This is a genomic window from Kaistella soli (genome assembly GCF_019038595.1).
GTDB classification, from domain to species: Bacteria; Bacteroidota; Bacteroidia; order Flavobacteriales; family Weeksellaceae; genus Kaistella; species Kaistella soli.
The window spans coordinates 115,343-173,013 of sequence record NZ_JAHOPF010000003.1; the positions used below are offsets into that span (position 1 = coordinate 115,343).

Below are 57,671 nucleotides of genomic sequence, written 5' to 3' on the forward strand. Positions count from 1 at the left end.
GAAGCTGCGGTGCTAAAATTTATGAAGGACAACCAGTACACGGCTCCCGTTTATATCGCTCAAAGTCCGATTACCAATAATGTTTTGCCGAAAGTTTTCCCTACGACATTTCTGCTGGATAAAAACGGAAGAATTCTTCTGAAAGAAGACGCTTCCAAAGACTGGAACAGCAAATCTGTTCACGAATTCATCGATAATGTTACAAAATAATTTAACTTAATTTACGAAAACTTGGTACAGAATTTGAGAAATACATAGCGTTTTAAAAATCAGAACACAAATATGAAACTGTCAAAAATTGCACTTGCTAAAGAAGCTTTCAAACACAAAGGCTTCATCAGAAAAATTCCCGTAATTATCCGAATGTTCAAATCGGTGATGGCAAAAGGAGGCTACAAACCCGAATACAAAAATGTAATCCTGCCGGGTCTCGCCTTTATATATCTTATTTCGCCTCTCGACATCTTACCAGACTGGATTCCGGTAATCGGCGTTTTAGACGATCTGGCGATTCTGGCACTGGCGATGCCGATGCTGATGACCGAAGCGGAAAAGTTCGTCGCCTGGGAAGCATCCTTAAAAGGCGACAATAAAATTACAGAAGCAGAAATTATAAGTTAGGCTTACAAATTAATATAAAACCGTTCATTTTGAGCGGTTTTCTTTTGGGAGCAATAAAATGCTTTTGTCTTTCCATGTTCTGTCCCGCTTTCCGCTTCAATCTTTTTCTAAATGGCGGCCGCGAAGCGGCCGCCCTTTAGAAAAAAGGATTTCCGCTCCAATCGGGGCTAGAAGAACAGGCGGTTCTTCTCCGAAAATCTTCACGTAATCCTCTTTGAAAATTCTGCTCTTTTCCGTTCAAAACAGGGTTTTGGTCAGGTTTAGTTCAATTCAAAAAAAATCAGGAAATTTGCCGCAATGAAAAAACTTATTTCCATTATCGGAACAACAGGAATCGGCAAAACAAAACTCGCTATCGAAATTGCAAAACATTTCGGTACCGAAATAATTTCCTGTGATTCACGCCAGTTTTTTAAAGAAATGAAAATCGGAACCGCAACACCTTCACCGCAGGAGCTGTCGGAAGTTCCACATCATTTTATCGGTAATCTTTCGGTGGAAGATTATTATTCAATTGGTCAGTTTGAGAAAGAGGCTATTCAGAAAATTGAGGAATTGTTTAAGGAAAAAGATGTTGTCGTTTTAGTTGGCGGAAGCATGATGTACGAAAAAGCCGTCATCGAAGGGCTTAACGATTTACCCGAAGCCAACGCAGAAAATCAGGAAAAACTAGAAAAAATCCTCAGTGAAGAAGGAATTGAAAGTTTACAGAACATCCTTGAAAATGATGATGCGGAATATTTCAAAATAGTAGACAAAGATAATCCGAGAAGACTATTAAGAGCGATTGACATCATTTGGCAAACCGGAAAAACCTATACCGAAAACATTTCCAAACAGGTGAAAAAACGCGGTTTTGAAGTCATCAGAATCGGGATTGAAGCGCCGCGCGAAATCATTTACGAAAGAATCAATCAGCGGGTGGATAAAATGATGGACGAAGGTTTAGTAGATGAGGTGAAATCTCTTATACCGTACAGAAATAATTTATCATTGCAGACCGTTGGATATGCCGAACTTTTCAGGTTTTTCGATGAAGAATGGACTTTAGATTTTGCCGTGGAGGAAATTAAAAAAAATTCACGGAGGTTTGCAAAACGACAGCTGACGTGGTACCGCAAAGAAACCAATATCCATTGGGTAAATTTTGAAAATTCCCTTCAGGAATCCTTATCTTTGCTTGGAAATTTAAACATCAAACCTTAATATTTAATAAAAATGGCACAAACACCTTCCAATATGCTGGAGCTGGGAACGAAAGCTCCTTTTTTTGAACTTCCGAATCCTTCGCATGCCAACGAAATTCAGTCACTGGACGATTTGAAAGGCGAGAAAGGAACACTTGTTATTTTCATGTGTAATCACTGTCCGTTCGTGCTGCATATCATTGATAAATTAGCTGAGCTTTACGAAGATTACAACGAAAAAGGAATTGAATTTATCGCCATCAACGCGAATGATGTCGAGAAATATCCTGCCGATTCTCCTGAAAAAATGGCTGAATTTCAGGTGGAAAGAAATTTCGAGTTTCCTTATCTGTATGACGAAAGCCAGGCAATCGCAAAAGCATACGACGCTGCGTGTACTCCGGATTTTTTCTTTTTCGATGAAAAGCTTGATCTGATTTACCGCGGACAGATGGATGATTCACGACCGGGAAATCACAAGGAAATTACCGGCGAAGACCTGATCATTGCTTTTGAAAACCTTCTCGCAGGTGAACCTCAGGAAGAATTGCAGCGACCAAGTTTGGGTTGCGGCATCAAATGGAAATAAATGTAAGAACGCGCCTCAGGCGCGTTCATTTTTTTATGAATATTTCCTATTCACGTTTATTTGAAAAACGGATTGTAATTTTTCTCAAAACCAATTGCCGTCGGATTTCCGTGGCCGCTGTACACTTTGGTTTCATCATCAAGAACGAAAAGCTTCGTCCGGATGCTTTCAATCAACTGCTCATGATTTCCTTTGTATAAATCGGTTCTCCCGATGCTTCCTTCAAACAGAACATCGCCCGAAATAATAAGATTCCCGGCTTCTGAATAATACGCAATACTTCCCGGAGAATGCCCCGGAACATGCAGAATTTTCAGTTCATCTTCATCCAGTTTCACGGTCTCGTTTTCTTTCAGATATCTGATTTCACCTTCGAAAGGCTGAAAGAAAAATCCGAACTGCCTTGCGTTCATCGGATTTCTGTCGAGAATTTCTTTGTCGAGTTCGTGCATCAGAACGGGAACTTTATAAAAATCATGCATTTTCTGTAACCCAAGCACATGATCAATATGAGCATGCGTTAATAAGATATTCTGAATTTTTAATTGGTTTTCTGTAATGAATCCTTGGAGGGCAGCAGTTTCCGCGTCGGTGAAATTTCCGGGATCGATAATGAATGCATTTTTTTCGTCATTAAAAACGATATAAGTATTTTCCGAAAACGGATTGAAAGCGAAAGACTTTATATGTAACATCTGAATCAAATTTGACTTCAAAAATACGATTTTAACAATAATGAAATGCCGTGAGCACAACAAATTGGCCCATTTTTCGTTAACTTCGTAGGAATGAAATTTTTACCGCTTTTTTTACTCTTTATCTATTCTTTTGCTTTCGGACAGGATATCCGGAGCATTCAGCTGTTCAATCCCCGAACCAATGATGAAACACCGGTTATCGGTTTCAACGAACAGTTGATTTTAAAGTTTGATGATCTTTCCAATTCCAATACGCTTTATCGGTACACGTTGAAGCATTTTGACAGAAACTGGCAGGATGACGGCCTTTTTTTCACCGAATACGCCAACGGCAGCCTGAATGCTCTCATCGACCAGTTTCAGTATTCATTTAATACTCTGCAGCCCTATACCAATTATACTTTGGCTTTTCCGAACGATAAAATTCAGCCTAAGATTTCGGGTAATTTTGAAATTATTGTCTATAAGGATTCCCAAAACAAACCGCTTTTCACCAAAAGATTTTCGGTTGTCGAAGACGGTGCCAGCTTGGGATTGAATATCAGCCGGACTTCAGACGCAAGAAGACCGGATATCAACCAAAGAGTAGAAGTACAGGCAACCGGTAACAGCGCGGCCATGATGCAGAACATCAATTCTATGAGCTTAAATGTCGTGCAGAATAACAACTGGAATGTTTGCGTTCTCGATCAGAAACCCAGTTCAACTTTAGGAAACAGGCTTCTTTTTCAGCAGATGAATCTCACTTTTCCCGGAAATAATGAGTTCTATTATTACGACAATAAAAACTTGAACAACGCTTTTGATATGGTTGCAGGCGCTGAATCTGTGGACGGTGTCAATTATACTTATCTGCACCCCGTTTGGGCGTTCCCACTGAATTACCAGTATCAGCCGGATGTAAATGGTGCTTTTTATTTCCGCAGAAACGATTTGGGAATTGAGCGTGTTGCCGATAAAGAAGCTGATTATTCCTGGGTGTATTTCGCTCTTGATTCCGAAAAAACGGATAAGGAAATCTATGTTCTTGGCGGTTTTAATGATTTTATTCCAAGCAAGGAAAATCAAATGCTTTACGATGAAAAAGCCAAAAAATTCATTGCAAAAATCTACCTGAAACAGGGATTTTACAATTATATCCTCGCAACCAAAAACGCAGACGGAAGTTTGAATTTCGGAGAAATCAACGGCAGTTTCTGGCAGACCGAAAATCTTTATCAGGCTTACCTTTATTACAGACCTTTCGGCCGAAACTATGATGGCCTGTTAGGTTATGGCGAATTCAGAGCGCCGGTCCGTTAATTTTCTAAGAAGCTTTTTCCCGCTATCCGCTATATCTTTTGCTCTTCGTTCCTCATCACAAAAGGATGCCGCTTCTATCGGGGCTAGGAAGGTTTAGTCTTTTTGTTTTGGATTTCTGGAACTGTGAAAAACAGCAATGATTAAAACCACATCGTTTTCGATGGAATAATGAATGGTAAAAGGAAATTTTTTTACTGTGGTGACACGGATTTCAAGATACTTTACCTCTGAACCGAGTGGGTTTACAGCAATGAAATAAAGGCTTTTTTTGATGGCATCAGAAAATCTTTTACCCAGACCTTTTTGTTTCGTTTCATAAAATATCACAGCTTCATGAAACTCAAATTGCGCTTCCGGCGTAAATTTAATTTTCACTCGAAATTTTTTTCAATTTCTTTAAAAACATCATCAATTTCAATTCCTGAATCTGGATTCTTCCTATATTCGTTAAGTCTTTCGGCAACAACTGTTTTCTGCAAATCAGATATTTCAGTGTGGTCTTTTTCTTCAGCCAAGGCATCAATATATCCCCAAACTCTTTCTAGAAAGTGCTCAGGGAGTGTTTTCAGTTTTTCTGTAAGTTGCTCAACAGTGATATTCATTATTTCAAAGTTAAGAAAAAATACTTCATTGTTACACCAGATAAAACTCACCCAGTTTTTCTTCGCAAAGCGTCTTCACTACTTCGATCCAGCGGTCTTCATCATTCAGACACGGGATGTAATGGAAATTTTCGCCACCTGCGTGAAGGAATTCTTCTTTTCCTTCCACGGAGATTTCTTCCAGAGTTTCCAGGCAGTCGGATACAAAAGCCGGACAAACAATGGCAAGGTTTTTCACGCCTTTTTTTGGTAAGTTTTCTAAAGTTTCATCGGTGTAAGGCTCCATCCATTTGTCTTTTCCCAAACGTGACTGAAAAGAAACTACCGTTTTTTCTTTCGGAATATTTAATTTTGTGATCACCATTTCTGTGGTTTTAAAACACTGGTGACGGTAACAGAACTGATGACTCGGATTGCTTTCACGGGAACAGCAGTCGTTCAGATTACAGGTTTTCGTGGGATCAGTCTTATAAATATGTCTTTCCGGAACGCCATGGTAGGAGAACTGCAGCGCATCAAAATTTTCAGGAAGTTTCTCGCGGATGCTTTCCGTTAAGCAGTCGATATAAATTTCCCGGTTATAAAAAGGCTGAACGTAATTGATTTTAATATTGGGAAAGAATTTTTTTCGCACTTCCTCCGCTTTGTCCACTACTGTTTCCGTGGTGCTCATCGCATACTGCGGATACAGTGGGAAAAGGACAATCTCTGTAACGCCCTGTTCTGTCAGTTTTCGGATTCCGGTTTCAATGCTTGGTTCCGCATATCTCATCCCGATTTCTACCGGAACATCAACCAGCTTCTGTAATTTTTTCTGAATCTGTTGGGTAATAACAATTAATGGGGAACCTTCGTCCGTCCAGACAGTTTTGTACGCTGCTGCCGATTTCGGCGGACGTGTGTTCAGAATGATGCCCTGTACCAGAAGCGAACGGAAAAACCATCGGTAATCGATCACTTTCTCGTCCATCAGAAATTCGTCGAGATATTCTTTAACGTCTTTAACTTCGGTAGATTTAGGCGAGCCGAGATTGACTAATAAAATTCCTTTCATAAAATATAAGTAATGAGTAATAAGAAATGAGTAATTTTTATTGCTGACCGCTCATTACCCATTGCTCATGTTTTATCCGTTGACCGCTTCTACATTTTCCACCAATTCCGGAACGAACTGTTTCAGTACGTTTTCGATGCCGCCTTTTAAGGTTGCTGTCGAACTTGGACATCCTGAACATGCGCCCTGTAAGAGCATTTTGGCTGTTTTTGTTTCCGAAATATACTCAATCAAAGAGATTTTTCCGCCATCGCCTTCTACCGCGGGAGCAACATATTCATTTAAAATATCGGAAATTTTCTGTTCTGTTTCAGTGTACTCTCTGTTGATGATGTTTTCAACCGGACTTTCGTGTTTCTGAGGCGTAAGATTTGAGATTTTCCCTCCATTCTGAAGATATTCTGCAATAAATGCGCGAACTGCGACCATCACTTCATGCCATTCAACAGAAACATTTTTCGTTACGGCTACGAAATTATCAGAAATGAAAACTTCTTTGGCAAAATCAAATTCATTGAAAATTGCCTGCGCTAAAGGAACCTCAGTAGCTTCATCGCGCGATTTTACTTCCACAAAACCGTCGATTAAAAGCTTGCTCGAAACAAATTTCATTACCATCGGATTGGGAGTCATTTCCGCATAAATCAGATACATTTCCTTTTTTTTCTGGAGATAAATTCTGGGGTTGGCCAGCAGCTCGTCTTCAATTACATTTTTTAGACTTTCGGTCACAAATTCCCATTCTACCGTATCCTGCTTTGCTACAGCAATAAAGTTGGCAGTGATGAAAATTCTTTCCACGAAAGGATAATTAAAAAGTTCCTGCGCTAAAGGAATTTCTGAGATATCCGAAGTTCTGTCCAGCTCCAAAGACCCAGGAATAAGGTTGTAATCTGCTACAAACTTCATTACTTTAGGGTTTTCGGTGGGCTCTATCAATATTTGTCTCATTTTATTTCATTAAATTTGAATGGCAAAAATACGGATTATAAACCGGCTTTCAGAATTTGGAATTTAGATATTTTCAATTCGCAAAAAATCATTTATCAATCAACATTTCATCTAATTACAGATCATGGCTTTAATCAAACAACTTCTCGGAAAAACCCCACAAATCGGCGCAAACACTTATTTGGCTGAAACGGCAACCATTATAGGCGATGTAACGATGGGAACCGACTGCAGCATCTGGTATAATGCAGTTATCCGCGGTGATGTACATTACATCACAATGGGAAACAAAGTGAATGTACAGGACAATGCGATGCTTCACTGCACTTACGAAAAATTTCCGCTTGTCATCGGCAACAATGTTTCGATCGGTCATAACGCAATTGTTCACGGATGTACCATTAAAGATAATGTGCTGATCGGGATGGGCTCTATCGTCATGGATGACTGTGTGGTGGAAAGCAATTCAATTGTCGGTGCCGGTTCCGTAGTGACCCAGGGAACGCATATTAAGTCCGGAGAGGTTTGGGGCGGCATTCCTGCGAGGAAAATTAAAGATATTTCCTCCGAATTACTGGAAGGTGAGGTGGAAAGGATCGCTAATAACTATGTGAAATATTCCGGCTGGTATAAAGAAGGTGAGTAGGAGTGGTCCCTTTTTCCTATCCAAAAGATATTTTTTAGCAGAAAGCAATCTCTCAATTCCTTTTTAAATCCGATGCAGCATTTAATTATCCGAACAGAAAGACTTCTCCTCAGCCGGCCTACAGAAGCCGATTTGGATGATTTTGTACTGCAAATAAATTCAACCGGAGATTTTTCGAAGAATCTTTTCAATATTCCGTTTCCTTACCCCAAAGAAAACGCTGAAAACTGGCTGCAGCTTTGTAACGCTGGCATCGAAACCGGAGACTCTTTCCGCTTTGCCATCCGTGAAAAAGAAATCGGCAAATTAATAGGGACCATTGGTTTACATCTCAGTAAAGAACATCAAAAGGCGGAACTCGGTTACTGGCTCGGGACAGATTATTGGGGGAAAGGCTACCTCACCGAAGCTTTAAAGGCTGTGCTTCAATTCGGATTTGATCATGTTCAGCTCAATAAAATTTACGCTACCCATTTCGTTTATAATCCGGCTTCAGGAAAAGTCATGCAAAAAGTAGGAATGAAATTTGAAGGTCTACTGAAACAGGAATATTTTCATCAGGGAAAGTTCCTGGATGTGAACAGATATTCCGTTTTAAAGGAAGATTTCCAACCCGATATTTTGAAATTACAGCATGAACTACCTTAAATTTACATGGCAGCTTCTGAAAGATACTTTTCACGACTGGAATAATTCCTCAGCTTCAAAAGATTCAGCAAGCATTGCCTATTACGCCATATTTTCTTTGCCGGGGCTTTTAATTATCGTGATCTGGATCGCCGGATTTTTCTTTGGTGATGAAGCCGTGAAAGGTAGGATTACTTATCACGCAAGCGCAATTGCAGGAAAGGAAATTGCCGACAGTTTACAAACCATGATTTTAAGTGCCGTGTGGGACAACCAGAATATATGGATGAAAATTTTCGGGATTTTAACATTGATATTTGGGGCAACAACTTTATTTTTTCAGATGCAGCGCAGCTTAAATACGCTTTGGGATGTAGAAGCTGCGCCGAAGAAAGCATTCCAGAAATATATTTTAGACCGGGCCAATTCTCTCGGGATGATTCTCATTATTTCTTTTTTACTCCTCACCAGTTTGCTGCTGTCCTCCATGCTTGGTTTAGCCAATGAGTGGATTACGCGTCATTTCGGACTTGAAACTTTTATTTTAGCGCAAATCATCAATTTTGTGGTAAGTTTTATAGTTGTTGTCGTTTTATTTGCAATGATGTTCAAAATTTTGCCTGACGTTCAAATTTCATGGAGATCCGTATGGATGGGCGCTTTCGTTACCGCACTGCTCTTTAATATCGGCAAATTTTTACTTGGGATTTATTTTGAACTTTCCAAACCGACTTCCATTTTCGGTGCTGCAGGTACAGTTATACTTTTGATGATGTGGGTTAATTATTCCTGTCAGCTTGTGTTTTTTGGTGCAGAGTTTACAAAAGTTTACGCCTACAAAATGGGGCATTTTATCAAGCCGTCACAACACGCCAAATGGAGTGCTGCAAAATTACTGAAAGATGCGCTTCACAAAGAAAACAGCAACCAAAGTGTCGGATAATTACTGGACTTCTGTAGCACCAGTGTTTTCAGTGACCAAAACCGCTTTTCCGTTTTCACATTTAATTCCGGAAGGAGGCATTACCATTGCACAGTCGGACATCAGATTATATTTTTTGTTGAATGCAGCCTGCATGGCTGTGAAATTCTGAATTTTCGGTAAAATTTCTCCTTCAAGTTTGTTAGGATAAGCGATATAAGAACTCGGTCCGCCGCAAGGTTTCGCACCAATCGCTGTAAACTTCCATTCTGTTGGATCGATGCATGGTTCCGCGGCAATAAGAAGATTTATTTCCTTAATTTTTTTACTCAGTTCGTCTCTGTCATTTTGCTGGGAAAGATTATTTTCCGGTTTCAGGGCAATATCTTTGGGAAGATTTTCGGCGCTTTCAGCAGATTTTTTAGATTTGCACGACGCAAGGGACAATAGAGCAAGACTAAGGACTAAAAGGTTTTTCATTTTTACTTTTACGGTTTTGGATGCAAAAATATTGCCTTTTTTCTTAGTATTTTCATATTGTTGCTTTTTTTTGTTCCTCCCCGTAACAATTTTATCTTAATGATATATTGTTTAAAAATTAATGATTTTCTTTAAATTTGACTGATGAATGAATCTCTCTTCAATTTAGCCGAACATACCAACAGAAGTATTTTTCTCACCGGAAAAGCAGGAACCGGGAAAACTACTTTTCTGAATGATTTCGTGAGCAAAACCCGTAAAAAATACATCGTGGTTGCTCCTACAGGAATCGCTGCAATCAATGCGGGCGGCGTAACGATTCACTCGATGTTTGGACTTCCGTTGAGGACTTTTCTTCCCACGACAGAAAGGGTGGACAGTAATGTAGCCAACAATATCGCCGATCTGATGCATCATTTCAAGTACCGGAAAGACAAGCTGAAACTGCTGCGCGAAATTGAAATTATTATTATTGATGAGGTTTCCATGCTTCGCGCTGATGTTTTGGATATGATGGATTTTTCTCTTCGGCATGTACGCAGAAATCAGCAGAAATTTGGTGGGGTGCAGATGCTTTTTATTGGAGATTTGTATCAGTTGCCACCTGTTGTAAGAGACGAATATGTCCTTAAACAATATTATAATTCTCCTTTTTTCTTCGACAGCTACGCGGTGAAAGAATTACCGTTAATTACATTGGAATTAACAACCGTGTACCGCCAGAAAGATGAAAAGTTTCTGGAAATTCTGAATGAAATACGTGACGGTGAAATTGGCGACATCGATTTTGATACCCTAAACGAAAGATATATTCCGGATTTTGAGCCTACCGATGAACCTTATGTTTATCTGACTTCGCACAACCGAATGGCGGATGAAATCAATCAGAAAAAACTCGCTGAACTTCCCGGAAAACCTAAGTTTTACAATGCGGAAATTATCGGCAACTTTAATGAAAACCAGTATCCGAATGACGAAAGCCTGGAACTGAAAACCGGCGCGCAGATTATGTTCATCCGGAATGATGCAAGCGGAGAACGCCGTTATTTCAATGGAAAACTCGCGGAAGTAGTAGATGTGGATGATAAGGAAGTAAGCGTGATCATCGATGGTGAAGATGAGATTTATAAACTGAAAAAAGAAACCTGGGAACAGAAAAAATATTCTTTGGGTGAAGATAAAAGTATTCAGGAAGAAGTGCTGGGAAGTTTCAAACAGTATCCTATCCGTTTGGCCTGGGCGGTCACCATCCATAAATCTCAGGGTTTAACGTTTGACCGTCTCATCATTGACGCCGGAAAATCCTTCGCTTCCGGACAGGTGTACGTCGCACTTTCCCGCTGCAGAACTTTAGAAGGAATTGTCTTAAAATCTAAAATCACTCCCGAAGTAATTTTTTCTGACCGTAGAGTTGCAAAATTTCAGGACGAAACCCACGCAAATAACCGGATCGAGGAAATTCTGAATACTGAAAAATACGATTACAGCATTAAGAAAATCATCAACAGGCTCGACTGTAAATGGATTCTGCCGTCCCTGGAAATGTGGCACAATGCAGCAAAACACAGTAAAGTTCTGGACAAGGATAAAATTAAATTTCTTTACCAAAGCATAAGACCGGAAACGGAAAAATTCGCTGCGGTATTCGAGAAGTTTGATAAAATCATTCAGCAGAAGACCCATAAATTTATCAGCGGAAGTGAGGAATGGAGTGAGATTGAAACCAAGGCAAAAGGTGCGGTCAATTTCTTTTTTTCTAATGTAAATGCAAAAATTTTCAGTCCGTTAAAAGATTTTTATGCAGAAAGCAAAGGGGTAAAAGGACTGAAACAGTATAATGAAGATTTCCGGGTTTTCCTTGATGATCTGGAAGATTATCTGAATGATCTGAAAGACGTTCATTTGCTGGAAACGAAACTTTTCAATCCTGAAAATGATGTGAAAGTGACCACGAAAATCGCGAAAATTCCATCCCATATTCTTACTTTTCAGCTGTTTGAGGAAGGGAAAACTATTCCTGAGATCGCCAGAGACCGTGGTCTGGTAACAGAAACTATTTTCGGACATCTGGCTAAATTCGCTGAACAAGGCCTGCTGGATCTAACCAGAGTTTTCGATAAAGAAAAAATAAAAACTTTCGAAAAAGAGTTTAAGAAAAACAGCAGTCATGAAACCTTAACTGACTGGAAAAAAACACTTCCCAATGATTTTGAATTCAATGAAATCCGTTTGCTGCTGAATCATTTTAATCACAAAAAGGCGGAAAAGAGTAAATAAAACTCACTCAGATTCCGGAATGCGAATTAACTTTTTTTCTTCCTGTTCTGATATTTTTTGATCAGAGTATAAAATACCAGAAAGCCGAGAACGAAAATTGAAAGTCTTGACAATAAATCACCGGCTCTTGTGTAAAAAGTCATTTTATCATAGAGATTCACTTTTGCAAAAAGTGCCGTTTGGTCGCCATAAAGCGTGTCAGCAACTACATCCCCTTTCGCATCGATGTGTGCAGAGATTCCGCTGTTCGCTGATCTTGCAATTTCACGGCGGGTTTCGATCGCACGGAGTTTTGCGTACGCCATCAGCTGTTTATGTCCCTGCGTAACGCCCCACCAGGAGTCATTGGTCATGATACCGAGAAAGTTGGCTCCGTTTTTAACATATTCAGTAACGAACTCACCGTAAATACTCTCGTAGCAAATAATAGGAGCTATTTTCCCTTTATTGTAAGGATTGCTGAAAACCTTTCTTTCCTTATCGGTTCCGAGGGAAGCGATGGTTCCGCCAAGATTCAGCATTGCATCGCCCAAAAGTGGTTTCAAAACATTGATGTAAGGGAAGATTTCAACACCGGGAACCAGTTTTCCTTTGTGGTAAACCTGTACTTTTTGGTTCGGGATAATCTGGACCGCAGAATTGTAACTGTCCACATAGATTCCCTCCGAAGTCTGATAAGAGGATTCCGTTTTTTTACTGGCGTCAGGATAAAACTGATGTGACGAAATACCGGTGGTAAAGATCGATTTCGGATGTTTGCTTAGAAAATCTTTTACTGTATTCAGCAGCAGACTTTGCTCAAAACCGCTTTCCGAAATGGAACCGTAACCCGGAAGAGACGTTTCAGGGCCGATAAAATAATCGATCTGGTTGGGCTGGCTGATTTTTGGAGAATTCTGTTCCGCTAAAGTCAGCAGTTCATTTAAAATCGTTAAACTGTCTTTGGAGTATTTTTCGTTATAAGGATCAAGATCCGGCTGAAGCATTAAAACATTCACCGAACCAATGGGTTGTTCATCGAAATTCTGATATTTTATGGTAGAAATCAACATTGGAATTGCAATGGCTCCCACGAGAACCGCCGAGTTAATGATTAAAGATTTCCTTTTTCTGCCGGCTTCCCAAATTCTCAAAGTGTAAAAAGCGTAGACATTAATGAGTAAAATCCAGAAACTTCCGCCTGTCGCGCCCAAAGTGTCGTACCACTGGATGAGTTTTGGGTAATCAGCAAAAGCATTTCCGAGATTTAGCCAGGGCCAGGTAAATTCCCAGCTCATGTGGAATTTTTCGAAACCCATCCAGATGGCTACAAAAAACACCAGTCCGAAATAGGTTCCCTGCGCATTTTTGTACCAGTGATACAGCTGAAAAACGAATGAATAAAGGAGTGAATTAATGATGACAGGAATAACGACTGCCAGAAGTGAATGCGATCCGTCAGGGTTTTTGGATCCGTACAGCCAACCAGTAGTGACAATATTCCAGATGGCAAAACATATAAAAGAAAGTCCAAATATCAGACTTCCTTTATTTTTTATTCCCGAAAACTTCGAGATTTCGTGTTCCATCATCAGTAACGGAACAAATGCAAAAAATATAAAAAAGGGAATTCCGTAAGTGGGCCAGGAAATGCTTAACAGCATCGCAGAAATTAATGAAAGAGTAATATACTTCATCGGTGGGTTGTAACTTTTCAGCGTTTTTGATTTTTATTAAAAAGAATCTTCTGACGCAAATTTAACGAAAAATATTTGGGGAAAAAGATCTCCTCAGATTTTCAGCCCGGCGCAAGCGGGGAGCTGAAATGTGCAAATTCAACGCGAAGATGATTGCAAAAAGAGCAGGCTTTCGCCCGCTCCAAGTTATGTTTTGTTGAATCCGTTTATCGGTCTCAGAATTTCTTTTCAAAATAAACACTTACCCCATCCATTTCTCCCTGCATCGGCGGGCTGGTTTTGGTCATTTTTACGGAGATAAAAGTGATCTGCGGAAAAGTAATTTTAATTTTTGTCATCATTCTTCCTGCGGCATGTTCCATCAGTTTTGAAGGGATTTTCATTTCCTCATGAACAATTGTATTGATTTCCGCATAATTGATGGTGTCCTCCAGATGATCCGTTTCGGTGGCTTTCCATAAATCGGCGTGAATTTGAATATTCAGAATAAAGTAAGTTCCGATGATGGTTTCTTCGGGAAGAACGCCGTGGTAAGCGTAGATTTTTAGATTTTCAAGAAGGATTTTTGAATTCATGTTTTGAGGAGCGCTGTTAGGGCTTTAAGCCCTAACAGCGCTGGAGATTATTTTATTGTTTTACTCAGTTCCAGCATCGCTTCAATTGGTTTCAACGCTTTTAAACGGAGTTCTTCGTCGATTAAAATTTCCGGAAGTTCATATTTCATGCAGAGATAAAGTTTTTCCATCGTGTTTCTCTTCATGTAAAAACATTCGGAACAGTTACAGCTTTCGTCAAAAACCAGTGCCGGAATAAGTTCTTTGTGCGGTGCACGTTTTCTCATTTCGTGCAGAATTCCTTCTTCGGTCGCCACGATAAATTTCTGGCATTCGTCTTTTTCCACATAATTCAACAACGCAGAGGTAGAGCCGATGAAATGTGCCAGATCAAGAACGGCCGATTCGCTTTCAGGATGCGCAATCAATTTTGCATCCGGATTTTCTGCGAGTTGTTTCGCAATTCTTTCCATGGAAAAAGCTTCGTGAACGATACAGCTTCCGTCCCAGAGAATCATGTCGCGGCCGGTTTTTTTAGAAAGATATCTGCCTAAGTTTTTATCCGGGGCGAAAATAACCGGGCGGTCTTTCGGCAAGGCTTCGATAATAGTTTCCGCGTTGGAACTGGTTACGATAATATCAGATTCAGCCTTCGTTTCCGCGTTACAGTTGATGTACGTGGCAATTAAAGCATGAGGATGTTTTTCACGCATCGCGCGCAAACCTTCACCGCTGCAGCCGTCTGCAAGCGAACAGCCGGCCTGCGTATCAGGCAAAACTACTTTTTTAGTCGGATTAAGAATTTTCGCTGCTTCAGCCATGAAATGTACGCCGCAAAAGGCGATCATATCCGCATCGGTATCTTTTGCCTGTCTCGCCAACTGAAGGGAATCTCCAAGAAAATCAGCGATATCCTGAATTTCTGCAGGCTGATAATAATGGGCCAGAATCACGGCATTTTTTTCTTTCTTCAGTTCCAGAATGGCTTTTACCAATTCTTCACCCTGAGGAATAACGAGATCATCTATTTTTAAAAATCCTCTTACCGGAAGATTTGATTTTGCTTTATCTAATGTTTCTGTGCTCATTTCTGTGAATTTAAATAAGGGTTAAAATTAGTGATTTTTCGGCTAATTTTCTCAGGAAATCTCAATTCCCGAATGCATCAGTAATCCTGCAAGATTGTGTTGGGAAAATCTGGCTTTTTTCATGAAATTGTTTTCAGGAATGATGCTGAAATTCAAAGCTTCCCTAAAGTCTGCTTTTTCAAGATGAGTCCGGTCGAAAATACTTCCTGAAAGATCTGACTGGGTAAATTTGCTTTCCGTTAAATTCGCCTCAGTAAAATCGGTTTCACGCAGAATACAGTGATCGAAAACTGTTTTTCTGATGTCTTTCTGAAAGAAAACTGCATGTGAAAGGTTGGAGTTTTTAAAACTGAGACGCAGGCCAAAACCGTTGGCCTGTTCAAAATCAATGCCGACCATCTTACAGCTGTTAAACTCAACTTCCCGAAATGCGGTGTTTTCAATTTTAGCCAAACTCAGATCACAGTCGTTGAACACGCAGTTCAGAAAGGAAATTTCTGTAAGACGGCTTTCATAAAAAATGCAGCTGCTGAAAACGCAGTTGTCGTATTCACCGCTTTCCAGAGGTGTTTTAGTGAAATCTTTTTTGGTAAATGTTTCGTCGGAAATACTGATCATGAAAATAAATTACAGAATATTAATTTTAGCCGGTATCTTCAGTACTTACGGATTAAAAGATTTCGGATCCGGATGCAGAAAACTATAATTGAATTCCTGGATAAAAAGTTCGGAGGAAATAATCCTTTGCCTGGAATCATATGAATCAACAGTTTTTCCATCTACTCCATTTAAAATTTCTCCCATTGCAGGATGTTCCGGAGCAACAACATTGTAAATTCCGGAAGCTTTATCTGAGATAATCAGCAGTTCCACTATCGCTAAAATATCTTCGTAATGAATGTAATTGACGCGTTTTTCAGGATTGCTGACTTCTCTGTTTCTGAAGAAATTCTGAAGGGATCTTTCACTGCCCATTAGGCCGCCGAAACGGAGGATATTGGTTTGAGGATATTTCTCTCTGACCGTTTTTTCAGCCGCTGCAATATCCGGTCTTAAATTCGTGGTGTCTTTTTCAGAGAAAATTCTGTTTTCCTGAGGGTAAATTCCTGTGGAACTGAACAGAATTGTTTTAGGAAATGTGTTTGTCATGTTTTCAAATCCCTTAAACCAGCTGCTGTGGGAAATAGGCATGCTGAAAATGGCGACATCAGTATCATTTAAAAATTCAGCTCCTGAATCTTTGCTGAAATCCAGTAGATGTACTTCTGCCGCTACCGTTTTCAGCTCCTGAATTTTTTCCGGAGAGGTGGTGGTTGCTATGACATACTGGCCTTTACCGGTGAGATATTCCGCCAGTTTTTTTCCTACCCAGCCACAACCGATAATGGCAATTTTCATGCGCTCAAAAAGTTGTTCAGAAGTTGTTCAACAGAGGTTTTCGCCTCAGCCAGATCATTATTCACCACAATTTTATCAAACTGATCCTTAAAAGTCATTTCTTCGGATGCTTTTTCCACTCTTGTGCGGATGGTTTCGGAATCGTCTGTGGCGCGGGAAACCAGTCTACGTTCCAGTTCCTCAATCGACGGAGGCATGATAAAAATTGAAAGCGCCTGATCTCCGAAATATTTTTTCAGGGAAATTCCGCCTTTTACATCTACATCGAAAATCACGGTTTTTCCTGTGTTCCAGATTCTTTCAACCTCAGATTTCAGGGTTCCGTAATATTTGTCGGTATATACTTCTTCAAATTCTACAAAAGCGTCCTCAGCAATTTTCTGCCGGAACTCGTCGGGAGAAATGAAATGATAATCAGTGCCGTTTTTTTCGGTTCCGCGAGGATTTCTGGTGGTGCAGGAAACTGAAAATTCCAGCTGTGGAAATTTTTCCAGACAGTGTTTTACCAGGGTGGTTTTTCCGCTTCCGGAAGGTGCTGAAAAGATGATAACTTTGTTCATGAATCAATATTGAAAAATAATGTTTTTACGACGTGAGATTTTTTTCGGTCTCAACTTTTAAAGTACATTCAGCGTCTGTTCTTTAATTTTTTCGAGGTCGTCTTTCATCATTACTACCAGTTTCTGTATTTCCGCGTGGTTGGCTTTAGAACCTAATGTATTGATTTCGCGACCTATTTCCTGGGAAATGAAACCCAGTTTTTTTCCGTTGAAATCTTCGTTTTTCATCACTTCTGCATAATATTTCAGGTGTTGGGTCAGCCTCACCTTTTCTTCAGAAATATCTAATTTCTCGGTGAAATAAGCCATTTCCTGATAAAAACGGGTCTCATCAATATTATCGAATTCGTTCAGCGTGCTGCGGTATTTTTCTTTAATGGCGTCCAGGCGGATGCCTTCGTAGGGAGCCACCATTCCAAGGTAAGTTTCAATGTTGTGAATGTTGCGTTTCAGCTCTTCATGAAGATTATCACCTTCTGTTTTTCGGAAATTATTGAATTTTGAAAGTGCATCCTTTAATAACCCGGTCAACAAAAACCATTCGTTTTCGTTGAGTTCATCAGGTCTTGTAGAAATAGCTTCGGGCATTCTGATGGCCATTTTCAGGTATTCGAAGTCTGGACCGTCGCCGGAAATTTTCTTCAGTTCATCGATGTAAGATTTTACCAGCTCGTGATTGATGTTCACATCATTGGAATCGTCGAGGGTTTCCAGATTGATGTAACAGTCGACTTTTCCGCGGAGAATGCTGTCGCTCAGCATTTTTCTGATTTCGAATTCCTTTTCTTTATACCGTAAAGGCATTTTGATGTTCAGGTCAAAAGATTTGCTGTTTAAAGATTTGATGTCGACGGTAATTTTTTTACCTTCAAAAACACCTTCGCTTCTTCCGAAGCCTGTCATGGATAAAATCATGGATTTGCTTTAGCAGACAAAGGTAAATATTTCAAAACTTTTATGATTAAAAATTTGCAGGCAAAAAAATCAGGAAGTTCAGAAAAGATTATTTTATATATTTGCATCTATATATTAAAGATTTAAAAATATGCCTAAATCGCTTTTCCACTGGAAAGTCCTAGTAAATATTCTTCTGGCTGCAGCCGTTTTCACGGGATTAGTTTGGCTTACTTTCCGTTGGTTAGAGATTCATACGAATCACGGCAAAGAAATTCCTGTACCCAATGTGATGAACAAGTCGGTGCATGACGCCATCAGAATCCTGGATGATGCAGGACTCGATTATGAAGTGGACAGTTTCAAATACGATCCTAAATACAGACCTTTTCAGGTATTACAGATTTATCCCTCACCAGGTTCAAGGGTGAAGGACGGAAGAACTATTATTTTAAAAGTGAATCCTAAATCTTACGCACAGGTTTCCGTTCCTGATGTTCTGGACCGATATAAAGGTCTTGCTTTCCGTCAGCTGGAACAGGTTGGATTAAAAGTAGGAGACACCATTTATGAGCCGAGTATCCAGAGAGATGCTGTTTTAAGAATGCTCTATAACGGAACTTCGCTGAAGCCGGGTACGCTGTTGCCGAGGTTTTCCACCATTGATCTTGTGATTGGCGCAGGTCCGAAAAGAAATATATCCGTTCCCAATTTGGTGGGATTAACGGTTCAGGAAGCAAAAGCGATCATCGCACAGAATCTTTTTGAAGTAGGATTGATTGAGCATGAAGACGGAGGACAGGACGATTCGGATATTGTATATTATCAGGATCCGGCTTCGTTTGATGTCCGGGATCAGGGAATGCAGATCGATATTTGGGCAAGTAAGAAAACGCCGGCCGAAATGGGCGGAAAGATTTCACAGCTTAATTCCATGTACAGAATTAAAATTGACACTACTACGCCGCCAATTCGTTATGAAGCGCCGGTGTACAGAGAGCCTGCACCAAAAAAGACAGAGCCGAAACCTGAAACTCCGAAAACCGAAACTCCAAAAACTGAAGTTCCGAAACAGGAGGTTCCGAAAACGACGGGAGAACAAAAACCGAAAGCTCCGGTTAATACGTCCACAACTCCAAAAACTAATCCTTCCACGACTAAACCGGCAGAAAAACCAAAAGCCAAAAAAGTTATTGTAGAGTAGTTACTAATATAATAAAATCGATAAAGCTTCAGCAGAAAGTTGAAGCTTTTCTAAATAATATGTCCGAAGAAAACGAAGAATTTTTAGACGAAGAAGTACTGCATCAGGAAATCAATGATGAAGAATCATCCGGTTTATACGAACACCTCAACATCACAGTAGACAAAAACCAGGAGCCATTGCGGATTGATAAGTTTCTGCTGATATTCAGACAAAATTCGTCACGGAATAAGATTTCCCAAACCTGCCGTGCCGGAAACGTTGTAGTAAACGGCGTCCCGGTAAAACAGAACTACCGCGTAAAACCCGGCGATCAGATTTCTGTACTTTTAACGCATCCGCCGAGACAGAACATCATCATTCCGCAGGATATCCCGATCAATATTGTATATGAAGACGATGATGTAGTGGTAGTGGACAAAGCTGCCGGAATGGTCGTTCATCCCGGTCACGGGAATTATCACAGTACGTTGGTGAATGCTTTGGCTTTTCATTTCGAAAAAAACGGGCAGAAATCGGATCTGGACAGGGTTGGTCTGGTGCACCGTATTGATAAAGACACTTCGGGACTTCTGGTCATTGCCAAAAATGAATATGCGCTGAGTTTTCTCGCCAAGCAGTTTTTTGAAAGAAAAACAAAAAGGCTGTACTGGGCATTTGTATGGGGCAATGTTCCCAATGAAGAAGGGACGATCACCGGACATATCGGAAGACACCTGAAAAACCGCATGCAGATGACGGTTTTTGAAGACGGAAGCCTAGGAAAACATGCTGTAACGCATTACAAAGTTATCGAACGCTTTAGATATATCACCTGGGTGGAATGTAAGCTGGAAACAGGGAGAACCCATCAGATCCGCGCGCATTTCAAACATATCGGTCACACGCTTTTTAATGATGAAAGATACGAAGGTAACCATATTTTAAAAGGCGTTAACCTGCCGAAATATAAACAGTTCGTTAAGAATGTTTTCGAGGTTTTGCCTCGTCATGCCCTTCATGCACACACTTTAGGATTTATTCACCCTACGACAAAAAAGGAAATGTATTTCGAAAGTCCGATGCCGGCAGATATGGAGGAAGCGGTAAAAAGATGGAGGAATTATTTAGAGCAGTAATTCCAAAAAAAGTTTTTTTATATTTGTAAAAATTCACGTAACCAATTATGAGAAAAATATATACGTTATTTTTCGTTTTACTTTCTTTCGGCCTTTATAAAAGCCAGGAAACACTGCCTTATTATCAGCAGTACCTGCTTGAAGGTGATTTTCTCTTCAACCCGGCCCAGTATGGTAAAACAGATAATGTGGTGTTGAATTTGAATTACCAGAAACAGTTTTCACAGTTCAGTGAGTCGCCCAATGTGCAGTCTATCGGTTTGCATGCGAATATTTTCGACAGGGTAGGAGCCGGATTGTCTTTTTTCAAGGATCAGAACGGGCCCATTTCCTCCAACGGAATTTCCGGAGGTGCTTCTTATTTTATTCCGATTGATGATGACGGTGAAAGAAAAAGCCAGTTTTCCTTTGGAACCAATGTGAATTTTTACAATATGCATATCGATCTGGCCAAGCTCAGCCCACAGGATCCGGGTGATCCTACACTGGCTTCCGATGCTAACAGCCTTTTTTTGGTATATGCAAATCTTGGGATGGCGGTAACCTACCGTAATTTTTCCGCAGGAGTTTCAGTAAATGATATTGCACTGACCAATGATATCCCAATCGTCAACGGAATTGAGCCGGAGCCTACCAAATTCAATATCAATGCAGGATATGATTTTTATCTGAACGATCAGTTTTATGTTTCGCCTTCGGTATTAATGAATTTCAGCACCAATTCTTCCAGAATTACCGACATGAATCTGATGGCAACACTATTGGGTGATGAGAGTTCATTTTCGGCCGGAGCCAGCTTCAGAACTTCAAAAAACCGGTTCGGAAGCCAGAATTTAGGAATTTCGCCAATTGTAAAAGCTACTGTCAGCAATTTCTTTTTCGGGGCAAGTTATAATTTCGGTCTTTCCGATATTCAGCAATATGCCGGAAGCAGTTTTATGCTGAGTGTGGGTTATAACTTTGAAAACTTCATCAATACCAGAGGTTACCGGTATTAGAATTTCCGGGTGCTGGATGTCACATTTTGAAGTTTGAAGTCTCAAAAATTCACTATTGACCATTCACCTGTATCTTTGTACTTTTTTCTCTGGATTCTGACTCATGATTTATCTTCACATTCCTTTCTGCAAGCAGAAATGCAGTTACTGCAATTTCCATTTTTCCACTTCTTTGAATTTTAAGGAAGAAATGATTGCTGCTTTAAAGAAAGAAATTTTTCTGCGCAGAGACGAACTTGAAAGTAAAAATTTAAAATCGCTTTATTTTGGGGGCGGAACGCCGTCGATTCTTAAAGTTGACGAACTGAAATCAATTATTGATGAGGTTCTTAAATATTTTTCTTTTGATCCGGATATCGAAATCACGCTCGAAGCCAATCCTGATGATCTTGATAAAATGTTTCTGAAAGAACTGGCTCAAACGCCGTTTAACCGGCTTTCCATCGGTACCCAAAGTTTTTTCAACGAAGATTTACTGCTGATGAACCGCGCGCATAATGCCGGTGAAGCAGAGTCGTCGATCAAGCGGGCGCAGGATTTCGGTTTCGAGAATATCAGTATTGATTTAATTTACGGTTCGCCGACTTCCGGCATGGAAATCTGGAAAGAAAACCTCAATAAAACCATCGAACTCCAGGTTCCGCATATTTCTTCTTACGCTTTGACGGTGGAGCCAAAAACTGCTTTAAACCAGTGGATTAGACAAAATAAAGTTCCTGCACCCAAAGAAGCGGAGCAGAATAAAGAGTTTTATTATATGTCAGAATTTCTGAAAGATCATGGTTTTGAGCATTATGAAATCTCCAATTTCGCCAAGCCTGGTTTTCATTCCAGGCACAACGCTGCGTACTGGAATTACCGTGAATATCTTGGGATCGGTCCGTCCGCACATTCTTACAACGGACGAAATGAAAGAAGCTGGAATAGCGCGAACAATAAACTGTATATCAATTCATTGAGTCAACATGTTTCAGCGAAAGAAACTGAAATTCTTACGGAAAAAGATCAGTTCAATGAAATGCTCATGATTGGTTTAAGGACGGTCTGGGGTGTTGATCTGGTCCGACTAAATGAACTGTTCAGTGATGAAATTCTGGATTATTTTAAGAGAGAAATAAAAAGTAAAATGGAGGACGGAGTTTTATTCATTGAAAACGAACATCTTAAAATTCCAGAAAAACATTGGTTTCTTGCCGACGGCATAGCCTCGGATCTTTTTATCGTTGAATAAATAAAACATTTTCATATTTTTTTACCAATGCTGTACAGCCTTTGGTGTTAAATCCGTGCAGGAAATTCCCGTTTTTACGGAAAACCGTTCTTAGGGTTATGGTGTTTTTTTATTAATTTTGTTTTCAAACACAAAAGCATGAAAAAATATTTACCTTATTTTTATCGCATTCCTGTGCTCTTTATTCTGCTTTTTTCTTTGAACGCAAGGGGTCAGGGTTCGGAAACTTTTCAAACACAGACGGCTTTAACATCAAACTATTTAAACGGTTCATTTAGTGGTGAAACATCAGGTGTAACTGTAAATTTCATCCATTCCAGAAATGAAGGATTTGCATCTGTTGATGATTATTCTATCAATGGAAAAGGATTGATGTTGCGGCGGGCTGATGAACCCAGTTCAGTGGAATTTAAAATTCCCAATGGAGTTGGAATTTTCAGTTTTAAGTACCGAAAAGCATTTACCGGAAATGTTAACAGAGTCTTGGCTGTACAGGTTGACGGGATGGAGGCAGCACTTACTTCTAGTTTTGGGGCTGGTTCGGGAGCAGATGCAACTGTATATAATTTCTCCGTCACTGTCAATAAACCAGGGTTAGTGTCGGTGAAAATTACCTATCCTATTGGAACGGCTAACGGCAACAGGCAGGTGACTGTTGATGATGTAAACTGGACTGGCTTTAGCGGCACGGTTGAACCCAGAATAAATCTTCAGGGAAACGGAATCACCATTCCAAACGGTACCGTGACCACTTCCATCGCTGACGGTACAGATTTCGGGGCAAATATTATTGCAGGAACTGATGTTGAGAAAACCTTTACCATTCAAAACCATGGCTCTGGTAATCTGATACTCAATACTGCTCCTTTTGTACAGCTTGCCGGTACAAGCGGATTTGGAATTTCTGCGCAGCCTGCAGCAGGTTCAATGGCGGGTTTTTCTTCTCAGACTTTTAAAATTAAATTTAACAGTACCGTTCCAGGTATTCATACCGAAACGGTAAGAATAGGCAGCAGCGATCCTCTGACTCCGATTTATAGTTTTAACGTCAGTGCTGTGGTGCTCAGTCCTTCCATTACATCCGATAAATCTGTCATGACGGGTTTTGCATATGCTTTTGGACAGGGACCATCCGGGAGACAGCCCTTTGTAGTGAATGGTAATAACCTTGCTGGCGATATCACGGTAACGGCCTCTGCCAATTGGGAAATTTCTACGAATTTAACATATGACGGCGCAAACGTATCTCCCTGGAATTCAGTTGTACTCAGTAAAACTGCGGGCAACACGGTAAACAACAGGCAAATATATGTTCGCTTAAAGGATGGACTTCAAGCAGGAGACTACACGGGAACGGTAACGCTTGCTTCCCTCAGTGCACCATCGGCTGTTATTAATCTGACTGGAAGTGTCACTGCAGGTATTGCTTTCATAAAAGTAACGGGGAACGGAACGGCAGTTGCTAACGGCAGTGCTTCGCCCAACGGACTGAACAATACTCTTTTCGCGTCCCAGAATTTAGGGAATTCTCAAACGAAACCGTTTGTCATTACCAACTCAGGTGGTGCTCCGCTGATCATTAATACACTCAGTATTTCTGCCGGAGATGCATCATCATTTACGATCCTCAATCCGCCGCTTACCGGCACTGTTCTTAACACCAATGAAACCGCCGGTTTTGATGTGAAGTTTTCCCCAATTCTGTGGGAACTAAAAATGCAACTGTAAGTATTGTGAACAGCGACCCTGATGACAATCCATATACTTTTGCCGTTCAGGGCGGGGCCACGTTCTGTTCGTCTCCCGGAGATCTTGTTATTGCAAAACAGGATTTTGAGACAGCTCCTGGAGTTCCTGTTCTGGCCTATACTCTGTTAAATATCGGAACTCCTGGGCCTAATACGGGTTTTTCTTCCGGAAACAGCGGAAACAACGCGGTGCCTAAAAACAATAATCTTTATTCTGAAGGAGCGAGAGGTTACCGTATTCAGGGAGGTGATCCCGGTTCTGTATTAACATCCGGCGTGCAGTTTAATTTTGAGGCTGTGGATACGTCAGCGTATACCGATCTTAAATTAACCTTGAAAGTGGCAGGTTATTCTATTGGAAGTACTACCAACGGGATGGACTGTAACGGAGCTGCCGGCGGTGACGTCTGCGTACCCAATGACCAAAAAAGTGATTTTGTGCTTGTAGAGATCAGCCCGGACGGAGGTGTAACCTGGTATCCGCAGGCAAAAGCAGTTGCAGGGGAAATCAATGTAGCATGGAGTTTCGGAAGCAAAGGAACTGCCCTTGGCTCTGGAAATTACACCACGGACAATAATCTCACGTATTTCAACTCGACCTCAGCGCTGCAGTACAGTGCCATTGTAATTAATAATCTTCCTTCGGTTCCACAACTCAAGGTCAGGATAACCGCACAGGATAATGCCTTAAATGAATCCTGGATCTTAGATGATATCCGGATTACCAGCACCGGTATCGTTCCAAAAGTATGGAACGGTGTTGCGTGGCTGCCGTCAGCGCCTACCAATACTGACAGAGCGGTAATTGATGGGGATTACATCACTGCAGATCACGGGGTTTTTAAGGTTTGTCAGTGTGAAGTGAAAAACGGCCGGAAACTTACCGTCAGCGAGAATACTGCAATAACCGTGACTGACGCGCTAAAGAATGACGGGCATATTCTGGTAGAAAGTAACGGCGGCCTGGTGCAGCTGAATGACGCGAATACCAATTCCGGTGCGGGTAGTTTTACAGCGGAACGAAAGATTAAACTTTCTGTCCCAGCCGCTCCACTTACAGACCGCAGCCAGTATAATTACCTCATTTCACCGGTGGCGGGATTTAATTTAAAAACCGGAATCTACAACGGAATTCCAGCACCGTATGTGCTCTATTATAATGAAAGCAATAATTATTTTTATGAATCCAGCGGCGCTTATATTCCAGGCAGAGCCTTGGCGGTTAAGGAGCCGGGTTTTGCGTCAGTGTCCGTTTCGGTTAATGAGGTTAAAGCAGTATTTAAAGGTGTTCCGGTTAACGGTACTTCTGCTGACGGCAGTGCGCTGGTTTATACTGCGGTGAACAGTAATCCAGGGGTTGAATCGCCGCAAGGCAGTTTACGGGGGTATCATTTGATAGGTAATCCGTATCCATCCAACATGGATTTGGTGACTTTCTACAACCAGAATGGGGGTCAGGCAGGCGGCATCAGTTCAAGCTTTTATTTTTGGGATAACACTGCGAACAATACTTATGTGCAGTATGGTTCAGGATACAGCGGTAATGCCTACGCACAGTATAATGCGGTAAGTCTCACCCCTACCAAAGCTACCGGTGAATCAGGGTTGGTCACCAGTAAAATTCCTACAAGGTATGTTGCGATGGGACAGGGATTTATGACGCGGGTTCTTGTTCCAGCCAAAACACTTACTTTCAGCAACAGTATCAGAAAGCCTGATGCAGCTACGGCTTTTTTTGGTAAGAATACAACCGAAATGGACCGGTTCTGGCTCAATATGATTACGCCTTCCAATATCGCTTCCAATATCGCTGTGGTATACTTTGAGGACGGGAACAGTGCATACGCTGCTGACGACTCACCACTGGTGGGAGGTTCAGATGCACTTTACAGCATCGCAGGAGAGGCAAAAGTGAGCATTAACGGAAGAAGTTCCTTTGTTTCAACTGATGTGGTGAAGTTAGGAACCAGGCATTTTGCAGCAGATCATTATACACTCGCTGTTGATCAGACCGAAGGTATTTTTTCGAGGGGACAGCAAATCTATCTGGCCGACAGAAAGACCGGTATTGTTACCAATTTGAGTGAAGGAAACTACACCTTTGCTGCGGAGTCCGGTGAAGACAGCAACCGTTTTGAAGTGATGTATGAACCGGAAACCACCTTAGTGACAGGCGGGCGACCAAAGGATCATCTGACGGTTTATCAAAACGGAAATGAAGTCGTACTGAATTCCGGAGATCAAAAAATTAATGGAGTTGAGGTATTTGACGCAGCCGGCAGATCAGTAGACCGGATAAAAACAAATGCCGCCAAAGTTTCAGTGAACAGCAGCCGGTGGAATGATGGAGTGTATCTTCTGTATATCACCCGCGGCAGCTCTGTTACAGTTCGGAAAGTAATGAAATAGCATGGCGATTTTACGAAGTCTCCGTATAATTTTGTCGAAATTTTTTTAAGGCTCTAGCGTGGGTATAATTTTTATTTATCAGAAAAATGGAGGATGCTCCGTTTTTTGCTCGGCTTCATTATTCCTCTTTTGTTTTAGATGGGTTTATAAATTTTATTTTTCACCCTATTTTTTAGGGTGTAGGAGGCAAAAAAAGGGTGTTTTAACGGTAGGTTAGTAGTTATTGATGTGTTAAATTTAATCATTAAAACACTTATTAAAGAGAATTAAATTCCTTAATAGAAGACTTAAATTAAAATTTATTTTTTGTGTTTTTTTTCAATATTTAAATAAAATTATTTTTTAAGTTGAGAAGACACAAAATGGTCAGGCATATTATAAAATTTTATGTCACCACCCGCAGGTTGACGCCCGAATCGCAAGTTCGTAATTAATTAATTGATTATTAGTATGTTGTTGTATTTGTTCGGAGGTGAGATTAGGTAATAAAGAGTAAATCTCATATTGAGATATTATCAAATCCGCAATGATTTTGCATATGGAGTGTAATTATTATGTTAAATGAGATATCGTGTCGGGATGTTATGCTGAAACTGGCTTAAAAAAATATGAATAATATATTCTTTTTATCGAAAAAATACTTAGTTTTGTTGTCTGATACTAAGAGGGTTGAAAAGAGTTTTCTCGCAAAGCACTGTCTGTTGCTTAAGCAAGGTTTATAACCGATGCAAATGATAAACTATTCTCTTCCCCATTATTAGCAGTTTAAGATAGTCACGGTGACGTGACGGGTTAAAAAATATAAGTGTAAGAAAATATATTACACTTCAAACACACACAAATGATGAAAAAAAATTACTTTCCCCAAAAGGGCAGGCATTCTGCCGTACGCTATTACAGAGCGGGTTATTACCTCTCTCCTCCTGTTTACAGCAATCTTTTTCGAAAGGAGTTTCTTTAACTCCCTGATATGACCATTTCGGAATCCGAATCATGGTAATATTTATCGTGCCTAAAATTCAGGTACTACAAGGATTGTAGGCTTGAGTGTTAGGGTGATGATCTACTGACAATTCAGACAAACCAAAAACACAAATAAAAATGAAAAAAATTAACATTTTAAGAAAGGCAGGGTTTCTTCTGTTCTTTTTCTTTTTCTCGCATCTCGCTATGGCCCAGGCAGTTGGTGATTACAAATCTGCTGGAACTGGAAACTGGACCAGTCTTTCAAGCTGGTTGTATTATGATGGATCGGTTTGGGCAACACCAAGCAGTGCGGTGGGATACCCCGGAGAAAAAACCACTCCTCTTACAAAAACGGTTACGATCCTTGCTACCAATACGATAACAGTCAGTGCTGCTCTCTCCGTAAGTATAGGTGATTTATATGTTGAAGGGAAATTAGTTTTAATGAATAATTTTACTCTTAAGACCAGAACGCCTTTTCCCAATCTAATTATTAACGATGGAACAATATATTTTGCAAAAAATGCTGAATTTACTTTGCCATCGGGAGCTAATATTAGTATTTCTATTACCGATTCTACGACGCAAGGTCTACAAATGGTCGACCCTAACGATAATACTGCGTGCACTGGGCAAACCGGAATAAGTATCGGAAATAAAAAGTTTTCAATGTGCCAAGGTACCGGAACGGCAGGAACTTTTGGCCAAGTTAATGAAGCAGCAGCAAGTGGTATTGCAGTAGCCAATGCGGAGCAAACGCAGATATGCGCAGGAAGTTATGTTAAACTTATTGGAAGTAAAATTGGTAACGCTACAGTAACCAATATTAAATGGTTGCAGTTTGCAGGTCCTACCACGGTAGTCATGCCTGCTACACCGCAAAGTCTTCCTTCTGAAGTAACTGTCGGACCTCTTAGTGCAGGTACTTATACCTTTGAATTTAGTTTTGTGATAGCAAATAAGACATTCAGTGACAATATAACCATTAGCGTAAATCCTGTTTCAGTAGCAGGAACTGTTTCAGCTAATCAATCTATTTGTTCGGGTACCGCTGCAACTGTTAGCTTGACAGGTAATGTAGGAGCTATACAATGGCAGCAATCTTCCGACGGCAGTACCGGCTGGACAGACATTCCTGGCGCAACTTCAGCAAGTTACATGACGTCGAACTTAACTGCAACGACCTATTACCATGCTGTGGTTAAAAGCGGAGACTGCTCTTCGGTCACAACATCTTCGGTTACAGTAAATGTAAATCCTGCATCAGTAGCAGGAACTATTTCTGCTGATCAATCTATTTGTTCGGGTACCGCTGCAACTATTAGCTTGACCGGCACTGTGGGTACGGTACAATGGCAGCAATCTGCCGACGGAACATCAAATTGGACGAATGTTACAGGAGGGTCAGGTGGCACGTCAAATAATTATACTACACCCAACTTAACCGCCAATGTTTTTTATAGAGCGGTTGTTACGAGTGGGCTTTGTTCTTCTGCAACTTCTTTACGTATAAAAGTAACAGTGTTACCAATAAATACCGTAAGCTTAAGTTCTGTTGCTGGTACAGATTCGCGCAAACAGTATGTATCAATACACCGATTACTTCTATTACGTATACGACAACGGGAGCAACCGGTGCATCTTTCGCTGGTTTACCAACTGGTGTAACAGGTTCTTGGTCTGGCAATGTTGTTACCATAAGCGGTACTCCTTCAACAGCAGGGGGAACATATACCATAACCTTAATGGGAGGCTGTGGAAGTGTTACGAAAACCGGAACAATCACAGTTACTCCTGTCAAGACCATAGCTTTAATTTCTGTTGCTGGTACAGATTCGCAAACAGTATGTATCAATACACCGATTACTTCTATTACGTATACGACAACGGGAGCAACCGGTGCATCTTTCGCTGGTTTACCAACTGGTGTAACAGGTTCTTGGTCTGGCAATGTTGTTACCATAAGTGGTACTCCTTCAACAGCAGGAGGAACATATACTATAACCTTAATGGGAGGCTGCGGAAGTATGAATGCAACCGGAACCATAACGGTTACTACAGCTAATACTGCGGGAGTGGCGTCGTCTAGTCCAACGGTTTGTATGAATACTGCAATTCCAAATGTGACAATAGCCACCACAGGTGCAACCGGTATTGGTGCTGCAACCGGATTACCGGGAGGAGTTAATGCAGTATGGACGTCCAATACGATTACCATCAGTGGCACTCCAACTTCATCTGGCACATTTAACTACAGTATTCCTTTAACTGGAGGTTGTGGCACCACAAATGCAACCGGTACGATGACGGTTAATGCCCTACCTGCAGCAACCGTATCTGCAGCAAATAATCAAATTTGTTCAAATGAAAATGCTGGTTTTACCATTGCTGGACCGCCAAATGCTTCCGTACAATATCAAATTAACGGAGGAAGTGTGAATACGCTGATCCTCAATGCTAGCGGTCAAGGTGCCGTAACAGTTTCTAATGCCACATCGAACCAAATCTTTACTGTTGTTTCGGTGAGTAATGGAATTTGCTCTGGAACCGGAAATTCGGCAACTGTAACGGTGGGTGAGGATTCTGTGTATACCGGTACATGGAGTAAAGGTCTTCCGAACGGTAACGGTCTGAATGCGGTAATTGCGGGAAATTACAACACGTCGGCAGGAGATATTAAAGCGTGCAGCTGTACTATCCTAAGTGGCGGTTCCCTGACAGTAGGTGCTAATCATTTTCTGGAAGTGGATAATGCTGTTACGAATAACGGTACTCTTATCGTAGAGTCTGACGGGAATCTTATCCAGAATGTTGACAGTCCAAGTCCGGCCAATTCGGGTAATATCACGGTGAAGAGGAATATCAAATTCAGAAATGACAGCCGTCAGGAGTACAATTATCTGATTTCGCCTGTCATCGGACAAAGTTTAAAAACGATTTATCCGGGAGTTCCTACCACAGCAACTTATCCATATGTGCTGTATTATAATGAAGCGAATAATTATTTTTATAATTCTTCAGGAGCCTATATCGCGGGAAGAGGTCTGGCGGTAAAAGAGCCAAGTAAAGCGGATGCGCCGGCTGACAATATGGATGCGGTATTCAACGGTTTACCAGGTAACGGCGTAATCAGTTTCCCATTGGCGCATACCAACAACGTTCAGAACGGGTATAATCTGGTAGGGAATCCCTATCCATCCAATATCGATCTACAGAAATTATATCTTTTGAATGGGGGAGCAACAGCAAGCCCTAAGATAAGCTCGACTTTTCAGTTTTGGGACAACGGAGCCAATAATATATATACGCAGCAGGGAAGCGGTTATAACGGCCGAGCTTATGCGGCGTATAATGCTGTTAATGATACGGGAAATAAAGCAGGATATCTTCTGGACTCTAATCCTGCAAACGCGATCGGAGCCAAGGAGCCCAATAAAACTGCCAAAGTCGGACAGGGCTTTATGGTGAGAGCGACTGGAGGCGGAAATCTAGTTTTCAACAATGACATCAGGAGCAATAATACCGGAGCAGGGTTCTTCAGCAAGGGCACTCAGTCTCCTGCAGACCGATACTGGCTGAAGCTGGTGACTCCTGTGAATGCGGTGAATACTATTGCAGTGGTGTATTTTGCTGGAGGCTCTAATGCATTTGGGATGGACGATTCCGGTATGAACGGGGATTCTTCAGACATGCTGTACAGTCTTGCAGAAGGTAATAAGCTGCAGATCGAAGGCAAGCCCATGTTTGAGGTGAGTGATAAGATTATTCTGGGGTCACGGCATTTTGCTGCAGGGAACTATACCTTTACGCTCGACAAAGCGGAGGGTGTATTCGCAAACGGACAGCACATTTATCTCAAAGACAAACAGACCGGTATTATCACCAATCTGAGCGAGGGAAGTTACACTTTTGCCGCCAACGCAGGCGAAAGCACCGGCAGGTTTGAAATCATCTACCAATCGGAAACCGTTTTAGCTACCGATGGAACTGTGAAAGATGACCTTTTGGTTTACCGTGACGGAGATGATTTTGTTATCGACTCAAAAGGTAAAAAAATTACTCAGGTGGAGGTGTACGATTCAAGCGGAAGACTTAGTTTAAAAACAGAGCCGGGAAGTATGAAAACTGTTATTCCTGCAGTATCGCTGAGTAATGGAGTTTATATCCTTAAAATTAATCAGGCCGGTAAAATAACCAACAGGAAAATCATCAGGTAAATAAAAAACTATTTAAATAAACGGAATCCGTCTCACTAATGAGGCGGATTTTTTATGGGTGGAGGCAGCTGGAGTTCAGAAAATACTTGGTTAATTTTCAAAATAACAGAGAATTGCATAATAATTGATTATTTGTAAAAAAAATGGGTATTTGCATAACAATTAACCCATATATTTGTACCATAAACACAAAATGATGAATATAACGCATAAACCATTGTTTTTCGGATATTCTTCTATTATTCAGTACTTATCAAAATAACTTACCAAAAAGGTGGTGTTTATCAAAGATTCTAAAAAGTCTACTATTTCTGTCATTCTTTTTTGTGTACCAATTTTTAGATTTTATCCGGATCACATTTTCCTGACTTAGTTCCCAAGAATTTGCAGTCAGGAGCTCTCCATCTATACTCCGGAAGGATAGAGGAGACCGGTCGCGAAGTTTTTAGAGCTTTGTTCGGATTCATGTGATCTGAACCACAATTTTAAAATTTTATATCATGATAAAATCTATCTTTACTCACTGCATTCTGTTTTTCGGCTGTCTGTTCATGCTTACGGGATCTCCTCTGAATGCTCAGCAAACTGTTTTTACTGAAAACTTTAATGCGCCGGGAACTCCTCAGAACTCAAATTTTACGGCAACGGGATCCATTGGAACTTCGAACTGGACTGTCGCGCGAAGCGGCGGCGATCTTGGAGCTAAGATAGATGCGGGTATGCTGACCTTGTCCAATGACATCTCAACGGCAGCCAATGTGAACGGATGGGTGGCAGCAAGTACTTCCACTTCAAATTACAACCCGTTATATAAGCCTGTTTTAAGCCAGAACACCGGAGTGGTGTCCTGGAGTTTTAATATGCGTCAGATCCGCGCCAATCCGAGTGGTTTTACCTCCGGAAAATTCGGTGCTGCCTTCATTCTCGCCGGAACTCCGGGGACCACAAACAGTGCAGGAAAAGGCTATGCTATTGTACTGGGACAAGGTACCACGACAGATCCGATCAGGCTTGCGACTTACTCCAACGGTCTGTCCTCCATCGTGCCTAAATTAAGTTCCAAAACACCAGGGTTAAGCGATTTCGGTGCTGAGTATAGCAGTATCCGTGTCGAATATAATCCGGCGGACAACAAATGGTCTTTATTTTTAAGGAAAGATAATACAGCTTCTTTTCTCGATCCTAAAAGCGGAACGTTAGTATTTCAGGACGAAGCGGTCATCACAGACTACGTTAATGAATCACTTGCAATGGCCGGTGCATTCTGGAATGCCGGGACTGCTAAAATTCAGACCTCCTTTTTTGATAATTTCTCGGTAACGGTTCAGACTCCAGAACTCACTGCGCTTCAACCGGATTCTAAAATCGCCAATTCAGGAGCATTTACTTTGACAGTGGATGGGAAAGGTTTTTTACCCACCAGTAAGGTATACTGGAACGGGGCATTAAGAACCACTACCTATGTTTCATCCGTAAGATTAACGGCCGCAATTCCGGCTACTGATATTGCAGCCCCCGCTACAGTACCTATTACTGTTGCCAACGGAACTTTCTTTTCCAATGCGTTAGATTTTATGATTGAACCTTCGGGTGAACCTGCTCTAACATTGTCTGCAACGACGTTAGGAGCGGTTTCTACGGTAACCGGTACCGCTTCTTCGGCTACAAATACCTATACCATCAGCGGTATCAATTTAGTTGGGGCTGCAACAGTAACCGCTCCTACCAATTTTGAAGTCTCTCTGAACGGAAATGTCTATGCCAACACTCTGACTTTGCCCAATACGGGCGGCGGTCTCACTGGTCAGCCCATCACTTTACGGGCCCGGCTTACTGCTGCAGCCTCACCTGGAAATTATTCGGGAAACATCGTACACAGTACGTCAGGAGCGGTAACTAAACAGGTTGCAGTTACCGGACGTGTTCTTGCGACTGAACCAACTTCCGATCCATCAGGAATTAATTTCAGTAATATAACCTCGACCGGTTTCAGTTTGGGCTGGACGAACGGAAACGGAGCGCAGAGAGTAGTACTTATTAAAGAAGTATCAGCTGTAAACTCAATGCCTGCAGACGGAATTACCTATAATGCCAGTGCTGCATTCGGAGCAGGTTCTCAGATCGGAACAGGAAACTTTGTGGTGTATAAAGGGAATGGAAATTCTGTTCAGATTTCAGGTTTAACGCCGGCTAAAGTTTATTATGTTTCGATTATAGAATTTAATGGTGCATCAGGAGTGGAAAATTACCGTTCTTCCGGTTTAACGGGAAGTACAACCACTTTGAACAGTCCCGTTGGTCTGCAGGTTAAAGCGACAAATACCTCTTATAAAATAAACTTTGATGATACCGCTGACGGGGTAAATCTCGATACCTTTCAAGGTTTTGGGATGTCTAAAATTGTGGAGAGCGGGCAACTGGATTCCAATGCCTGGGCTTTTTCAGGCTTTTCCTCCGGAGCGATTCCTTTCGGAGGCAACAGCATTGAAGACAGCAGTTACGAAAACGGACCTTCTGACGGCGGCGAAGAGGATACAGGAATCTACGCTTTTAATGTCGGAACTGCAGCTGCTGCAAACTATACCTTAGGAATTCAGCCCGGCGGTACAGATTTTAACCCGGGTACGGTTACGCTGCAGATCCAGAATCAAACCGGTGCACCAATGACAAGCCTTAATATTGGATATAAAGTCTATGTATATAATGACCAGCCATCTTCGAGCCAGATCCGTTTCAGCTCTTCTTCCACTGCAACCGGAACTTATACGGATCAAGCTATTGTGGATGTAATCTCACCTGCAGCGGCTGATATGGCACCAGGATGGAAAGCGTATTACAGAGTAGTTACTATTCCAACAGGAACTATTGCCAATAATGCTTATTATTATGTCAGATGGTCAGGATCTTTAGCTTCAGGCAGCGGTGCCCAGGATGAATTTGCGATCGATGATATTGAAGTAATTGCATACCCAGCCACAAATCCAACTCCAGCATTAGTGGCCTTTGACGGAGTTGCGGAAGATTTTGTTCTACAGGGAAATGCTGCATTATCAGCTGATTTATCTGTTCAAAGCAGACTTTTATTCAACGGCGGGAAATTAGCCGTCAAAGATAAAACGTTAACCCTAGTGGGTGATGTGGTTAATACTACAGTAAACGGATTAACAGGCGGAGCGGCTGCAAAACTGGTGGTGAGGGGAACCAGAAATCCAGCCTTAAGTTTTGATCAGACCAGTCCCGGAACAACCAATATTTTTGACTCCTTCAATGTAAGTGGCTCCAATGTGAATACCGTGACCGTTAGCAATAATTTTTCGGTCAACAATATTCTCAGAGTTGACGAACTGAAAACTTTAAATTTAGGAACGACAGCATTATCAGGAACACTCAATTCTATTCAGAATAATGGTTTAATTCTTACCCAAAATACTACGGCAACTCCATTTCCGGCTAATAAAACCTGGAACGGTACCGGTATCCTGAATCTAAATGCTGCCGGAGCGCAAACTCTTGTTGCCGGAACATACACCAATTTAAAATTATCGTCTGCGGCCGGAACTACCGCCACCGGGGACCTTACCGTGAACGGAATATTAGATTTACCGGCAGCGAATGCAAGTGCTACCAAGGGAAGTCTGGATATGGGTTTGTTTACCTTAACCATGGGCGGTGACGGTACCAATACCGGTGTTGGTGAGGTGACCGGAATTATAAAAAGAAATTCCTTTGTTAACAACAAGCTGTATACTTTCGGTCATCCCAATTCGTCCATCATTTTCCCGGTTGGAGGGACGCTGCCTACGACGATGAGTGCCAAATTAACCATGGGTATTGCACCCGCATGGCGTCCGACGGCAATTAAACGTTACTATGATATCACACAGAGCGGTGCCGCAGGAACGAAGGCTATTATCAGACAGCACTATTTAGACAGTGAACTGAATGCCGGCAATGTGGAAAACAAACTTGTGTTTTTCGGACATAAAGTTGCAGGAAGTCTTACTTTCGAGCAGGGCAAATCCAGCAACAACAGCACTGATAATTATGTGGAAATCTCCAACGCGAATATTGCCCAGTATTTTACGGGAACACCCGGAGAGGTTTTCATCAGTTTAGACAACACCGCCGATCCGGCAATGGTTACGTGGAACGGCTCTGTAAACACATCATGGACTACGATAGAGAACTGGACGCCTAATCTAAAACCCACCTCTGTGACCAAGGTCATTGTTCCGGTAGTTCCTTCAGGCAATTATCCTACCTTGAATCCATCGGAAGAAATTGCTTCCATAAGTATCGAAGCGGGCGCCACTGTGAACTCTGCTCCTGATTCGCAGCTGATTCTGAATCTCGGCGCCGGTGCATGGCAGAATAACGGAACTTTCAATCCCGGAACCGGAACGAGCAAAATTATCTTTACAAATGCTGATGCTACCGTAGCTGGCAATACTACCTTTAATAACGTGGAAATTGTCCCGGGTGCTTCGCTAAGAGCTCTGGAAGGAAATTATATGGGGATTGCCGGATCACTTGTGAATAAGGGAACCATGTTTACCACCTTGATTCCAAATACAATTGAATTTAAAGGCACTGGTCAAACTATTCCTGCGCCGGGAGGTGCAGCATTTGGCGGCTACCATCATTTAATTGTTTCGGGTACCGGTGCTGTTATCGCCCCAACAATCACCACTTTGAATATAAGAGGAGATCTGACACTGAACCAACCTGTCAGTTTTGCCGGAAAAACCATAAATTTAGCAGGTGTCTCTCAGCAGGCCATCGGCGGAACTGCTGCCATCGTTTTTGATAATTTAACCGTTAATAAGGACACCGAAGACGTTGTTTTAGCTCAGGATATTACTGTTGGAGGTACTCTTACCCTGAGTTCGGGTAATATCATCATCGGCAGTAAAAATTTAACCCTTGGCGCAAATCCGGTTGCCGGATCTTTTGATACTCACCATATGATTGTTGCGGATGGAGCCGGTTTGGTAAAAAGACCGTTCGCTGCCACAGGAAGCTATTTATTCCCTGTCGGAGAGCTGACCGGCGCTGCCAGCTATTCGCCTGTAACGGTAAATGTGACTTCGGGGACTTTCTCCGGTGCTTTTGTCGGGGTGAATGTCATCCATTCAAAACATCCAAATAATAACACGATACGAAATTACCTGAGAAAATATTGGAATGTGCAGCAAACCGGTATTACAGGCGCTGTTGCCACCATTACTGCACAGTATGAGACTGTCGATGTTGTAGGTGCAGAACCAGAAACCGCCGCGGCACAGCTGAACGGAGTTTTTAACGTCAGTACAAACCCGTGGGTTAAATTTGGTGCGCTGTCAGGCAATACCCTTGTAGCGACTAACGCAGTCCTGACAGCAGGACAGATTTCTGCATTCACAGGATTAAGGGCGGGAGAGATCAGTATTGAGGTGCATGGGTATGGAGAATTCTGCAGCGGATCTGCGCATACCATGAATGCAGTGATTTCAGGTGGCGATGCGCCTTATAGTTATGAGTGGTCCAACGGGCTGGCGAACGCTGCCGCAGTTTCGGTTCCGACAGCTACGGCAGGAACCACCAATTATACCCTTACGGTTCGCGATGCCAATGGTTTTTCTGCCACGGATTCGGATATTCCGGTTGTGATTCTGCCTGCTTCAGTTGGAGGTACAATTGATGTCAAAACCCAGCAGATCTGCAGCGGGAATCTGGCGGCGGACCTTCATCTTAACGGAAGTGTAGGAAAAATTCTGCACTGGCAGAAATCGCTGACCGCGGATTTTGCAACTTCTGAAAACCTTCCGAATTTTACCACTACTTTAACCGGAGCTGAAATGGGACTTTTAACACAAACCACTTATTTCAGGGCAGTACTTCAGAACGGAAGCTGTGAAGAATCAGTTTCGGATACTGCCACCGTTGTTATAAGAAGCACCGTATGGGATGGGTCTGGATGGAGTGCCGGAGCGCCGGATGCTTTGACTTCCGCCATTTTTACGGGAAATTATACCACCACTGCTGCGACTGACATTACCGCCTGCACATGTGAAGTAAGAAGCGGAGCTGTACTGACGATAGGTGCCGATTCACATATCACTGTTCAGAACAGTATCGTTAATCAGGGCAGTATCATTGTGGAAAGCGATGGTAGTTTAATTCAGATTAATGATGACTCGATAAACTCAGGAGCTGTTTTAGTGAAGCGTGATCTTAGTTTTAGAAATAATGACAGAAAAGAATATAATTATCTTATTTCACCGGTAGAAAATTCCAATCTTAAAACGGACCTCTACCGAAAAGCCGACGGAACTCCTGTTATTGCTCCGTTCGTTCTTTATCACAATGAAGCAAACAGCAAGTTTTATAATTCAAGCGGTGCTTATATTCCCGGAAGAGCACTGGCGGTAAAAGAACCTGCGTATAGTTCCGGTGCATTGGCGACTGCGTTTTTCACAGGAAAACCGGTGAATGGTAAAACCGCGTATAATCTGGCCTATTCAGGTGCTTTGTTGGGTTATAATTTAGTGGGCAACCCTTATCCTTCCAATATCGATTTAAATTTGCTGTATGCAGATAACAGTGCAGCAATTGAATCTACATTCAGATTTTGGGATAACACCGTAAATGAAATTTACGAGCAGCAGGGCACTGCTTATCAAGGTAATGCCTATGCAATTTACAATGCTGCTGCAGGAGCTGCTGGTACAGGAATACCGGCACCCGGCTTAGGACAGGGCGCTGCCGGAAGCAGTAAAATACCCAATAAAATAACAAAAGTAGGGCAGGGCTTTATGGTCAAATCACTGGGAGCCAATAAAGTTTTGAACTATTCCAATCATATAAGACTGGCTGATAACACGGGTGCTTTCTTCTATGGTAAAGAAAGGAAGGATGACCGGTATTGGCTTCAGATGACTGCGCCGTCCGGAATCACTTCCACCCTTGCGGTGGTTTACTTTGATGGCGGAAATAAGCTTTTTGGGACCGAAGACTCCAAAATACTGGATAACTCAGATGTGATTTACAGTAAGGCAGGAGAAGAGAAAGTTTCTATCAATGGAAGCAGTAATTTTGTAAATACTGATGTGGTTGCATTGGGAATGAAAGGCTTTGCAGCAGGGCAATACAGGATTTCCTTAAGGGAAAGAGAAGGTGTTTTTGCGAACGGCCAGTCTATTTATTTAAAAGATAAATATACCGGGGCAATCACGAATCTGAGCGAAGGAGGTTATGTTTTCAATGCAGGTGCCGGCGAAAGCACAGGCAGATTCGAAATCCTTTATCAGCCGGAAGCAGTTTTGGCTGCGGATCATTCTGTAAGAGAGGAACTGGCGGTTTACCGTGACGGAAGGGACTTTGTAGTGAAAGCGAAAAATGCCAATATTACCGACCTGGAGTTATATGATATGGCGGGACGACTCATTTATAAAATACTCCCTAACAGTAAGAAAGCGATAATTAATGCCGAGCTGCTCAGCAACGGTGCGTATCTTCTGAAAATCCACCAGAACGGGCATGTCACCGCCAGGAAAATTATAAAATAATATGTTACTCATTATTAATAATGATCCCAAATCTTTCAGAAGATTTGGGATTTTTATCAGCAAACGTTAGTTTTTTGCAAAAAAAGCAAAGTGCAGATTTGTTGTATGATAAACAATTCTCAATAGTATGTGGCATGCTCCTAATCGCGGCTTTTGCTGTTGATTAAAATATCGCCGGATTTGCAAGTAGTTAACAGACATTCTGTTAGATTAAGGAAATCGGAGCAAACGCCCTATATTCTCTCGATGAGACATTTAGCTATTCGTAAAAATAGTCGTGTTATTCAATGCATATTATGTTAAATATTTTTTCGGATTTAACATACTTCGTAAAATTTACGTTAAAAAATTATGAATAATATATTTGTATATCAAATATTATTATTAATTTTGCTCCCTGAAATTAACAGGGTAACTAAGTCTATCTGCTATAATTATTAAAGGGGTTTTTTAATTAAGCATGCTAATATAAACTTTACATCTTTCTGTTATTTTCTTTAGTTTAAGAAAATAGTCACGGTAATCGTGACGGGTTAAAAAACAAGTGTAAGACAATATATTACACTTCAAAACACATTATGATGAAACAAAATTACTTTCCCTCCAAGGGGCAGGCTATCTGCTGTATTTCCAAAACTTCTCAATCAAAGATTTTTCACTCTTCCATCTTCAGGATCAAACCTTACTAAAAAGGAATATTGACCTGCGATAGCTCCATTACTGTTATTGGGGATATTGCCTGTGCAGTCTGCACACCTTTACTAATCTTCATAAGTCTGCAAATTTCTTTTAAACCTACATTGAAATGATAAAAAAATATTTTTTGGTAAAAAGTTCTGTTCTGTTGTTTTTATTTTTAAGCTGCCTGTTTTTTGGGCAAACCAATACCTGGACTGGTACTGCGGATTCCAACTGGAATAATGCAGCCAACTGGACCGGAAATAAAGTACCTCTTGCTGCTGATGCTGTCATCATTCCTAAAGTGGCTAATAATCCAATAGTATCCGTAAATAACACTTGTGCATCAATTACTTTTACGGGCACAGCTGCAACACTCACAGTGAATTCGGGTATTACGCTTACTGTCACTGGAGATGTTAAGCTCAATTCATTACAAGATAGAGATTCTGAGGCAGAAATTTCAGGATCAGGAACGATAAATACTTTAACCGTCACTGTAGGAACACAGGAGAATATAAAATCTGACGGCGTTTATACGTCTAAATTAAATTCTACTATTTACAACTTAAATGTAAGCGGGAATATTAATATATGGTCGAACGCTCATAATAAAAATAGAAGAAATGATGCTGCATTTTATTTCCAAAGTGGAACAATAAATTTACTTGGAAAAATAGAGACAAGTAATGATGACGGGAATATTTCAACTTTTAGTATGGCATCTGCTGCTCCATCTGGTATTTTATTACTGAGAAATGCTAATGCATTTAATTTGTCGGCAACAGGAACAAATGTGATTAATTTAAATGGAACAGGCAGTACTGTGAATTACAATGGTGCGGATCAGAATGTCCATAACACGGCTTATAATAATCTTATTTTTTCGGGTAGTGGGGTGAAGTCAACTTCAAATACAACATCTGTTGCAGGTAATTTATCCATCAGCAATGGAGTGAAAGCAAGTGTTGCTGATGGAACGATTATCAATGCTGGAAGTTTAACCTTAGGGGTTTATAAGAAAATAGACGGAAAATGGGGTTCTACCTCTTCGGCTGCAACTTACAAAGATAATGGCTTCTTTGAGCTGACAAAAGGAATCGTTAATGTTACCAATGATACAAGACCCACACCGGTTTTTTCAAATTTAGCCGCTAGTCAAAGTATTTGTTTTGGGACTCCTACAACAACATTGAGCGGAACCGTAAGTGGAGGGGGAGTTTATCCTTTACCCAATGAAACGGTTTATGTCAAAATTAATGGGGTAACACAAAATGCGACTGTAACCGGAAATGCAGGCGCATTCACGGTCACTTTTAATACAGCAACATTGCCTTCAAATGCAACACCTTATATTATTACCTATGCTTTTGCAAATGCAACAACAAATGTTAATTTTAAAGCGGCAACTGATACGGGTACAACTATTTTGGTAAATAAAACTCCTGTAGGCGGTGGTGTTTATAGCGGGAATACACCAATTTGTTTGAACGGGTCTACTGGAAATATGACTTTAGGGGGTGGTTATGTTGGAACCGTTTTAAGATGGGAGAAAAGATTAAATAACGCTGCTACTTGGACTGCTATTAATAATACAACCACAGTTTATTCAGAAAATCCTTCGGTCTCCGGTACTTGGGAGTATCGTGCTGTGGTAGGAAGTGGAAATTGTCCGGAGGTTGCCTCGCAGCCGTTTAGTGTGGTGGTTAATCCGTCATTATCTATTACAGTTGCGGGAAATACTTCTGTTACGCAGTTTGCTACAGTGGTACAGGTTCCTTATTCGTCAAACAACGGAACAGAATATGATATTGTGTTTGACAATGCAGCGTTGTCAGCAGGATTTACCAATGCCAACGGAAATATTTCCGGAAATTCAGGATCGCTTGGGATAAATGTACCTTACTGTATTGGTGTTGGGAGCTACCAGGCTTACGTAAGGGTCAGGACATCCTATCCGGTTTGTGCAAGCGAATATTATGCATTTACGATAACGGTAAAACCCATCACTGGACCTTCAGTGGTGCAGTCAGATCAGACAGTATGTACGGGTAACCTGCCAAACGATTTGACCTTAAGTAATAATACGGAAGGTGTGATAAAATGGCAGAGATCTTTAAATCCTGATTTTTCTAATCCACAGGATATCACTGTTATATCAGTAACTTTACCTGGTTCTACTATTGGAGTTTTAACCCAAGACACCTATTTCCGTGCTATTTATAAATACGGAGGTTGCGGTAAAATTATTTCAAATGCAGTACTAATAAAAGTGGTTTCTGCCGCAGCAGCTCCAACAATTGTTACGACATCGGCCACTTGTTCTAGTGCAGGTTCCGCTAGAATTCAAGATTACGCCTCAGGCAATAATTATTTATTTTCTCCAAGTGGACCTTCGGTAGTTGCAGGTGGAGTTATCACCGGTATGGTTTTCGGGACAAATTACACGGTAACCTTAAATAACGGAAATTGTAGCTCAGCAGCTAGTTCTCCTTTCTCTATTGCAGCGCAACTGACTACCCCCTTACCCCCCACAGTAACCACGACATTTGCAACCTGCTCCTCACCGGGAACGGCTAAATTAACCCCTTATATAGCTACTAATACGTATGTATTTTCACCAGTGGGTCCGAGGGTAGGTACAGGAGGAGTAATTTCCAATTTAGCAGCGGGGACCAATTATACGGTGACCACTAATAACGGAAATTGTACCTCACCGCCAAGTTCTCCTTTTAAAGTGGAGGCACAATTAACCGGAATAACTGCAAGTGTAAATATTAGCGCTACAGTAACAACCATCTGTGCCGGAACAAGCGTTACTTTTACGGCAACACCAACCAATGGCGGAACAGCACCTCGTTATCAATGGCAGTTAAACGGTGTGAATATCACGGAAGCAACTTCTGCAACTTACACCACCAGTACTTTAAATAACGGTGATAAAGTAACGGCTTTACTGATATCAAATGCAACACCATGTTTGGTTGGTACTTCCGCAACATCCAATACCATTATCGTTACAGTAAAACCTTCGCCAACCGTTTCCGTCACGGGCAATAACCGAATCTGCAAAAACACCGATGCAGTATTTAATCTGGCAGGAACACCGGGTGCAACAATTACTTACAATGTGAACGGTATCAATCCAACTATTGTTGTATTAGACGGTAGCGGCAAAGCAGTGGTAACAATTTCTTCTGCTAATTCAAATCAAACGCTTAATATCGTTTCTGTTTCTAATGGCAGCTGTACCAATTCAGCCAGCTCATCGGCAACCATAACGGTTGGTGAGGATTCTGTATATCCCGGAAGTGGTCCCGATGGATGGAGTAAAGGTCGTCCCGACGGCAACGGTCTGAATGGGGTAATCGCCGGAAATTACAATACCTCGGCAGGAGATATTAAAGCGTGCAGCTGTACCGTCCTGAGTGGCGGTTCCCTAACGGTGGGTTCCGGTCATTTTCTGGAAGTGGATAATGCCGTTACCAATAACGGTACCCTTACCATAGAGTCCGACGGAAATCTTATCCAGGTCAATAATACAGCTGTAAACACAGGAAATATCCTGGTGAAACGCAATATGACCTTCAGGAGCAACGAAAGAAAGGAATATAATTATTTAATATCCCCGGTGGAAGATGCCAACGTAAAAACGGAGATGTACCGAAAAGCAGACGGTACCGCGGTGGTTGCGCCTTTTGCGCTGTATCACAACGAGGCCAATAACTTCTTTTATACCTCAAGCGGAGCCTATATCAAAGGTCGCGCACTCGCGGTAAAGGAGCCTGCTTATACTTCAGGGGCAGAACCTGTCGCATTTTTCAAAGGAAAACCCTTCAACGGAACCATTGACTATCCTTTGGCTTTCTCTGGGGCGAACCTGGGGTATAATCTCATCGGAAATCCTTATCCGTCCAATTTAGATTTAAAGCTTTTCTATCAAAATAATGCAACGGAAATTGAATCGACTTTCAGATTCTGGGACAACAGTGTCAATGATGTATATGTGCAACAGGGATCCACGTACAGCGGCAATGCGTATGCGGTATTTAACAGTGTGGCGGGGAGTCGCGGGACAGGATTGGCTGCTTCCGGAACATCAACTGCCGTGGGCGGTAAAAAAATGCCGAACCAGTTCGCAAAAACCGGTCAGGGATTTATGGTAAAAGCTCTGGGAACCGGTAAGGTCTTAAAGTTCTCAAACGGACTAAGAACGCATGAGAGTACAGGTTCGGTGTTTTTTGGAAAAGAAACTGTTGATGACCGTTTTTATCTGGGACTGAAGGCGCCTTCCGGCATTATTTCTTCAGCGGCGATTGTGTATTTTGAGGGTGGTAACTCCTCTTTTGCTGCCGACGATTCGCGGGTGATCAGCAGTTCAGATGCGGTTTACACTTTTGCAGAGAACGAAAAAGTAGCGATCAATGGCCGCAGTTCGTTTATGAACACCGATAAAATAAATTTAGGAAGCAGCCATTTTGCCGCCGGAAATTATACTTTCGCCCTGGGTGAGAAAGAAGGTGTTTTTGCAAACGGGCAGAGTATTTACCTCAAAGATAAGCAGACCGGTATCATTACCAACCTGTCTGAGGGGGCCTATACCTTTGCTGCAAATGCGGGAGAAAGCACAGGAAGATTTGAAATCCTTTATCAGCCGGAAGCTGTTTTGGCTACCGATGGAGCCGTAAAAGATGACCTTGTGGTTTACCGTGACGGAGATGATTTTGTTATCACCTCAAAAGATAAAAAAATTACTCAGGTGGAGGTTTACGATTCAAGCGGAAGGCTTAGTTTAAAAACAGAGCCGGGAAGCATGAAAACTGTTATTCCTGCAGTTTCACTGAGTAATGGAGTGTATATCCTTAAAATTAATCAGGCCGGTAAAATAACCAACAGAAAAATTATCAGATAATAAATGTTATTTTAAATTTATCACATCCCAAATCTCTCCGGAGGTTTGGGATTTTTTTAAATCCTTAATATTGAGTAATAAATATAAAAATAGGGATCGTGAATTCAGGATAAGTAAATCGGAAAAATAAGGTAAAAAATTCTTAATTTTGACGAACAATAGTCGGGTGACCTGTTGAGTATATTATTGCTTTCAATCGGTTATGATATTTTATTTTTTCGCGAATTTCATATTTCTTATCTCCCGATCAGTTTCATTGAAAGTAAACCGTCGATGATGGATGTTCTGTCATCAGGACTTCACCAGACGTCTTATAAAGACGTGGATTGGTTCGGGGCATCTCCAATTAAAAACCAATATAAAAGCATTGTTTCTCCAATACTTTATTGGACTTATATTAGACTTATATTGGAGCTATATTGGAGCTATATTGGATCTGTGATGAAGCAAACCGGGAGGTGATGGGAAGGAGCTTGACAGGTGACCAGAGCGTGACACGTCCTGAAATAGCTATACAGGTTAATAATTAATCCTGAAATTACTGTACAGGATAAGGTTTGATAAAGGAGTCTGACCAAAAATCTCGACCATCATCTAAAAAAAACTACAGAAACAGGAGTGTCATGTTATGTCCGCGCAGACTTCCTGTACCGATGAAGTCGATCGGGAACTTACTGAAACAGCAAGATAATTTTCGAAACCCTTATCTGGACGTGTGCAAGTTTTTGGAATCTCTAATTCCCTCTTTGAAATCGCTGGCTGGTCGGTCAATTTCCCTGACCGAAATTATGCCATTAAGAAACTTAATTAAATAAAAACATATATTTTCTGAGTATTATGTAATATTTTTATATTTCATTGCTTTTGATGGTTAAATATTATTTAAAACAGGTGTTTTAGCGGTATATATTTCTATGGAATTTTATAATTTTGAGCAAGTTTCTTTACTTGTAATTGGTGAGGAAATAAAAAACACAACGATGAAAACCTCCAAGATCGATCTGGCAATGGCAATTTTACTTGCTTTTCTAAGCCGTTTTTCCCGTCTCAGGCGCTCTTGATCACGGAACTGCGATACAGACACAGATTTTAACAACCTCTTCGTTCTGAATGCTGCACTCTTTAATTGCCCTTAATACATTATCCGTGTATGTCATGACCTCGATTTTTTACTCAGGTCTTTAGACCTTTACCACCCTTCTTCCGAATGCCCTCTATAAGGTTGATTAAGCATTGTGAATAAGTAATAGTATTAAATGGCAATATCAGGCGGTCAGTCGGCCATCCGTTTCGTCAAAACTCCATTGGTTTTTCTCAACTATTGTCCTATGGTATATACTAACCCCAAAATATAAAGTGATGGAAAAAAAACTACTTCCTGGTTACGGCAGGATATTGATACTCGCATTAACCCTATTACTTTTAGCTTCCAATAATACATTTGCGCAAATCGCATTAAGAGGAGTTTCAACAGCTAATTCAAATACCGGCACCCTTACCATCAACAAACCGGCAGGTATTGTTGCGGGTGACCTTATGATTTTCAATATTGCCCAGAGGGGTATTTTTACACTGTCAAATCCTATCAGTGCCGGATGGTCTCCAATTGCGGGTGCAGATTTAGTCGCAGGCCCCTTTCTTTTCCGTTGGGGAGCACTTTTGTATAAAATAGCTACCGCAGCTGAACCTGCAAATTATTCTTTTACTTTAGATGCCCAAAACAATGGTGCGACAGGTGCAATAGTCGCTTTCTCGGGAGTCGATCAGGTCACTCCATTTGATGTTCCTCCTGGAGCTCTTTCTGTTCAGGGAACACAACTAGGTATAGCAGCTTCTGCAAAAACGACAGTCACCAATAATGCCGCAGTTGTCATGTTTGCAATGGCCGCCGGCAGCAGTCCAACCTATTCGGGTTGGAGCACTACATCGCCTGGCACACTTGCGGAACTGTATGACAATCAAAATGGAGGTCTATCATCTGTTGGTGCGGCATGGGCTATTAAGGCTGTAGCAGGTGGCACGGGCGCAGGTTCAGCCACATTAAACACTGCGGAAAGAAATGGGGGAATTTTACTCGCATTAAGACTGGTTGCCCCTCCAACCATTACCAGTTTAGGTGCTCCCAGTGGTTGCGTAGGCTCTTCATTAACTATTACAGGAACAAATTTATTAGGTGCTACCGCTGTTGCTATTGGAGGAACCGCTGCTGCAATAACTGCAACAACGGCTACCTCGGTTACCGTAACTGTTGGTTCGGGTACTACCGGTACCGTACAGGTTACGACTCCCGGAGGCAGTGCTACTTCTGCAGCTACTTTTACGGTTAATCCTTTGCCCTCCCCAATCGGTGGCGGTGCAGCAACCGTATGTACGGGATCGGATTCTCCAGCTTTTACCAATGCAACCGCCGGAGGAAGCTGGTCTGTTGCGAATGGAACAGGTACTGCAACCATCGATAACTCAACGGGAATTGTAACAGGCGTTACCGCCGGTGCAGTAACGGTGGTCTATACAGTTGGATCATGTTCGGTTTCCAAAGCTTTAAACGTTCAGCAAACACCGGGCGCAATTGGCGGTGGAGCAGCAGCAGTATGTGTCGGTGCTTCCACACCGGCATTCAGTAATGCAAGTATTGGCGGAACCTGGTCTGTCATTAACGGAACGGGTTCGGCAACAATCAATAACGGTACAAGAACAGTAACTGGTGTTACGGCGGGGACAGTAACGGTAGTTTATACAGTAGGCTCCTGTACGCCTGCTACTTATAATTTAACGGTAAATCCTTCTCCTGCCGCAATCGGTGGCGGTGCGGCAACCGTATGTACGGGAGCAGATTCTCCTGCTTTTACCAATGCCACCACAGGAGGAATATGGTCTGTTACGAACGGATCAGGTTCCGCAACCATCGATAATTCAACAGGAATTGTAACAGGGGTTACAGCCGGAACAGTAACGGTAGTCTATACGATAGGATCGTGTTCGGTTTCCAAAGCTTTAACTGTTCAGCAGACACCAGCCGCAATTGGCGGAGGTGCAGCAACAGTATGTGTTGGCGCTGCCACACCTGCATTTAATAATGCAAGTGTTGGCGGAACCTGGTCTGTGATTAACGGAACGGGTTCGGCAACAATCAATACCGTTACGAGAGTAGTAACTGGTGTTACTGCAGGTACGGTAACGGTAGTTTATACGGTAGGCTCCTGTACGCCTGCTACTTATAATCTAACGGTAAATCCTTCTCCTGCCGCAATCGGCGGCGGTGCGGCAACGGTATGTACGGGAGCGGATTCTCCTGCTTTTACCGATGCCACCGCAGGAGGAACCTGGTCTGTTACCAATGGAACCGGTGCTGCAACCATCGATAACTCAACGGGAATTGTAACAGGTGTTACTGCCGGTGCAGTAACGGTGGTCTATACAGTTGGATCATGTTCTGTTTCCAAAGCTTTAACCGTTCAGCAAACACCGGGCGCAATTGGCGGAGGCGCAGCAGCAGTATGTGTTGGTGCTTCCACACCGGCATTCAGTAATGCAAGTGGTGGCGGAACGTGGTCTGTAATAAACGGAACGGGTTCGGCAACAATCAATACCGTTACAAGAATAGTAACTGGTGTTACGGCGGGTACAGTGACAGTGGTTTATACCGTTGGAACCTGTGCAGCGAATTATCTTTTAACCGTAAATGCGACACCTGTCATTACCGCTCAACCCGTTGCAACAAGTATTTGTACAACAGGTTCCGGTACTTTCAGTGTTACCGCAACTGGTGCAACTGCGTATCAATGGAGGAGAGCAGGTGTTAACTTAACAAACGTTGCCCCTTATAGTGGGGTAAATACCTCCACCCTTACCATTACGAATCCTGCAGCAGCTATTGCCGGCAATTTTGATGTGGTTGTAAGCAACACAAATTGCTCTGTGACATCCGCAACAAGAGCACTTACCGTAACTGCAGTTCCTGCAGTAGTTACAGGTCCTGTACCTGCCGACAATGCCACCGGCGTATGTTATACCGGCTCAGGACCAGTTACTAACAGTATTGGATGGGGTACTGCCGCCGGAGCAATTTCTTATGACGTGTATTTTGGAGCAGGAAGTGTACCTGCTTCAGTAACCGCAAATGTTGCTGCCAATAATTATAATACCGGTGCTTTACTGCCAAATACTACTTATTACTGGAGAGTGGTGGCTAAGAATGGGTGTGGTGATGCCGCTACTTCTGCTACTTTTAGTTTTACAACTTCAAGTGTACCGTGTTATTGTATTCCAACAGTATCAAATAATTATCATCAATTTAATTATATAAAACAAGTCTCCTTTCTTGGAAACTTAACGAATCCCCCAATAAATAATTCTACTTTTAGCACCGCACCTCGAGGCTATCAAGATTTTACCGGTTTACCCAAAGCGACTCAAGCACAGGGAGAAGGGGTTAATATTTTCGTAGATACTCAAGCGGCTTTTGGAGCAAATTTTATGAAAGCATGGGTAGATTGGAATAAAAATGGAGTGTTTGAAACGGGTGAAATCGTTTACCAGTGTACAAATGCTTTTATAAATACTACATTTGGATTTACCATACCTCCTGCAACGCTTCCAGGTGACTACAGAATAAGATTGAGAATAGAGGAAAGTGGTACCGGAAACAACAATTTCGACGCCTGTACCACTTACAATAATGTATACAGTGAAACTGAAGATTATTTATTTACAGTCGTAGCTAATTGTGATGCGAAAATCACTTCAATCGCTAATGGATCCACTTGTGGAGCGGGTACTGTTACCTTAAATGCGGTTGGAACATCAGGAACAAAGGAATACAGATGGTACACCACTCCGTCAGGAGGAAGCTATACCACCTCAGCAACTTCTTCATGGGTAACACCATCAATTAGCACCACTACTACCTATTATGTTACCGCATATAACGGAACTTGTGAGTCTTTATTTAGAACAGCTGTCATTGCTACTATAAAAAAAGTGCCCACCTTAACATTCAGTAATAACAGTCCGGAAGTATGTGGACAAACCAGTACTATTGATTTAACAGCAACGGCATCCAATGAACAAATCTTTTTAGTAGATGAAAATTTTGAAGGTGCAACCATTAGTTTTGTCAATAACAGACTGGCATCTCCTAACGGAGCAATAACAGACTGGCAAGTAAAAGCAAGTACCTATGTTCCTGCTTATCCAACATATCCAGTTTGGTATCCGGCAATTTCATCAGGTTTCGGTTCCAATAAATTTATAACCTCAACTTCAGATTTAACAGCTGGGGGAACAACACAAGGGAAAGTAAATGAAGCTTTAGAATTGAAAACAGCTGTTAACACAACAGGTTTTGTTAATCTTACATTGACTTTTAGAATGTATTTTTCAAGTTATTATGATTCGAATAATGCAAACACAGAAGGTGTTTTTGTGGAAACAAACTCTGGTGCCGGTTGGTCGGTTACTCCTTTAAGATCTTATTTAGGAGATGAAGGGATAGGAACCAACTTTGTTACCAAAACTATTGATATGAGTGCTTATACAAACTTAAATTCCCTTAAAATTAGAATTAGATACCGAGCAGGTTGGTGTGACGGAGTAGCTATTGATGACATTAAACTATTTGGAGAAAAGCCTTTAATTCCTTCTTTCTCCTGGACCAGTACCAATCCTATTAATTTCTATTCTGATGCTGCCACCACGATTCCTTATATTGCAGGAACACCGGCTTCAGTGGTATACATTAAACCGACTGCGGTACAGTTGGAAACATATCCGGACTGGAATATCACTGCAACGGCAACCCTTTCCAATTTGTGCTTTGCCAGCGGTAACGTGGTTATTACCAACAACGGTAAAATCTGGAACACCCTGGCAACCGACTGGAGTACCCCGAACTGGAAACCAAGTACTGCGGTTCCTGCAAGTAATCAGTGTGTCGTGATTAAAACTCCGGTGAATGTATTCACTTCAACCAATGCACTGGCAAAAACACTCAAGATAGAGCCGGGAGGCGCATTAACAATTCACCCGGATGCTTCAGTTAAAGTAGAAGATTTCTTCATGAACAATGCAACGGTAGATGATGTGGTGGTAAGGTCCGGCGGCAGTTTGGTTCAGGTGGCAGATGTTCCTACTCTTGCAAATGCCGGAAGTATTACCGCAGAAAGGAGCGTCAATCTCACCGCAGGCAGGCAGCAATATAATTTTCTGATTTCTCCGGTAGAAGACCAGAATTTAAAAACCGTCTATCCGGGTATTGATTATGTGCTGTATTATAATGAAGCCACCGGTAAATTCTATGCCTCATCCGGGGTTTATATCAAAGGACGGGGTTTAGCGGTAAAAGAAGCAAATGCCACCGTTAGCGGATCTTCCGTGACCGGTATCTTTAAAGGAAAACCTGTTAACGGTGCGTTTAGCTACGGCATTGTCAATTCCAATACCCCTGACGTGAACAGAGGATTTAATTTAACCGGAAATCCGTACCCTTCCACCATTGATTTAGTTACGTTATATGGATTAAATAACAGTGTTCCCGGAAATCTCAGCTCTACTTTCTACTTTTGGGACAGTACTGCCAACAGTCTTACCGTACAGCAAGGGGATGCTTATGGCGGTGAAGCATATGCTCTGTTCAATGCGGTTTCCGGCACGGGAACAGCAGCCACCGGTGATCCGGGCTTAGCAGGAACCAAAATTCCGACAAGATATGTAAGCGCCGGTCAGGGCTTTATGGTCAAAACGAATGTTGCAGCGATGAATTTAAATTTCAATAACAGCATCCGTACCACCAACAGTGCGGCCACAGACTATTTCGGAAAAGAACAAACCAAGGACCGCTACTGGCTCAATATGAAGAGCCCTGCCAATATTACTGCTCACCTTGCGGTGGTATACTTTGCAGGAGGCAATAACGGTTTTGCTATGGATGATTCGCGGTCGATGTTAGGTTCTGATGCTGTTTACAGTATCGTAGAAAATGAAAAGGTAGCCATCAACGGAAGAAGCAGCTTTATCATCACTGATACTGTCCCTCTCGGAGGCACTCATTTTACAGCCGGCAATTACACCATCTCATTAGGGGACAAAGAAGGGGTATTTGCGAGCGGACAGGCTGTTTATCTTAAAGACAGACAGGCGGGAATAATTACCAATTTAAGTGAAGGCAGTTACACCTTTGCTGCTGTTGCAGGTGAAAGCACCGGCAGATTTGAGATCATTTACAGTCCTGAAACGATTATGGCTACAGACGGCAGCGTAAAAGAAGAACTTCAGGTGTATCGGGACGGTCATGAGTTTGTGGTGAAAGCGCAGCGGGAACCGATCACAGATCTTGAAGTGTTTGATACCGCGGGACGGCTCATTTATAAAATCCAGCCGAAAAGTACGAAAGCAGTGGTCGATTCCAACCTGATGAGCAATGGCGTTTATGTTCTGAAGATTAACCAGAACGGACGGATTACCGCCAAGAAAATACTCAAATAACTGATTTATTTATTTTATTCTATCTCAAACCTTTACTAAGGTTTGAGATTTTTATGTCTGCGTGTCACCCGAAACTGCATTCAGTATTTTTTTTGCGCTTATTGTAGGTATAATTTGACCTCATGTGCGCGGAGGTGAAACTGATTAGTTGTCGGCGGGGAGAATAAAACGCTCAAGGATCTGCCATCACCGCATCCGAAATCCGCAGGAAAAAATGTACAGGTAGCTTTTTCGCGATGTGACATGGAACCGGCTGACTGCACTGGCATTTGCAAATTTCTGTTAATGGATTTTTTTCCCCCAAAAACCCGTAAATATCTGACCTTCTGAGGTATTGCGTTTTACCGCTATTTGTCCGTGTTACACAGCTGTTTTCTGTATTATCAAACGGAAAAGATAGTGGGCATCAATTTGACAAGATATTATCCAAAATTCTGAAATACTATATAATAAAACAGGTTAAAAAATAAATTATTCATATTTGTAACAATTTTTTATATATTTGTCTTACAAATACACTCAATGAAAAAAATGAATACCCCCAGCACTCCTTTCGGTTTTTACCTTTTTAAACCGTAAACGGGTTACCATCCCCCTGCGATTTTACGCAAAAAGACTGATACCGCCTGGAACTGTTCCATATGCGGAAACATGGAGCTGTTCTCCTTACCAGAAATGAACGAGCGTGCTTTAGAGAAAACAGAAGTTTCCCCACATGCATGTGAATAAATTTCCCTGACAGCCGTCCGTGCACCTTGAAATCCCACCCATGATCACCGTCTCTGTGTCTGTCTCATCCGGTTGTCAGAGCCTAACGCTGTAAGTATGAAAAAAAAATTATTCTCTTTATCCGGTAAAGCGGTTCCTTTACTTTTTGTTTTCCTGAGTTATTTAGTTCATGCACAGATTCCTGTGTCTGCAAGATCTGTTGATTCCCATTCCGATGCCGGAGCGGGCATTTTAAAAACCGCGGCTGCCTGCATTCCGGTCTCCACTTCCGCGGAACTCTACATCAGTAATGTTCAGTTTCTGGGTACCCTTAATCCGGATACTAACCGTTCATCAGGATATTCGGTCAACGGATATGAGGACAACACCGGTCTGGCGGACAGGGCAAAGCAGGTTCCCGGCGGTGTTATCAATATGAACGTGAGTTTAACCGGTTCGTTAAGTACCATTAAAGCCTGGGTAGACTGGGACAATGACGGCGTTTATGCAGGCAGTGAAAAAATTTATGATACCAGTACTCTGGGTCTTCAGGCAAGTAACGTCATTTATGGCTATCAGGTACCGCCGGGAACTTTACCCGGGATTTATACGGTTCGGGTAAGGACTTCTGACGCTACAGGTTTCGGGCCCTGCGATGATCAGGCTAAGGGTGAGATAGAAGATTACGGTTTCGAGGTCATCCAGGACTGTGTCACTACAATTACCGGTGTTTCTGCTGCAGATCAATGTGGGGCGGGGCCGGTTACCCTCAGTGCTTCAGGGTCTGACGGAACGGTTTCCTACCAGTGGTACAGTTCGGAATACGGTGCGCCGATCGCCGGTGCGACCGGAAGTACTTATACCACGCCTGTTCTTGCGGTAGGAAGTTATACCTATTATGTCACCGCCTCCAACGGTACCTGTGAATCCGCTTACCGTACGCCGGTGCGGGTGGTGGTGAGTCCAACGCCCACCATCGCTTTCAGTCTCAGTTCACCGGATATCTGCGGTACCGGCACGTCGCTCACTGTGAGCTCTTCGGGCGATATGGAAGAAGTCAATCTGCTGGAAGAGAAATTCGAAACCCCGTCTGATGTCAAGTTTGTCCATTCTTCAGAGGGACATGCAGACCCTCAGGCGGTGTGGCAGCTGAAATCCAGTCCGTACATTCCCGAGACCCCGCCCCATGTGGTAAAGCCGGCTCTGTCTTCCGGATATAACGGAGGCAATTTCGGATATATTATTTCAGATACCCAGCGGAATGCCAATCTGCTGAATCATTATACTTTAATCAACAGTCTAAACTCGGCAGGCTATACTTCGCTTAAACTGGATTTTGACCTGTACTATTTTTCTGAAGAAGATGATGTGAGCCGGAACAATCTGAAAGTGCAGTATTCCTACGACGGCGGAAGCAGTTGGAAAGACCTGAAAGTTTATTTTACTGATGTGGGCGTGCCAAGCCGCTTTTATCACGAATCCATTCCTTTGCCTCCTCCAGGAGATACAGAAGATCCAATGCAGCTAAAATTCAGATTTTCCCTCTTTGCCTTTGGAACCACCAATGAATGGATCGGGGATATTGTGGCCATCGACAATATAAGAATTTACGGAAACCGATCCCTGTCTACTAATTTCAGTTGGGGCGGTGATACCGGTGTTCTCTATGGTGCCGGATGCGCGGGTGTGCCTCCGGTGGGCGGATCGCCGTCAGTCTGTATTAAGCCCAGTGACAGTGATCTGGAAAATAAAACCCATTTTACGGTTACCGCGTCAGCTACTTTAAGTAACGGGTGTACCGCTACAGGAACCATCATGGTGCCGAACAGTTCGAAAATATGGAATAATCCCGCGGACACCGACTGGGCTGATGCCAAATGGAAGCCTGCCCCTGAGGTGCCTGATGCGGGCAAATGTGTGATTATTAAAAAACCGGTTCTCATTCATCCCGGTTCAGACGGACTTGCAAAAAACATCACGGTAGAACCTGGAGGCAAACTGAATATCAACGGTTCCTTAAAAGTAACGGATTGGGTGAAAAATATGGCTGCTGCTACAGATGTTGTGGTAGAATCTGACGGAAGTCTGGTTCAGGTGAATGAGGGAAATACGATTAATACAGGATCTATTACGGCTAAGCGCACCATTACTCTGTCCGGTGGAAGACAGCAGTACAATTATATCATTTCTCCGGTGGAAGGTCAGAATTTAAAGACCATCTATAGCGGAATTGATTATGTACTGTACCATAACGAGGCGAATAATTTTTTCTATAGTTCGAGTGGTGCCTACATCAAGGGGCGTGGACTGGCGGTGAAGGAGCCCAATAAAACTGGTGTTCCTGCTAAAACCTCCACCGTAGATGCGGTGTTCACCGGTTATCCCACCAACGGAGCTTTCACCTATGGCCTCGTCAACTCCAACACCGGTAACATGGCCAAAAGAGGTTTTAACCTTATAGGCAATCCGTATCCTTCCAATCTGGATCTTATTGCCTTGTACGGGCTCAACGGCGGTAGTGTGGGTACTATCAGTTCCACTTTTTATCTATGGGATAACCGAGCCAACAGTCAAACCGTACAAATGGGTGATTCCTACGGACAGCAGGCGTATGCACAGTTTAATGCGGTAGATGATACCGGAATTCTTGCCACCGGTGATGCCGGGCTCGCAGGAACCCACATGCCTGACCGGTATGTGAAAATGGGGCAGGGATTCATGACCCAGTCAAAAGTAGCGTCCCAACAGCTTCAATTTAATAATACCATCCGTACCACCAATAAAGGCACGGTAAGTTTCTTTGGGAAAGAATCTTCTGTGAACCGCTACTGGCTGAATATGATAACCCCGAATCATCTGGCTGCCCAGATTGCCGTTGTTTATTTTGAAGGCGGAAACAATGCCCTCACCGGCGATGATTCCTTCTCGATGGGAGGATCCGACGCGATTTACAGTATTGTGGAAGGAGAAAAAGTGTCGATTAACGGACGGAGTAGTTTTACGGACGGCGATGTTGTTCCTTTGGGAAGCGCTCATTTTACTGCCGGCAATTATACCATTACGGTTCAGGCTAAAGAAGGGGTGTTTGCGTCCGGACAGCCGATATACCTTAAAGATAAGCAGACCGGCATCCTGACGAATTTAAGTCAGGGCAGTTACAGCTTCTCCGCCAGTGCCGGGGAAAGCACCGGAAGATTCGAACTGGTTTACAAACCGGAAATGGTTTTGGCCACGGATGGTGAGTTAAAAGAAGAAGTTCAGGTGTACCGCGACGGTGACCGCTTTGTGGTGAAAACCCAGTCGGGGAAAATTACCGGACTTGAAGTGTATGATGCTTCGGGTAAACTGATGTCCACTATGCAGCCGAACAGTACCAAAGCAGTGATCGATGGTACTTCTTTCGCGCAGGGGATGTATCTGATCCGGATTAACCGAAACGGTGAAATCATGAGCCGGAAGATTTTGAAGTAATATTTTTTCGAATAATTTATCCCGAACCTCAGAGGTCCGGGATTTTTTTTTGGACGACCTCTCAGTGCGATGTGCGCTATGGATAGATGTCGGGTTTTAACAAGCAAAAAATCTCCAAGCCTCTGATCAGCAGAGGCTAATTCAATTTAAATGAAAATTTAACTAAACGTTAATAAAATCAGTCAGTTATGATTGTTTAATTAATTTTTATTTATATTTGCGGGAACAACACAAAGACTTTGAAAAAAAATACGAAGAACTGTCCGTTCAGGCAGGGTGATCTGATTCAAAGTCTTTCTGATAAAATTCCGAGCGAATTTTAAAGCAAGAATTTAAAACTGATATCCCTGATCTGTTGAACGGATCAGGGATATCAGTTTTAAACCAGTATGAATGATTATTAACCGGCCGGCGTTAAAACAATAACTTTCCGCCACCTTTCCCTAAAACACAAACCCCGAAAAAAAATCATGATGAGTTCTTTGGATACCTTTCCGAAGTTAAATGTTAATGCAATAAACTAAAATAAGTCTATAGAAAAAATGATTGTTCCTGTGTTGCGAAAGCTTTTTGCTTTTATTTTTTTTAGTTCTTTTCTGTCACTTTTACAGGCGCAGACGCTGGTAACACTTTCTACTCCAGGATCCGGTACGTGGACCGTTCCCTGTGATGTCACAACAATTACTGTTGAAGTGTGGGGCGGTGGCGGTGGCGGACAGGGGGTTAAAGGTAATGGCAGTAGCGCCACTGGGGGCGGGGGAGCTGGGGGCGGATATGTTAAAGGCACTTTTACGGTAACTCCGGGAACTGCTTATAACTTTAGCGTGGGAAAAGGTGGGGATGGAACCGAGTCCAC

Annotated in this window: 35 protein-coding genes (2 of these 35 running past the window's edge); 22 read left to right on the forward strand and 13 right to left on the reverse strand. The window is 42.1% G+C overall.

Going from position 1 to position 57,671, the window contains the following annotated elements; all coding sequences use genetic code 11:
* The 4 genes from KSK37_RS06370 to KSK37_RS06385 form a co-directional block, all read left to right on the forward strand.
* Positions 1–210: the 3' portion of a TlpA family protein disulfide reductase gene (locus KSK37_RS06370; RefSeq protein WP_088359576.1), read on the forward strand. It extends 342 nt beyond the left edge of the window; only the last 210 of its 552 coding nucleotides appear in the window; its start codon lies beyond the left edge, outside the window; it ends in the stop codon at positions 208–210.
* 72 nt (positions 211–282) lie between these two features.
* A complete protein-coding gene (locus KSK37_RS06375; RefSeq protein ID WP_217200213.1) occupies positions 283–621 on the forward strand; it encodes a YkvA family protein in 339 nt (112 codons plus the stop codon).
* Between the two features lie 297 nt (positions 622–918).
* Positions 919–1,827, forward strand: coding sequence for a tRNA (adenosine(37)-N6)-dimethylallyltransferase MiaA (gene miaA / locus KSK37_RS06380; protein ID WP_217200215.1), 909 nt, complete (start codon positions 919–921; stop codon positions 1,825–1,827).
* A gap of 12 nt (positions 1,828–1,839) precedes the next feature.
* On the forward strand, positions 1,840–2,397 hold the full coding sequence (locus tag KSK37_RS06385; RefSeq protein ID WP_088359580.1) for a thioredoxin family protein: 558 nt from the start codon (positions 1,840–1,842) through the stop codon (positions 2,395–2,397).
* Positions 2,398–2,453: 56 nt separating this feature from the next.
* Here KSK37_RS06385 and KSK37_RS06390 read toward each other — a convergent pair whose 3' ends face one another.
* Positions 2,454–3,092: an MBL fold metallo-hydrolase gene (locus KSK37_RS06390; RefSeq protein WP_217200217.1), complete on the reverse strand. Its 639-nt coding sequence runs from the start codon at positions 3,090–3,092 to the stop codon at positions 2,454–2,456.
* Positions 3,093–3,185: 93 nt separating this feature from the next.
* Between KSK37_RS06390 and KSK37_RS06395 the strand changes: the two genes are divergently transcribed.
* Positions 3,186–4,397, forward strand: a complete 1,212-nt coding sequence (locus KSK37_RS06395) for a type IX secretion system plug protein (RefSeq protein ID WP_217200219.1) — start codon at positions 3,186–3,188, stop codon at positions 4,395–4,397.
* Between the two features lie 93 nt (positions 4,398–4,490).
* Here the strand turns inward: KSK37_RS06395 and KSK37_RS06400 are convergent, their stop codons facing one another.
* From KSK37_RS06400 to KSK37_RS06415, 4 genes are all read right to left on the reverse strand, one after another.
* Entirely contained in the window at positions 4,491–4,772 is a 282-nt protein-coding gene (locus KSK37_RS06400; RefSeq protein WP_217200220.1) for a type II toxin-antitoxin system RelE/ParE family toxin, read from the reverse strand.
* Positions 4,769–4,999 (reverse strand): addiction module protein, encoded by a 231-nt coding sequence (locus tag KSK37_RS06405; RefSeq protein WP_217200222.1) that lies wholly within the window; start codon positions 4,997–4,999, stop codon positions 4,769–4,771. The genes KSK37_RS06400 and KSK37_RS06405 overlap by 4 nt, the downstream gene beginning before the upstream one ends.
* A gap of 31 nt (positions 5,000–5,030) precedes the next feature.
* The gene (gene hemH / locus KSK37_RS06410; RefSeq protein ID WP_217200224.1) at positions 5,031–6,053 is read right to left on the reverse strand and encodes a ferrochelatase; all 1,023 of its coding nucleotides are present in this window, start codon (positions 6,051–6,053) and stop codon (positions 5,031–5,033) included.
* 72 nt (positions 6,054–6,125) lie between these two features.
* The gene (locus tag KSK37_RS06415) at positions 6,126–7,004 is read right to left on the reverse strand and encodes a NifU family protein (protein ID WP_217200226.1); all 879 of its coding nucleotides are present in this window, start codon (positions 7,002–7,004) and stop codon (positions 6,126–6,128) included.
* 124 nt (positions 7,005–7,128) lie between these two features.
* On the opposite strand from KSK37_RS06415, the gene KSK37_RS06420 reads away from it, so the two are divergent.
* The 3 genes from KSK37_RS06420 to KSK37_RS06430 all read left to right on the forward strand — a co-directional run bounded on the left by KSK37_RS06420 (position 7,129) and on the right by KSK37_RS06430 (position 9,220).
* The gene (locus KSK37_RS06420; protein ID WP_217200228.1) at positions 7,129–7,650 is read left to right on the forward strand and encodes a gamma carbonic anhydrase family protein; all 522 of its coding nucleotides are present in this window, start codon (positions 7,129–7,131) and stop codon (positions 7,648–7,650) included.
* Between the two features lie 72 nt (positions 7,651–7,722).
* Positions 7,723–8,298 carry a GNAT family N-acetyltransferase gene (locus KSK37_RS06425; RefSeq protein ID WP_217200229.1) on the forward strand — a complete coding sequence of 192 codons (576 nt, stop codon included), beginning with the start codon at positions 7,723–7,725 and terminating at the stop codon, positions 8,296–8,298.
* On the forward strand, positions 8,285–9,220 hold the full coding sequence (locus KSK37_RS06430) for a YihY/virulence factor BrkB family protein (protein WP_217200230.1): 936 nt from the start codon (positions 8,285–8,287) through the stop codon (positions 9,218–9,220). The genes KSK37_RS06425 and KSK37_RS06430 overlap by 14 nt, the downstream gene beginning before the upstream one ends.
* On the opposite strand, the gene KSK37_RS06435 is transcribed toward KSK37_RS06430, so the two are convergent.
* On the reverse strand, positions 9,221–9,679 hold the full coding sequence (locus tag KSK37_RS06435) for a hypothetical protein (RefSeq protein ID WP_217200231.1): 459 nt from the start codon (positions 9,677–9,679) through the stop codon (positions 9,221–9,223).
* A 144-nt stretch (positions 9,680–9,823) separates the two neighbouring features.
* On the opposite strand from KSK37_RS06435, the gene KSK37_RS06440 reads away from it, so the two are divergent.
* Entirely contained in the window at positions 9,824–11,956 is a 2,133-nt protein-coding gene (locus KSK37_RS06440) for a helix-turn-helix domain-containing protein (RefSeq protein WP_217200232.1), read from the forward strand.
* A 26-nt stretch (positions 11,957–11,982) separates the two neighbouring features.
* Here KSK37_RS06440 and lnt read toward each other — a convergent pair whose 3' ends face one another.
* The 7 genes from lnt to KSK37_RS06475 form a co-directional block, all read right to left on the reverse strand.
* Complete coding sequence (lnt, locus tag KSK37_RS06445) at positions 11,983–13,632, reverse strand: apolipoprotein N-acyltransferase (RefSeq protein WP_217200234.1); 1,650 nt, start codon at positions 13,630–13,632, stop codon at positions 11,983–11,985.
* A gap of 215 nt (positions 13,633–13,847) precedes the next feature.
* On the reverse strand, positions 13,848–14,207 hold the full coding sequence (gene folB, locus KSK37_RS06450; RefSeq protein WP_217200237.1) for a dihydroneopterin aldolase: 360 nt from the start codon (positions 14,205–14,207) through the stop codon (positions 13,848–13,850).
* A 47-nt stretch (positions 14,208–14,254) separates the two neighbouring features.
* Positions 14,255–15,274 (reverse strand): quinolinate synthase NadA, encoded by a 1,020-nt coding sequence (gene nadA / locus KSK37_RS06455; RefSeq protein ID WP_217200240.1) that lies wholly within the window; start codon positions 15,272–15,274, stop codon positions 14,255–14,257.
* Between the two features lie 51 nt (positions 15,275–15,325).
* Entirely contained in the window at positions 15,326–15,892 is a 567-nt protein-coding gene (locus KSK37_RS06460) for a pentapeptide repeat-containing protein (RefSeq protein ID WP_217200242.1), read from the reverse strand.
* A 45-nt stretch (positions 15,893–15,937) separates the two neighbouring features.
* On the reverse strand, positions 15,938–16,672 hold the full coding sequence (locus KSK37_RS06465) for an NAD(P)-binding domain-containing protein (protein WP_217200244.1): 735 nt from the start codon (positions 16,670–16,672) through the stop codon (positions 15,938–15,940).
* Positions 16,669–17,232, reverse strand: a complete 564-nt coding sequence (gene gmk / locus KSK37_RS06470) for a guanylate kinase (protein ID WP_217200246.1) — start codon at positions 17,230–17,232, stop codon at positions 16,669–16,671. The genes KSK37_RS06465 and gmk overlap by 4 nt, the downstream gene beginning before the upstream one ends.
* 57 nt (positions 17,233–17,289) lie before the next feature.
* A complete protein-coding gene (locus tag KSK37_RS06475) occupies positions 17,290–18,147 on the reverse strand; it encodes a YicC/YloC family endoribonuclease (RefSeq protein WP_088359595.1) in 858 nt (285 codons plus the stop codon).
* A gap of 130 nt (positions 18,148–18,277) precedes the next feature.
* Between KSK37_RS06475 and KSK37_RS06480 the strand changes: the two genes are divergently transcribed.
* The 13 genes from KSK37_RS06480 to KSK37_RS06535 all read left to right on the forward strand — a co-directional run.
* On the forward strand, positions 18,278–19,330 hold the full coding sequence (locus KSK37_RS06480) for a PASTA domain-containing protein (RefSeq protein WP_088359596.1): 1,053 nt from the start codon (positions 18,278–18,280) through the stop codon (positions 19,328–19,330).
* A 59-nt stretch (positions 19,331–19,389) separates the two neighbouring features.
* Positions 19,390–20,448 (forward strand): RluA family pseudouridine synthase, encoded by a 1,059-nt coding sequence (locus tag KSK37_RS06485; RefSeq protein WP_217200248.1) that lies wholly within the window; start codon positions 19,390–19,392, stop codon positions 20,446–20,448.
* Between the two features lie 47 nt (positions 20,449–20,495).
* Entirely contained in the window at positions 20,496–21,446 is a 951-nt protein-coding gene (locus tag KSK37_RS06490) for a PorP/SprF family type IX secretion system membrane protein (RefSeq protein ID WP_088359598.1), read from the forward strand.
* A gap of 103 nt (positions 21,447–21,549) precedes the next feature.
* A complete protein-coding gene (gene hemW / locus KSK37_RS06495; protein ID WP_217200250.1) occupies positions 21,550–22,677 on the forward strand; it encodes a radical SAM family heme chaperone HemW in 1,128 nt (375 codons plus the stop codon).
* A gap of 138 nt (positions 22,678–22,815) precedes the next feature.
* On the forward strand, positions 22,816–24,405 hold the full coding sequence (locus KSK37_RS06500; protein WP_217200252.1) for a choice-of-anchor D domain-containing protein: 1,590 nt from the start codon (positions 22,816–22,818) through the stop codon (positions 24,403–24,405).
* Complete coding sequence (locus KSK37_RS14170) at positions 24,381–26,834, forward strand: T9SS type A sorting domain-containing protein (RefSeq protein ID WP_217200254.1); 2,454 nt, start codon at positions 24,381–24,383, stop codon at positions 26,832–26,834. The genes KSK37_RS06500 and KSK37_RS14170 overlap by 25 nt, the downstream gene beginning before the upstream one ends.
* 1,101 nt (positions 26,835–27,935) lie before the next feature.
* Positions 27,936–29,468 carry an immunoglobulin domain-containing protein gene (locus KSK37_RS14055; protein WP_246566269.1) on the forward strand — a complete coding sequence of 511 codons (1,533 nt, stop codon included), beginning with the start codon at positions 27,936–27,938 and terminating at the stop codon, positions 29,466–29,468.
* Between the two features lie 2,072 nt (positions 29,469–31,540).
* The gene (locus KSK37_RS14060) at positions 31,541–32,017 is read left to right on the forward strand and encodes a T9SS type A sorting domain-containing protein (protein WP_246566336.1); all 477 of its coding nucleotides are present in this window, start codon (positions 31,541–31,543) and stop codon (positions 32,015–32,017) included.
* A gap of 500 nt (positions 32,018–32,517) precedes the next feature.
* Positions 32,518–39,564: a T9SS type A sorting domain-containing protein gene (locus KSK37_RS06515; protein ID WP_217200258.1), complete on the forward strand. Its 7,047-nt coding sequence runs from the start codon at positions 32,518–32,520 to the stop codon at positions 39,562–39,564.
* An 805-nt stretch (positions 39,565–40,369) separates the two neighbouring features.
* Positions 40,370–45,154, forward strand: a complete 4,785-nt coding sequence (locus KSK37_RS06520) for a T9SS type A sorting domain-containing protein (protein WP_217200260.1) — start codon at positions 40,370–40,372, stop codon at positions 45,152–45,154.
* A 1,359-nt stretch (positions 45,155–46,513) separates the two neighbouring features.
* On the forward strand, positions 46,514–52,636 hold the full coding sequence (locus tag KSK37_RS06525; RefSeq protein ID WP_217200262.1) for a GEVED domain-containing protein: 6,123 nt from the start codon (positions 46,514–46,516) through the stop codon (positions 52,634–52,636).
* 825 nt (positions 52,637–53,461) lie between these two features.
* Positions 53,462–56,815, forward strand: a complete 3,354-nt coding sequence (locus KSK37_RS06530) for a GEVED domain-containing protein (protein WP_217200264.1) — start codon at positions 53,462–53,464, stop codon at positions 56,813–56,815.
* Positions 56,816–57,357: 542 nt separating this feature from the next.
* A protein-coding gene (locus KSK37_RS06535) for a GEVED domain-containing protein (protein ID WP_217200266.1) crosses the window boundary here: on the forward strand, positions 57,358–57,671 show its 5' end (the start). Its footprint extends 4,255 nt past the window's final position; only the first 314 of its 4,569 coding nucleotides appear in the window; it begins with the start codon at positions 57,358–57,360; the stop codon falls past the right edge of the window.

Coding starts and splice junctions, on each gene's coding strand:
- KSK37_RS06375 (WP_217200213.1), top strand. CDS start 283: ATGAAACTGTCAAAAATTGCACTTGCTAAAGAAGCTTTCAAACACAAA.
- miaA (WP_217200215.1), top strand. CDS start 919: ATGAAAAAACTTATTTCCATTATCGGAACAACAGGAATCGGCAAAACA.
- KSK37_RS06385 (WP_088359580.1), top strand. CDS start 1,840: ATGGCACAAACACCTTCCAATATGCTGGAGCTGGGAACGAAAGCTCCT.
- KSK37_RS06390 (WP_217200217.1), bottom strand. CDS start 3,092: ATGTTACATATAAAGTCTTTCGCTTTCAATCCGTTTTCGGAAAATACT.
- KSK37_RS06395 (WP_217200219.1), top strand. CDS start 3,186: ATGAAATTTTTACCGCTTTTTTTACTCTTTATCTATTCTTTTGCTTTC.
- KSK37_RS06405 (WP_217200222.1), bottom strand. CDS start 4,999: ATGAATATCACTGTTGAGCAACTTACAGAAAAACTGAAAACACTCCCT.
- hemH (WP_217200224.1), bottom strand. CDS start 6,053: ATGAAAGGAATTTTATTAGTCAATCTCGGCTCGCCTAAATCTACCGAA.
- KSK37_RS06415 (WP_217200226.1), bottom strand. CDS start 7,004: ATGAGACAAATATTGATAGAGCCCACCGAAAACCCTAAAGTAATGAAG.
- KSK37_RS06420 (WP_217200228.1), top strand. CDS start 7,129: ATGGCTTTAATCAAACAACTTCTCGGAAAAACCCCACAAATCGGCGCA.
- KSK37_RS06425 (WP_217200229.1), top strand. CDS start 7,723: ATGCAGCATTTAATTATCCGAACAGAAAGACTTCTCCTCAGCCGGCCT.
- KSK37_RS06430 (WP_217200230.1), top strand. CDS start 8,285: ATGAACTACCTTAAATTTACATGGCAGCTTCTGAAAGATACTTTTCAC.
- KSK37_RS06435 (WP_217200231.1), bottom strand. CDS start 9,679: ATGAAAAACCTTTTAGTCCTTAGTCTTGCTCTATTGTCCCTTGCGTCG.
- KSK37_RS06440 (WP_217200232.1), top strand. CDS start 9,824: ATGAATGAATCTCTCTTCAATTTAGCCGAACATACCAACAGAAGTATT.
- lnt (WP_217200234.1), bottom strand. CDS start 13,632: ATGAAGTATATTACTCTTTCATTAATTTCTGCGATGCTGTTAAGCATT.
- folB (WP_217200237.1), bottom strand. CDS start 14,207: ATGAATTCAAAAATCCTTCTTGAAAATCTAAAAATCTACGCTTACCAC.
- nadA (WP_217200240.1), bottom strand. CDS start 15,274: ATGAGCACAGAAACATTAGATAAAGCAAAATCAAATCTTCCGGTAAGA.
- KSK37_RS06460 (WP_217200242.1), bottom strand. CDS start 15,892: ATGATCAGTATTTCCGACGAAACATTTACCAAAAAAGATTTCACTAAA.
- KSK37_RS06465 (WP_217200244.1), bottom strand. CDS start 16,672: ATGAAAATTGCCATTATCGGTTGTGGCTGGGTAGGAAAAAAACTGGCG.
- gmk (WP_217200246.1), bottom strand. CDS start 17,232: ATGAACAAAGTTATCATCTTTTCAGCACCTTCCGGAAGCGGAAAAACC.
- KSK37_RS06475 (WP_088359595.1), bottom strand. CDS start 18,147: ATGATTTTATCCATGACAGGCTTCGGAAGAAGCGAAGGTGTTTTTGAA.
- KSK37_RS06480 (WP_088359596.1), top strand. CDS start 18,278: ATGCCTAAATCGCTTTTCCACTGGAAAGTCCTAGTAAATATTCTTCTG.
- KSK37_RS06485 (WP_217200248.1), top strand. CDS start 19,390: ATGTCCGAAGAAAACGAAGAATTTTTAGACGAAGAAGTACTGCATCAG.
- KSK37_RS06490 (WP_088359598.1), top strand. CDS start 20,496: ATGAGAAAAATATATACGTTATTTTTCGTTTTACTTTCTTTCGGCCTT.
- hemW (WP_217200250.1), top strand. CDS start 21,550: ATGATTTATCTTCACATTCCTTTCTGCAAGCAGAAATGCAGTTACTGC.
- KSK37_RS06500 (WP_217200252.1), top strand. CDS start 22,816: ATGAAAAAATATTTACCTTATTTTTATCGCATTCCTGTGCTCTTTATT.
- KSK37_RS14055 (WP_246566269.1), top strand. CDS start 27,936: ATGAAAAAAATTAACATTTTAAGAAAGGCAGGGTTTCTTCTGTTCTTT.
- KSK37_RS14060 (WP_246566336.1), top strand. CDS start 31,541: ATGTTTGAGGTGAGTGATAAGATTATTCTGGGGTCACGGCATTTTGCT.
- KSK37_RS06515 (WP_217200258.1), top strand. CDS start 32,518: ATGATAAAATCTATCTTTACTCACTGCATTCTGTTTTTCGGCTGTCTG.
- KSK37_RS06520 (WP_217200260.1), top strand. CDS start 40,370: ATGATAAAAAAATATTTTTTGGTAAAAAGTTCTGTTCTGTTGTTTTTA.
- KSK37_RS06525 (WP_217200262.1), top strand. CDS start 46,514: ATGGAAAAAAAACTACTTCCTGGTTACGGCAGGATATTGATACTCGCA.
- KSK37_RS06530 (WP_217200264.1), top strand. CDS start 53,462: ATGAAAAAAAAATTATTCTCTTTATCCGGTAAAGCGGTTCCTTTACTT.